This is a genomic window from Brevibacillus dissolubilis (assembly GCF_006170445.1).
GTDB classification, from domain to species: domain Bacteria; phylum Bacillota; class Bacilli; order Brevibacillales; family Brevibacillaceae; genus Brevibacillus_B; species Brevibacillus_B dissolubilis.
Genome location: NZ_VCNA01000008.1, coordinates 56,428 through 111,945 on the forward strand (window position 1 = coordinate 56,428; position 55,518 = coordinate 111,945).

Sequence of the window (55,518 nt, forward strand, 5' to 3'; positions counted from 1 at the left end):
ACGTCACCGTTATGGTCGTCAGCTTTTTCTGCATAGACGGCGACTCCTGTGTCACCGTATGCGGTGATAACACCATAAAAAAACAAGGCTTCACGCCTTGCTCCACGGTCTCTTCATAGACCGTCACACCGGGAAAAAGAGCGGTTATCTCGCGGCTCACCGCCTGCAGCACGTCTCGAAGCTTCATATGTCACCCCCTCCCCTCGATGGTGTGGTCGCAAAAAAAGAACCACCTGATTGGGTATCAGGTGGCCCTTCCTTTTATCTTGACACTATCATCATAGCACGTCCAAAACCAAATCCCCTGCCGTAATCCTGCCACATTCCTGCCGTGAAAACTGCCATGAATTCTTGCTTTCTCATTCCCTGATGGTTCCCCTCTACTGCCCCGACCAGCTATACTGGGAATATCCATCATCCGGGGAGGGATTCGCTTATGAACGACCAACAATGGCATACCATCATCGCATGTGACACCCGCTTCGACGGCCAGTTTTTCTATGGGGTGATGACAACCGGCATCTTCTGCAAGCCATCTTGCAAATCAAGAACTCCCCGCCGCGACAATGTGCGGATCTTCCCCACACAGGCAGATGCTATAGCCGCAGGTCTTCGCCCCTGCAAGCGCTGCCGCCCGGAAGAGACTGCCTTTTGCTCTCCTGAACAAGAGCTCACGGCCAAGCTGATCCGCTTCATCGACGATTCGTACCAGAAGCCGCTTACCTTGGGTGACATGGCCGACCACCTGTTTGTCAGTCCCTTTTACCTGCAAAAATGCTTCCGGAAAACGATGAATCTCTCCCCCTTCAAATATCTGACCCAAAAACGCGTGGAAACAGCCAAAAGCCTGCTGACCACCACAGACCAAACCATTTCCCAGATTGCCCAAGCGGCAGGCTTTCACACCAGTGCCCACTTTTCCACCGTCTTCCAGAGGGAAACCGGCAGCACCCCAAGCGACTACCGGCTTACTGCAATCACTGCAATCACTGCAATCACTACAGAGAATAACCCTAACCAGCACGGATCAAAAGGAGCATCGCTACCATGACGAGCCGCACAACACTGCCTACACACACCGCCTACTACCATTCCCTCATCGGCTGGCTTATGGTCATCGGCACAGCTGATGCGATCATCTCCGTCCGATTCATCGAGGAAGAACCGCCCACTGCAGAGGTAAACATGAACCTGCCCAGTCTGCTCCATACCTGCCTCAATCAGCTCCACGAATACTTCTGCGGCGGACGCCATTCCTTTACCCTTCCGCTCCAGTTGGGAGGGACCGCTTTTCAGCAACAGGTCTGGCATTCTGTCCAAGCGATCCCTGTCGGTAAGACCCAAACCTACCGCGACATTGCCACAACCATCGGCAACGACCGCGCCGTCCGTGCTGTCGGAACCGCCAATGGCCGTAACCAATTGGCTCTGCTGATCCCCTGCCACCGGGTCATCGGTACGGACTCCACCCTGCGCGGCTATGCCTGGGGTCTCTGGCGCAAAGAATGGCTTCTTGCCCACGAAACAGAAAAAGCATCCTCTGGCAGCTCTCACTAGCGCCTGGGATGCTTTTTCCTTTGTGATTTTTACAGTCATATGTCAGGATGTGGATGTCAGATACACTTCCGCTTGCAGCATGAACGCCAGCTTCCAGAATGCCTCTGCCTTCTGCCGATAATACTGCCGCTCACTGATCCCGATCTCGTCCCAGATCAGATAATCGACCGCAGTCTCATCTTCGAGATAACGCCGGGTGATGATTTCCCGCTGTTTTTGGCTCAATTGACTCAATGCCTGCTCTACCCGCTGACTCAGAACACGCAGCCGTTCCTCTGAATCAGCATGATATACCGCAAGCGTCTCCGTCGGCTTACCGATCTGATTGGTGTTGCTATGGACACGCGGCTCGTATAAGGACGTAATCTTGCTCTCCCTTCGGATCAGACCCAACTGTTTGTAAATCCTCACCGTTGTTAACAGCTCGATCACTCTTTTCTGGGTCGCTTTACGGTCAATCTGTAAGGTAAAAGCATGTTGTGCATTCATCTCTCTGTATGCTCCCTCCATGACTAATAATCCGCCAGAGCCGCCGACAACCCTACCCACTTTGCCGGCTATGCAGCCCTGTAGCTGCTCCTAGGATGACCCCAACAGATGTGTTGCGATGGATTACCACGCCCCAACATATCGTTGTCTTTAATATTACCCAACAAGTAGTTGGGTGTCAATAAACACAAAAACTTTTTGTTGTTTTTTCTTCCCTATCCCCAACGTTAAGTTGTATAATAGGGATATGAATGTGAATAGGGGGTACACACGTTGGCGACCTTCTCCCAGCGGCTGCGGGAACTGCGACAGCGCAAAAAATATCGTCAAAAGGATATTGCCGACCGCCTCGGCATCACTGAAAGCGCTTATGGCTACTATGAACAGGGACGGCGTGAGCCTTCTTATGAATCCCTGCAACAGCTTGCCGAGATTTTCGATGTCTCCATTGATTTTTTGTTGGGCCGTACCGATGAGCCCACCCTCAACACCAAATCACCCGCCATGCTCACTCTGGACAACCCGGAGTTGGGTCTTGCTTTTATCAGCGGCGGCAAAGACTTATCGGAAGATGAATTAGAATATCTGAAGGAAAGCCTCGAAGTATTCCGCCGGATGAAAGACCGCAAAAGCAGGGACCGTCAAGACCAATAACCTGGTCTTTCTTTTTCGGCAACCAAACGAACATACGTTCTAAGATGGAGGTATGTATGGATTTATCCTTCTATAAGATGACCTCGCTGGAAGAATGGATCACCAAGCACTACATAACACACGGTATCCTAACACCGCAAGATATGGAGATTGAGCGGATTTGTGCTTCCTTTGGCGGTGAAGTGAGCTATACCCGGATGCAGTCCCATGCGATTTGGATGGATGACGGCACCAACGACTTTTTGGTTATGCTCAACCGCAATCTGAGTGAATCTGATAGGCGAACCGAGTTTTTCCATGAGTTATGCCATCCCCTTCGCCACGGCAGCAACCAATTGCAGTCCAGCTGCTCCATGCGCAATCTGCAGGAGGGGCAGGCCTCTTCGTTTCAGCTTTATGCCTCGATTCCCTTTTTCATGGTGCAGAAGCTCTCCCTGCCCCGCTACGAACAGGATTTGATCGAGCTGTTGGCACACGAGTTCAATGTCACTCCCGAACTGGCCAGCCGGCGGTTCGACCAGATCAAGCGGCGCATCTGGCAGGAACAGCTCCACCAGTTATTTATCAGCTATATCCATAAACAAAAACGCAAGCAACCCAAGCACCAGGCTGCTGCATCCAATCAGTGACCACGATCCCAACCGCTGTCTAACGCGAAAAAACCCTCTCCCGCATATTCTGCAAAGAGAGGGTTTTTACTTTTGTTGTATATCCAACCTAAGTCCTATCAACCACAAGACTAATCAGTAATAAGACTCATTTTTTAACCGATTATTTTAACTGTTAGCACAGTGCATTATAATATAATAAATCAAAAAATGTTACAAGGAGGTGACGAATATGATTACGATGTCTCCGTATGTATTAACGATGGATCGGCTTAATCGTTATCGGCAAACTATGCATCAAGCGTCATTGAAGACGCCCCGTTTTCCTGTATCCGCGCACTCATTTCATTCTCTGTATCTCAAGCAGCAGAGCTGGTCGATTAATACCGCGATGGCGCTCACCAAGCTCCTCGAACATAACCAAGACCTGCTGGATGCTGCGCTTCAGCTGGACAGCAGCAAGCAAAACAGTGCGATCAACAGCCGGAATGCTGTCTCCTCCAACCCTGCTGCGGCAACCGTAACCGCCCAGAGCAAGGCGAAGTCCGACACCTATTCACTTAGCATCAGCCGGTTGGCCACATCTCAGACCAATCAGGGATTTTCCCTCTACAGCAATGCTCCCTCTTCCTTTGCCCCAGGACACAACACCTTTCAGCTGACAGCCAATGGCAAGGAGCACAGCTTCACCTTCTACTCCTCCCCTTATGACACCAACAAGCAAGGGCTTAACAAAATGGCCCAGACCATCAATGAACAACGCATCGGTGTAACCGCGCAAGTCGTCAATGATCAAGCGACAGGCAAAAGCCAATTGGTTCTGACAAGTGACAAGACAGGTACGACCAGTGGATTTTCCCTGCGTGATGTAGAAGGCAACAGCGTAGAGGTATCAGGTGCGAACCTGATCCACCAGCAAGCACAGGATGCTTCCTATAAAGTAAACGGTACGGCTTATATCTCCGGCTCCAATAAAGTATGGATCGGCGATGGCAAAGACGTAGAAGTCTTGCTTCACAAAACGACGACAGAACCCGTCCAGATCAACGTCGCTCCCGACCGTGACAAGATCATCAAATCCGTCAAAACCTTCGTTCATGCCGTCAACAACTTCCTCAGCTTCTTGGGTGACCAGGCCACCACTTTGGCTGAGACGCTGTACCGCAAATGGCAACGCCTCTTCCTCTCCGACACACGGGGAGAAGCATTGGGTTTGACCCGCAAGACTGACGGTTCTTTTGAGCTGGATGAAGAAAAGCTGGAAGCCGCAATCGAAGAGGATTTTGCCTCTGTCGAACAGACGCTTGGCGGTACGATCGGACTCGGTACCAAGGTACGTCGCGAGGCAGAACGGCTGCAGGTTTCTTCCCTTGGTTCTTATTCCCGTTCCTCGCTCAATCAAAACCCATATCAGACTTATATGTTGCCTAATTTATTTTATCAACAGGCGACTGCAATCGGATTATTATTTAATGAAGCTTATTAGTTATTGGTGTAAACAACGGAACAAAAAAAGTGGTATGCGCTTCATCGGCATACCACTTTTTTTGCGTTGATTCCGAAGTTAGCTGCGACCCATCAAGGAATCGAGATCTTCATGATCGTTGACACCTGTGACGATTGTGGTGGACTGGATGGTCGGCTCCTGTTGTCCGCCGCCTCCGCCCATCATGCCTTGTACTTTATCCACAATCTGCGGCACAGACTCAAGGATACGGTCGTACAGATGCGTGGAGTTCTCCAGCGGGATGGAACGGATGCCTTGCTTGCCTACCACAAGGAATGCAACCGGCGTAATGGATACACCGCCACCGCTACCGCCACCAAAAGGGTGGTCAACATCTGGGTGTGGATGATCAGCCGTATTGAATTCACTTCCACCTGCTGCAAAACCAAAACCTACCTTGGAGATCGGCAAAATCACACTGCCGTCCGGTGTCTCCACCGGGTCACCGATGATCGTATTAACATCGACCATATGCTTGAGGTTTTCCATCGTCGTCTTCATTAAGCCCTGAATGGGGTGGTCTGCCATTTGCGCACACGTCCTTTCCTTAGCTTCTTCAGAATACGAACTCCTGCGACAATAGCGTGTCCTACCCGAAAGTGAACTATACAAGTCAAGTGGGTTCGGATACTAGTATCATTCCACAACGGCTCCACACTGATACGCGGTGATTCCTCCAACGGGATATAGGCGGAAAAGAAGGAAATCACGTAGCTTTTCAGACTATAGGCAAGTCCGGTCAAGGTACCGGTGACAGCCGCATCCCCCACTCCAAAAGCCGTATCCCACTCAAACCTGTCACAGCGCATCTTACGTAACAGGGCACGGAGAATGGGATGAAAATCCTCGACATACATGAGCAGCTCGCGGTATTTTTCCAGAAGCCGGTCAATGATGGTTAAATCAATTCCGCCCTCCACCAGTTGATTCCCGGTTTCCTTTTCCTTGATTTCCGCTTTTAGCTCCGGTTCCATTTTTCCTTCCTTTTTCTTTAAGATCAAAAAAGGAACCTCGAATTTTTTTCGAATCAGACCATACCACACTTTTACATGGACATCGCACTGGTCATCTTCGCCACGCCGCAGGTACTGGAGATTTACTTCCACCGGCGTGATTATCAGAATCAGCAAAATCAACAAAAGTGCAAGCAACACCCAGAATAATATCGACCCTAATAAAGAGATCCATCCGAACAAAAAATCCCCACCCTTCGGCTTTAGTATGAGCCGATTGGGTGGGGAATATGTTCCAACTCTAGTGACAGCTAGTCCAAAATGTAAACTTTGGTGTCCTTTTGTCTTCCGTAAGCCAGACACGCTTGAAGGGAAGGCAAAAATACATCAATATGATTACTTTTCACAGCTGATCCGATGTCAGCTGCTACCGCATAGCCATATCCCTCGATGTAGAGGTGTGTGCCCAGCGGAATCACTTTTGGATCAACAGCCACCATGCCCTCACGCAGATTCCAGCCCAGATAGGCCTTGTTTCCTCCGCTGTTGTAATAGGCAGTGGTTTGAACAGTCATGACACGTTTGTATTCAAATGTAAAAGGTTTTTCACGCTTCAGCTTGGTTTGGGAAATGCGCGGTTCAAACAGATTCTTGTACGCATAGCTGGCAGCCTCTGCACGCGTCATCAGCTTTTTTGGCTCCAGATTTCCCTCGATTGGTTTTGTCAGCTTGTTGGTCAATGCATAAGCAAAATTCCGTTGTCCCCACGTATCCACCTCATCATTGTCTGGATACGCATTGAGCGTCTGGATCGATGTGGACCAACGCATGTTGTTCACGCGGCCACTGTCGCCCATCGACCGGATCAGAATCGCCACCAGCTCTTGACGCTCCACAGGGTCATTCGCCTGCAGGACAATCTTACCGCCGCTTACCTTGCCCTGAATGATCCCCAGACGAAAAGCGGTCTCCGCATAAGGAGCAAGCCAGTTGTCCGGCGTCACGTCTGCAAAGCTCATCTTCTTCACAGGCTCCGGTTCAATCCCGTTGGCGGCGAGGAAAAGCGTAAGCATCTCCCCACGGGTGATCGGTTCATTCGGACGGAAGGTTTCCGTCTCATTCATCTTGACGACACCATTGTTATACAATTCAGTAATTTCTTTCTCTGCCCAGTGTTCAGCAATATCAGTGAACGGGGTCTGTTTGGTCAGATTCGTTTCTGCTGCGAATGCCGGAGTGGCAGTCATAAGTGCCAACGACATCAGCGAGGCAAGGAACAGCTTCTTGGCCATCATCAACCTCCTATTTTTAGGTATGTACCTTTTTTTTCGTCACTTATTACCAACACGTGCAAAACCTTATGTACTATTTTACAAGATTAAAACTCATAAACAATGCATAAAACTTTCCAATCACTGATGAAGCCAGTCATACCAATGGTTTTTTCCTCCACACAAAAAGAACACCCCCGTTAAACGAGGGTGCCTTTTTCATCCACATATGCAATTATTGTTGAGCAAGTTGTTGCTCAGCGAAGCTTACGAGACGCTTGGTGATTTCACCCCCTACAGACCCGTTTTGACGGGATGTAGTGTCAGCGCCAAGTTGTACACCGAACTCAGAAGCAATCTCATATTTGAGTTGATCCAGAGCTTGGTTCGCTTGGGATACGAGCAGTTGGTTACGAGAGCCGCCGTTGTTAGCCATGTTGTTTTCACCTCCCCGCTGTTGGTAGGTATAATATGAGCGTTCAGCGGGGTTCTCATGCGTACCATTTTTTTCATACGTCTATATAGTAGTCCAGTCGAATCACTTGCGATGAAGTAATCCAACATGGGTATTGTACCCAAAAGTAATCATTCGTTACTTGCCCGATGAAGAATGACCGAATTTAATCTTTCTGAACCCAAGAACATGATAGCCACAAAGCCCACAATAAAAAACGGGAAGATACCGATGGTCGTACAAGAGGCGATGAAACCAAGCAACGGAGGCATGAACGTACTGCCTGTATAAGCCACAGCCATCTGATAGCCCATAATGGTCTGCGATTGTTCCTTCCCAAAACGAGCTGGTGTCTCATGTAACATGCACGGATAGATTGGTGCTAACCCTAGTCCAATCGTGATAAGGCCGATCAGCGAGAAGACCGATGGCAATGGCAACAGTAACAGGACGGCACCGGATAAGGCGGTCAACTGCCCTGAGCGAATCAGCGTACGATTGCTGACTTTTAACGTAATAAAGCCTGTGATGAATCTTCCGATGGTGATTCCAGCGAAAAAGAAGGAGACCCATTGTGCCGCTGTCTCTACCGGTAATTCCTTACTATTGACCAGATAGCTGCTCCCCCAAAGCCCCACCGCAGCTTCTGCACTGCAATAAAATAAGAAGGAGATGAGAGCCAGCTTCACGCCCTTGATTTGCAGGGGCTTTACTTTGGCAGACTCCCCATCACGTGAATCATGTGTTGCCTCTCCCGTCTCTTCGCCTGAAGCGACATCGCTGTTTTGGGCAACCCGGTTCCATAAAGGCAACGTCAAGAAAAGAATAACGACCAATGCGAATTGGATCCCGGCAACGGCAAGATATCCGTTTCTCCAAGATCCATCCCCTGATATAAACTGAGCCATAATGATCGGGCTAAGCGTCGCTCCCACTCCCCAAAAACAGTGCAGCCAGCTCATGTGATGTGCCTTGTAATGGGTGGCGACATAGTTGTTCAACCCCGCATCAATCGCCCCTGCCCCGAGTCCAAGCGGGATCGCACACAGGAACAACCACACCAGCGATGGAGCCAAATAAAAGCCCATCAAAGCTCCGGCAGTCATGATGGTACTGACGAGTGTCACCTTGCCTGTTCCAAACCGCTTGAGCACAGCCCCGCTGAATAAGCTCGATACAATCGTACCCCCAGCCACCGTCATAAAAAGGTAGCCCGCCGTCTCAAACGAAGCCTCAAAATCCGGCTGCATGACAGGCCACGCCACTCCCAACAAGGAATCAGGCAGCCCTAAGCTGATAAAAGCCACATAGATGATCACTAAAAAAAACGTCGCCATGTAAAATCCCACCTCTCTTTACGTCATTTTGATCATCAGATCAAGTCCGAGACTTTGTAATCCGTATAAATAATCCTGTTTCCAATCACTCACCGTAAGCCTTGGGAGATGTTCGGCCGGGACATATTTGGAGCTTCCCATTTTGATTTTTTCTAACGTCTCCTCCCCCACCTCATCCTTGCAAAAAATAAAGGTATGAGGATTCATGATAGCCGTAAACGAAGCCACCAGCCTGCTGATTGCATCGATTTGGTGGTCCTCACGAATCGTTGTTTTTTTCGTATCATTGCCATTCCCCAGAGCCTGCCCAAAATTCCGATCATCATATTGTGGAACAAACGAGATCTCCCCGGAGAAAAAAGTGCTTCCCCGCACCACGTCCCCATTAATCAGAATCCCGGCACCCGGACCATTTTGACCGGAATACAGATAAATAAGCGATTGATCGTCCTTGAAGCTCCTATGGTTGTGATATCCGAGCACGGCTGCATTCATGTCATTCTCAACAACCACAGGGATCGAAAAACGCTCCTCCATGTATCCTTTGAGATCAAAATCCTGGTATTGCTCATACCCCGGTATGAAAAAAATCCGGCCATTCTTAACCGAACCAGGCACGCCAATGGCGATGGAGCTGATCTTCGGATATTGAGCAAGGATGTCTTCGATCCAATCGGTTAGGAAGCGCAGACCATCGTCAACGAGTACACTTGCCGTTGTTCCCTGTTCCTTCCCTTCTCCCACACAATTAAAAATGGTGTAGTTGGTCTCCGTTTTCTCTAAAAAAATAGCCAAGCCCAACATGTGCTCTGGATTGTACGCATATCGTTTGGCTCTTCTTCCCCCGCTGGAATCGTCTAATCCCACTACAATCAGTTCACCGTCCTTCTCCATCTGGGTCAGGAACTTGGTTATAGTCGGGAAACTAATGCCTAAGTGATGACTGAGATCTGCTTTTGTGGCACTTCCCATCTGTAAAAGGGTGGCACGAATACCGCGGAGGATTTCTTTTTTCATGGATTTGGGAGTCGTAGATAATTCACTCATCTGGTTCACCACCTGTAATGGTATACTTTTTAAACTTCTTTAATAAGTCGCAAAGACAATATAACATACGGATTTTTTGAAAACAATGGAAATTCAATAACTACCGTTGGATGGCGTGGAGTCATAAAAAAGACCCCCTACCATATGGTTGAGAGCCTTTGAACATGAATCATTAACGCTTTAAGAACTGAGCTGCAAGACAAGCGCCATTAATCCCGTATCACCTGGATCTTTTATTTTTCACTTCGACGAGACCAGATTACAACTGGAATCAGTACTAAAGATAAAACTCCTCCAACCAGTGACAAGGTTGAATAGCTTGAACCGGCCACAATCATTCCAGATAAGCCCCCTCCTAATGCCCCTGACAAAGCAATCCATACATCTACAGAACCCTGTGTCTTAGCCCTAGTTGATGGTGAAGTTGCATCTACAAGAATTGCGGTGCCACTAATTAAACCAAAATTCCAGCCAAGTCCAAGTAAAGCAAGTGCTGTAATGAGTACGGCTATCGAATCAGCAGGTCCCATAGCAGCCAGACCGCCAGAAACAAGTAGCGTAACGGCAGAAGCAGCAGCCATAACAGCACGGCCCATTTTATCAACAAGATAACCCGTTACTAAAGAAGGTAAAAACATAGCACCTATGTGAAATCCAATCACAAGCCCTACTTCTTTCAAACCATGTCCATGGTGTCCCATATGTATAGGTGTCATAGTCATAATTGCCATCATCACAAATTGAGTCAGAACCATTACGGCTGCTCCTGCAAAAATACCTCGCCTGTTTATCGATGACAAATCAGAATGTTCCTCTACACGTAAATTGCCGGTTGTTCTTTGAGCTTCTGATATTGCTTTTGCAACAATAAAGGGATCAGGACGAAGTGAAATGAATAGAACGAAACCAGCAAGTATATAAGCTGCAGCAGCTAATATAAATGGACCAGCTAAAGCAGGAATTCCTATGGATATAGCAAACTCACCCATTACATCCACCAGGTTTGGACCTGCAACAGCACCGAATGTGGTGGAAACCATGGCCATACTAATTGCTTTTGCCCTTTGCCTTGAATGTGCCAAGTCAGTCCCTGCGTAGCGTGCTTGTAGATTTGTAGCCGTTCCAGCCCCGTAGATAAGCAGTGAAATAAATAAAAGCAGAATGCTGTTTGTTAATGCTGAAATGACTACTCCAACGGCACCGATCCCTCCAGCCAAAAATCCTGCCGCAAGCCCCAAACGACGTCCAAATCGCTGAGAAAGTCTTCCCACAAGTAGTGCAGCCCCTGCTGATCCTAAAGTAAATAACGCTGTAGGAATTCCCGTTACACGATCTGAACCTAACATGTCTTGGGCTAGAAGTGCCCCCACTGTTACTCCTGCTGCAAGTCCTGCTCCTCCAAAAATTTGAGATAGGACAACAACCATTAGTGTTCTTTTATATAGTTGTTGTTGTTTTTCTGGAGAACGAATGTAGCTTTGTAACCAATCTGATTGAGCGTCCAACACTTTTACATTCTCTTTACGAAACACAATTGAACCTCCCTTTCTAAAAAGCAAATTTGATTTCTCACAATCCTCCCACTAGATTTGAATCATCATAGCACGCACAAAAAAGCCATACAATAAGTTAATTGTATGGCGAACAATATTAGGTATGATCGTTTAATAAACGTTGAAGGATCCTTAATCCCTGCTCAAGCTCCCCGAGCGTTTCTGGTGCACAGACAGACACCCTTACAGCCCGCTCTGGAGAACTGTTTCCAACTACAAAACGTTCAGCCGCATACACTTGTACCCCATGCTGTGCAGCTACCCTTTCAAATTCAGCACCTGTAATCTTGCCTGGTAAGAGCAACCAACGAAAGATGCCTGTTTCAGCACCTAAACACGTGTAGTCCGCCAAATATCGATTTACGATTTGGTTTCTGCGAATGGCTTGTTCCCGATGACTCTGAATTAAGACTTCAAATTGATTCGATACAATCGTACGTGCTGTCAGTTCTGCTAATAACGGGGAAACGGATATATTTAAATTATAAAGTGCCTTTGAAATTGGCTCCTTGAATTGACTCGGCACTGCTACATAGGCTAGTCGTAACCCCGGTGCCAATGCTTTCGATAGACTAGCAATATAGATAACCTGTTCTGGTGCAAATGATGCGACTGCTGGGAGTGGTTTTTCGCCCAGGAGATGATACGACGCATCTTCAATAATGAACTGATTATACTTTTTGGCAATTGCTGCAATCATTTTTCGATTCTCGACAGACATAAAGGAAGCGGTCGGATTATGATAATCCGGGATCAAGTAAATGCCCTTAATATTGTCATTTTTACACGCATATTCAAAGGCAGTTGGACTCATTTGATCGTTTTCTGATTTGATCGGTACGATTTGCACACGAAGCATCGCTGCAACCGTTTTTAAACCCGGGTACGTATGTTCATCAACACCAATGCGATCTCCAGGCTGACAAAGACTCGCCAGTGTGGCTGCAATCGCATTTTGACCTCCATTTGCAAATAAAATGTGATCAACTGTTGTTTCAAACCCACCTCTTCGGATTAGCTTTACAGCCGCATCCTTTTGCCATAATCTTTCGCCCGCTCGACCATAACCAAACCATTTTTCATAATCCGTCTCTTGCAGCATACTTTTCAGCTGGAGTAGTAGTGGCTCGAAAGAAGCATTGTCTGGTAGTGTTGCTCCCATTTCAATTAAATGCTTCGGCTTCGTATCCTCAAGTAAATACGCATTCGATAACGCATCATACGATATAAATGTGCCACTTCCAACCGTTGCACTTAACAAGCCCTTTAACTCACACACTTTAAACGCTTTTGAAATGGTACTCAAATTTAAATCTAAATAATCGGCCAGTTCTCGCTGTGGAGGAAGTTTTGTTCCAGGTAATAAAACTCCGTTTAAAATATCCTGTTCCAATTGCCCTGCGAGTGCTTGATAAATTGGCTTTTTCGTTTTATCAATCGATGGCTTCCAGCTCATCGGATAGTTTTCAAAAGAATTAATCGGCATGATATGCATCCCTTTTTATACATTTTTTAATGAAGCTGCCTCCTTCATTATAACCCTTAGACCCTTACTTGCACGAACCTGCCACATCTGTTCAACGAGGAAATCAACATCATTGTTGAACATAGCCTATAAGAAAAGCCCCTCTCGGATAAGAGGGGCAAATTTATTACGTTCACACATACGCCTCTGCCAACACCAGATCAGCCGTCCGATAAGCCGAATCCGGCATGCCCAGCCGGCTTGTCCGCAGACACAGGTTCTCCCACTGGGCTTTTTCAATCTGCCAGCGGTTTAATATCGTCATGATCTCATCAATACTGGTCGCTTGCACAGCTACCCCTTGGTTCTGCAGGAATTCACTGTTCTTCTGCTCTTGTCCAGGAAGTGGCTGATACAAGATCATCGGTGTCCCCATCGCCAGACTCTCTGCGCAGGTAAGCCCACCTGGTTTGGTGATAATCACGTCAGCGGCCCCCATCCACTCCCACATCGAAGAGACATAGCCCAAGAGATGCAGACCGTGTGGAGATAGATCCCCGCTGTATTGTTCCCGCAGACTCTTCAGCAGCGCCTGATTGGTCCCAGTCACAACGACGATCTGTGTCGGCCGCCCAAGCTGGAGCAGACGCTTGACCAGCGGCTCTACATCGCCATACCCCGCCTCACCGTTGCTTACCAGAATCGTAAACATATTCGGCTTGAGTCCAATCGCCTCTTTCCACTCCTGCTTTTTGCGTCCCCGTTCTTTGGCAAATCCGGTACGGACAGGTATCCCATTCACATAGATTTTGCGGCTGTCCACACCGAACCGCTCCTCTAATTGCTTGCCCATCTCCTGATGCCCCACCACATAAAAATCAATTTCCGGAGACACCCAGAAGCTGTTCACATGAAAATCGGTCATGACACTGCCCAGGCGAAACGGTGTAGCAGCCCGCCGCTTCGCTTCCACCAGCGCAGATAAGCAGTACGCATGGGTACAGACGACCGTATCAGGCTGCTCTTGTTCGATCACACGGCGTGACAGCTTGCGCCCAAGCACCTTGCCTAGTGGACGCTTGAGGGCACGGTTCCACGTCTTATCCCGCTTATACAGCCAGTTCCACAGCCCTGGAGCGTACCGCAGACTGCTCATATAGGAAGCCCGCGATACTTGCCGAAGCAAGGGACTTGCAACATCAAGCCCACCGATAATCTGTACATCATGGTGCGGGGAGCGTTCACCAAGCGCCTGCTGCAAGGCATGGGCCGCCATCTTGTGGCCGCTGCCCGCCCAATCCTCCGTAAAAATTAAGATTTTCTTGTTCATCAAAGAGTGTCACCTGTTCTTGTTTAGGATAAGTAACGGTCAAATAATTCCTGTCTGCTCATGTAAACCCGTTTGAGAGAATAATCCTTTTCCCCCCGCCGAATCCGCCTGATGCCATCTGGATGGATCATCATCATCATCAATCGCAGATACCAGCGCTTATAGCGAAAGAACCAGCGTTCCGGCACAAATGAAGTGGTAAATCCCAGCGGCTCCACCCCCCGGTGCAGCATGGTCGTTCCGACGATTCCCTTGATCTCATCGCGGCGTGGATGGTCAGCGATCATCTCGGCCAGCTGTGGTAACGAATCCCGGATGTGCCGGCGAAGCATCAGAATGATCTTGGTGTCATTTTCGATATCCTTGCACAAGGTCGCAAAATAATAATTGTGAATATGCAAGCGCAAGATCAGATCACCACGCTCAATTCTCAAGCCATCATTGCTGTCAAGCGGCTCGCCCCGATAAGGCAAAAGGACAAAGCGGAAAATGTTGCTTCCTTTTTCCACATACTGAAGGCGGGTGCACCGAAAATAAATGGCGTCCCATACACCCCATAAGGAAAGAATGGCAATATTCATGACCAATCTGATCCTTTCTCTTACCGATTTTCTTCCCATAGTATTTCCCATCCAAGTCCAAACATGCCAAAAGGGACGCCGTTAGGACGTCCCTTTTTTTCTTCTTTTTTCCATATGAACCTTACTTATGTCCGTCTGAAAACTTTACCTGCGGCCACCACTGCACAGGCCCCGATCAACGGCACCCAGGCATGATTCCAGATGTATGTGTTGGCTATTTCCCAGACGTACGGATCCTCCAGACACATCTCCAATGCTGTAAAGGACAGAATCCCCGAACCGATGTAGACCAGTGCCGGAAACCGGTTGATGAGACGGGCAACCATGCTGCTGCCCCACATCAACAGCGGGATGCTAAACCCAAGACCAAACAGCACCAGCATCAGATTCCCATGGGCCGCTCCACCTACTGCCAGCACATTGTCCAGACTCATAATGAAATCGGCCAGAATGATCGTTTTGACCGCTTGCCCCAGACTTTTGCTGTACGCCACATCATTGGTCTCCTCTTCATCCCCTATGATCAGCTTAAAAGCGATCCACAAGAGCAAAAGACCGCCAATCGCCTTCACGAGCGGAATGTCGAGCATCCACGTAGCCATGGTGGTCAGGAGTACCCGAAGCACCACCGCCCCAACCGTTCCATACAGCACTGCTTTTTTCTGCTCCTTGGGCGGCAAGCCCCGGCAAGCCATCCCGATCACGACCGCATTATCACCGCTCAGCACCAAATCGATCATGAAAATATGAAAAAACGCAATCCAAAATCCTCCGTCCATTGCGGCCTCCCAGCATGATCCGTCTCATCTACAATCTATGCTGACAAGCACTGGAACAGAAGAGCTTTTATCCTCTTTTTCCCCACAGATGCTCGATCACGCTCTGCATCATCTGCGGGACTACCTCCAGAGAATAGGTCAATTCTACCCGCTCCCATTTTTTATGGGCATCAAATCCGTACGGTCCGATATTGACAATCGGTAGATTGAGCTTACGGATCTCATCGAAGGGAACGGTGTGTCTGTTGCCCCATGCAGGCATGTTGGCCGTATAGCCCTCGATTCCTTCCTCATCATCGCTTAGCGCCACGAAGCTCATATCCGAAATATATGGGAAGAACTGGCGGATTTCGATCGGATTCGCATACTCCTTGCTTGCTTCTGCCACCGCATACTCCACCGCGCGCTGCAGTCGCTGATCCCGCTCATTTTCTGTCGAGAGCGCGATCCGTGGCGAATACAGGGAGGAGTAGAAGATGATGCAAACAGGACTTTTGTCGTCATCCAAACGGTTCAATTCTTCCACCAAGCGACAGCAGTACCAGCGGATATCGACATCGGTCTTGTTCAATTGATCCATTTTTTTCGTCAAGGCTGCCTGTACGGTTTCATTGCCCAGACGATCCGTTACATAAGCCAGATACTCCTGATACGTATACACACGCGGCACAAGCGTAATCTCGCGGGCGGACTGGCCGATTTTTTCACAATAACGCAAATACTGCTCCCGGTATGACCCGATCGCCCGCTCAAAGGCACGGGTCGCACAGTCTCTCAGCTTCTCCATCACTTCCCGCGGAGACAGGGAATGCACCAGGAAGTTATAATACACAAACCCGCCAAGCGGTGTCTGCACATCATAATACGGCTTCAAATCCGTCTGCTTCAGACTGACCGGCGGAGGCGTCACCTCGCCATACATCTCATCACACAGATCGGTATTGTAGTCGATCTCCCGTGTCAGCTCAGACAGCACCAGGTTCGGATCAAACCCATCAAAAGCCTGTCCCACATGCGTCTCCTTGCCCGTCACATAAAAAGAAGGCAAGAGCTTACCGACCGTCCCCATATACACATAACGGTTCGGATCATCCTCATAGCGGGCTGTCACAAAATCACTGTTAATCGCCGCATTGATCACCAAGCCCTCTTGCTCCGCCACATTGTTCAAAAACGGAACAGCAGATAAAATGCCATTGGAGCTGTCTTCCTCATCGCACTCCGCGACCAGCATCAGGTTCCCCTTCATCTCATCTGCATGCTCACTGTAATAGTGCAGAATAGACAGGTTAGCCGCCACCCCGCTCTTCATATCCAGAGCACCACGACCAAACATCCAATCCTCATCCTCCAGATGCTTCACCACTTGCGGCAGCTGCTTCGCCTGTTCCGGCAAATCCGCCATCTGCTTGCGCCATGCCTCTTTTAACTCATCCGGCTGTGTCGCCAATCCTCGCAGCTGTCCATAATCTTCAATCCCAACCGTATCCAGATGCCCCACCAGCAGCGTGGTATCTGCCACGGCAGCTTGTCCTACCGATGTATCTGGCTCAGCCTTAACCAGCGCCACCACATTATAGCGCTTACGTCCTTCCTCCCGATTCTCGTCGGTCGGCTGCAGCCACAGACGCTCGGGATGACGCTGAAAATACGTCCAGCCACGCAATTCTTCATATAATTTCTCAGCAATCGTTGCTTCCCCCGCTGTATTGACAACGCTTTCAATTTTAACCAGCCACTCTGTCCATTTCCTAAGTTGTGTACGCTGCATCATAAAGCTCCAATCCTCCCTTGTCCCATGAAAAAATTTCTACTCTCTTCATTCGGCTTTTCCCGTTCGACTTCCTCCTACAAAGCCCCTGTCATCTTTCGCAAGCTTGTCGTTTTTTGACTAACGATAATGTAAAATTAAGGATAATATAACCTTGCTTTTTCGTTAACCCTTTATTAGGATAAAAAAGGGTGAATTACAAAATGATTATGAGTAAAACATTAACCTTTGAACACGTATTGAAGCGAATCATACCGTTAGTCCCTAACATTTCCGTTATATGGAGTCAGAATGTCCGCCAATCGCTCGGACAAGAGTTGCCTTTTCCACATACCTATATGGACTATTGGTCTACCCTGATCATCCGTTCCCTGACCGAAGACGTCAAGGATGACATCCATATCTGCTCGCTTGCGATCGGGAATTGGCTCTGGACGCATAAGACACCGATCTCCCTGCTCTTCCGCATGGTTCATCTCTATCGTACCGCCTTCTGGGAAGTGGTCCGTCCTGCGCTGCCCTTTACCTCATTCTCTTCTCCTGACTTCGTGCAGCTCGAACAACACATCGAAGACACCATCCATGACGCTGTCTCTCTAGCCATCCATTATTACGAGCAAAAATACCAACACGAGCTCCAAGAAAAAGACCAGACCATCCATTTTCTCAATAATGACAAGCTTACGATTCTCGATAAAATTGCTGCCAATCTGGCTCACGAGCTGCGCAATCCGCTCTGTGCCATCGAAGGCTTCCTCAAGCTGATCCGCGAATCGACCCAAGGCAATCAAGAGCTGGAGAGCTACATCAATGTCATCCTGCACGAGTTTGAAAGCCTGCACCGCCAGATCACAGGCTTTCTCAGCTTTTGCAAAAAACCGATTCTCGACGAGGTCTTCCAACCTCTCCACATCACGGACCTGCTTCAGCAAGTCGAAGGACTGCTTACCCCCCGCCTTCACGCAGAGAGCGTCACCCTGCAGCAGGACATTCAGCCTTGTACATTTTATGGATATGAAGCCGGGTTATTACAGGTTCTTACACACTTATTCAACAACGCCATCGATGCCGTCGGATGCAACACGGACAAACGCATCAGCCTGATCGCCTGCCATACGGACGACGTGCTCTCCATCATCGTCGCCAACAACGGGGAACCGATTCCCCATGAACTGCAGAGCAAGCTGTTCCAGCCCTTCTTTTCCACCAAGGACGACAGTACCGGCATCGGTCTCTCCATCTGCAAAAACATCATCGACAAGCACCAAGGAACGATCGCCTGTCACTCGACCCCGGAGCAGACCCAGTTCCTCATCCGACTCCCCCTGCATACAACCAGCCACATATGAAAAACCTCCTGACGATCCACACAGGCCGCCAGGAGGTTTTTCTTTTTTCACCGGAAGAAGCTCGACATCATGTCCAGCACACCCGGCACCGGATTAAAACGGTTCAAGCTCTCTGGATTGTAATACGTATACGTCTTCACAGCAGGCGTCTGCTCTGGCGTGTCGGTCGTCGGGTCACTACATCCGGCCGCCACCAGCAATACCACACCCGCCAGCACGGCCCGTATGGATTTTTTCATGAGGGTAGCCTCCTGTCTGTCAGCCTGATCAACAGCCTTCCCCTTGGCCTTTTCTGATAGAGCCTGTCCTTATTCTTTGCATCTGTGTTCATCTGGACCCAGAAAAATGCTGGCAAACGCAAAAAAACAGCGTCACATCGAACGCTGTCTCATTACTTATGTATGGAGCGGGTGATGGGAATCGAACCCACGCGACCAGCTTGGAAGGCTGGAGTTCTACCATTGAACTACACCCGCATGTTGATGGTGCCGAGGATCGGACTTGAACCGATACGGGAGAAACTCCCGACAGATTTTAAGTCTGTTGCGTCTGCCTATTCCGCCACCCCGGCAGAAGTAAAAAATGGTCGGGAAGACAGGATTCGAACCTGCGACCCCTTGGTCCCAAGCCAAGTACTCTACCAAGCTGAGCTACTTCCCGACTGTTGTCTAAATATGGCGTGCCCTGAGAGATTCGAACTCCCGACCTTTTGATTCGTAGTCAAACGCTCTATCCGGCTGAGCTAAGGGCACAAATAAAAATGGAGCGGACGAAGGGTCTCGAACCCTCGACCTTCGCCTTGGCAAGGCGACGCTCTACCAATTGAGCTACGTCCGCATGTATGAGTAAAAATGGTGAGCCATGAAGGACTCGAACCTTCGACCCTCTGATTAAAAGTCAGATGCTCTACCAACTGAGCTAATGGCTCATACATAAGTGGTGGGGAGAGACGGATTCGAACCGCCGAACCCAGAGGGAGCAGATTTACAGTCTGCCGCGTTTAGCCACTTCGCTATCTCCCCACTATGTGATTAAAGTGAAAATGGTGCCGGCGATAGGACTTGAACCCACAACCCCCTGATTACAAGTCAGGTGCTCTACCAATTGAGCTACACCGGCATATGTTGTTATCTCTTCGCCTTATCTATTGAAAGATAATGGCGGAGCTGACGGGACTCGAACCCGCGACCTCCGGTGTGACAGACCGGCGTGAACTCCAACTTCACCACAGCTCCATATTTGGTTGCCCCCTGCGGGGACTCCAGATCTCATCTGATCGAAGAAGCTGATTCGACGTAGTACAGATGAAAATTAAAGTTGCGGGAGCAGGATTTGAACCTGCGACCTTCGGGTTATGAGCCCGACGAGCTACCGAGCTGCTCCATCCCGCGTCAATATAAGTGGTGGAGGCTGACGGGATCGAACCGCCGACCCTCTGCTTGTAAGGCAGATGCTCTCCCAGCTGAGCTAAGCCTCCGTATAGATGGTGACCCGTAGGGGATTCGAACCCCTGAATGACAGCGTGAAAGGCTGCTGTGTTAAACCGCTTCACCAACGGGCCAAGAATGAATGGTGCTCCCGACAGGAATCGAACCTGCGACCTCTTCCTTACCATGGAAACGCTCTACCGACTGAGCTACAGGAGCATGGCTCCTCAGGACGGACTCGAACCGCCAGCCTACCGGTTAACAGCCGGTTGCTCCACCATTGAGCTACTGAGGAATAGTGTTGTGTGAACCGCCTCTTGGCGGCGACTTAATTAGATTATCACACTGGCTTCTAAATTACAAGAGGAAGTTTATGGTGATGAATCTTTTCTTTTGTCTGTGCCGAAGCGACAAAAAGTAATATAGCAAAAATCGTAACCAAAAGTCAATAGCCTTTTTCGGTGGGAATACTCTCCTTTTGAACCGTGCACATTAACAGATAAAAGAGGCAGGTGAATGAGATGTCCAGAAAGACCAATGATCCAACGTATGGTGAGCAGAATTTCAGTGAGCTTTCCACAGTCGAGTCCCAGCGTAATGAGATTCTGCAGGAGGAGTTTCCTGAGGGTCCGTATGGGGCGACGACGAATGCAGAGCGACTGGGAAAAGCAACTGGCTGGGAAGAAGGTCAGCACTCCACCTCTACACGGTTTACGTATGAAACCCGTAATCTCCACGAGAACTTGTCGCGTCGTTACCCGGTTTCGCATCCTACACATGATGAGCCAGGTAGAGACAAGGAAGATCTGTAGACGATCGATGGCATGAGAGAAGCCACGCCCCACTTCTATTACACGAAGCAGGGTGTGGCTTTTTTGTCTGTACGAATGCTGGTGTGACAAGGGACTGCACAATGCACAATTCCGGTCTATTCGGCTTTGACGACACGGCTGGTCAGCGTGCCGATCCCTTCGATGGTGACAGAGATTTCGTCGCCTGGCTGCAGTGGTCCTACGCCGGACGGGGTGCCTGTCAGGATGACATCCCCTGGGAGCAGGGTCATGACAGAGGTGATGTGCTCGATGATCTGCGGGATTTTGAACACCATTTGGTTGGTGTTGGAGTCTTGGCGGACTTCACCGTTGATCGTCGTGGTGATGCGCAGATCATTGTAGTCCAGTTTTGGTGCGATGGCCGGGCCCAGTGGGCAGAAGGTATCGAAGCCCTTGGCACGGGTCCATTGTCCGTCTTTTTGCTGGAGGTCGCGGGCGGTTACGTCGATTGCGCAGGTAAAGCCGAGGATATAATCTTCGGCGTCTTCTGCTTTGACGTTGCGTGCTTCTTTTTTGATGATAACAGCCAGCTCGCCTTCATAGTGAAGGTTTTCGGTCTGTTTTGGATAGACAATCTCTTCACCGTTGCCGATCACAGCGGTAGATGGCTTGAAGAACATCAGGGGTTCTGGTGGAACCTGCTTGCCCATCTCTTCAGCGTGGTCCTTGTAGTTGGTACCGATGCAGATGATTTTGCTTGGGGTGCATGGTGTCAGTACGTTGATTTCTTCATAAGACAGCTCAAGCCCCGTCATGACCGGCTTGGTTGTGGTTCGCTTGTAGATGTCGCCTTCGATGACACGTACTTTGTTTTCTTCTTGCACATACCAGCCGTGCTTGGTTTTGCCGTTGCGTTCGTAGCGGATAATCATAGGATTGATTCTCCTCCCCTGTTGACTTTTTTCTATAGAGATGGCAGAGCTTGTGGGTTAAAACAGATCGACGACGGTTTCGTGGCGTGGTTTGGTGGTGATTTCTTCGATTTCGGTGCGTTCGACGGCATCATTCACAAGCGCTTCGATGTCGAGGACAGCTTCGAATTTTTCACACAGGTCTACCCGTGGACGGGTGACTGGGTTTTTCGGGGTGAAGATGGTGCAGCAGTCTTCATACGGCAAAATGGACAACTCGAAGGTGTCAATATCACGGGAGATTTTGGTGATCTCGGTTTTGTCCATGGAGACAAGCGGGCGCAAGAGCGGAATGTTGATCGGATTGTTGATCGCATTCATGCTCTCCAGCGTCTGGGATGCCACTTGGCCGAGACTTTCACCGGTAGCGAGCGCGAGCGCACCCGTTTTCTTGGCGATGCGTTCAGAGATGCGCATCATGAAGCGGCGCATGATGGTGATAAGGTAGTCTTCCGGGCAGTTTTGACGGATAGAGGTCTGGATTTCGGTGAATGGAACGACGTGAAGCTTGATTTTGCCTCCCCAGCGTGTGAGCTTGTGAGCGAGGTCGCGGACTTTTTCCAGGGAGCGTTCGCTGGTGAACGGATAGCTGTGGAAATGGATCGCTTCGAGCGTAACACCGCGCTTGAGCATCATCCAACCGGCTACGGGGCTGTCGATCCCACCTGAGAGAAGCAGCAGGACTTTGCCGCTGGTACCAACCGGCAGACCGCCTGCCCCTGGAATACGCTGGACGGTGATGAATGTCCCTTCTTCGCGGATCTCAACCTCGACATTGGTGTCGGCGTTGTGCAGGTCTACCTTGATCCCTTCCACTTCGCGCAGAATCTCGCCTGCGACGGAACGGGTCACTTCATTGGAGGACATCGGGTAGCGCTTGTCAGCACGACGGGTGTCGACGCGGAAGGTTTTGGGCTGTGGATCGAGAGACTTGATTAGCTCGACAGCCCCTTTGCGCATGGCTTCATCATTTTGCTCGACTTGAATGGTTGGACTGAGGGACGTGATCCCAAAAATGCGTTGCAGGCGCTCCATGACCTCTGTGGCGTTTTCGCCGTTGAGCTTAACGTACATGCGGCCATATTTGCGGAATACTTTTACCGCATGAAACGGGCGCAAAATCAGCTTGACGCTTCGTTGCAGGGCTTCTTCAAATGTGTCGCGGTTTTTTCCTTTAAGAGCAAGTTCGCCGTAGCGAATCATGATTACATCGTAATTCATCGCTGTCATCCTTTACACGTTCATATATGGTCGAATGTTTTTGACGCATTCGTGGAGGGCGGTTATGAAGGCTTCGATCTCCTCCAGCGTATTTTCCACCCCGACGCTGACACGGATTGCGGAGAGGGCTCGCTCTCGCTTCATTCCGGTAGCCATCAGGATGCGGCTTGGTTCATCGGATTTGGTGGAGCAGGCTGAGCGGGTGGAGACGAGGAAGCCTTTGTCCTCAAGCGCATGCAGCAAGACCTCTGCTTTCATACCGGGAACCGAAAAGTTAACGATATGTGGAGCCGTATCCTTTTCAGGTGTGTTGATCACCAGAGAAGGAATGTCGCTGATCCCCTCGCGAATCCGCTTGGTCAATGCTTCGAGTTTGGTGATTTCTTTGCCCCGCTTCTCTTCATAGATGCGGATCGCTTTCGCCATTCCGGCGATAGCTGGGACATTTTCGGTACCGGAGCGGTAGCCTCCCTCTTGTCCACCCCCCGCAAGCAACGGATGCAGCAGGAGATTTTCCCGCTTGGCGAGGACTCCGATACCGCGTGGGCCGTGGAACTTGTGTCCGGACAGGCTGAGCAGGTCAATCCCCCACTCCTTCATCCGGATTGGCAACTTGCCGAAGCTCTGCACCGCATCTACATGAAACAGGATTTTGGGGAACAATTTGAGATACGTGCCAATCTGGTTGATCGGCTGGACCGTCCCCAGCTCGTTGTTGGCGTGCATGATCGAGACGAGGATGGTATCTGGGCGGATAGCCGCCTTGAGATCTTCAAGCGATACCTGACCATCCTGATTGACAGGCAGGTAGGTGATCTCGAAGCTGAATGACTCCAATTGTTTGCAGACATCATACACACAGGGGTGCTCGATCTGGCTGGTGATGATGTGCTTGCCGCGTTCTTGGTATTGAAAAGCGACGCCTTTGATCGCCGTGTTGTTGCTCTCTGTGCCGCCAGAGGTAAAAATCACCTCGGAGGGCTTGCATTGCAGGGCATTGGCCACAATCGAACGTGCCTGTTTGAGCACGGACTCCGCTTCGACACCTTTGCGATGCAGGGACGAAGGATTGCCGTAGTAGTTCTCCATCGTCTTCTTCATCACATCGATCACTTCGGGATAGGGTTTGGTTGTGGCACTGTTATCAAGGTAAATCACGAAAGACACCCTTCCTCATGCTGCGAGTTGGTAAAAATTCTACCTTCCATCATACCATATTGTTTGTTTTAGCTACCACCTTCATGCCATGGGATATAGGCAGAAAAAAGTTTTCACATTTCTTTAACAATTGTAACCGCTTACAGTTTTGTTTGCCTGTTTACAGGTTTGATTAAACTTGTTAAAATGAACTTAATTGAATTGTCAGAAAATTAGATAAACATAAAATGGATGAATCGATAAGGAGAGGAACAATTATGACAAGAGTAATGATGGATGAGAAATTGAAGCAGATGGAAAATGAATTGAAGCACCTTCGTAAAGAGCTGGAACGCATGAAAAAAGAGTCCTCCAATCAGTTCGAGCGTCAAGATACGGACTGTTACCTGACCGAGGTCTATAACTAATCATAATGCCAAAAAGCCCGGGCGTTCCCGTGATTCGATAGAGAATCATGGGGGCGCTCTTTTTCTGTTCCCATTTGGATGTAGTAACAACTTTAACTGGAATGAACTCCCTCTACATAACATCGTTATTTCTCACGATAAACATAGTGTGGAAAGACATCAGAAGATTTGACACCAAGGAGGAAAACATCATGCTATCTCACCGCACTTGGAAACGCCTTACTGTACAAGCTGTCCTGGCAGGGGCCCTTCTGCTTCCTGCAGCTGATGCATTCGCTGCAACTGTGACTGTACAATCCGGTGATACCCTGTACAAAATCGCTACGACCTATAATCTGACGGTTGATCACCTGAAAATTGCAAATGATCTGACCAATGATTATCTTGTTACAGGTGATACCCTCTACATCCCGCCACAATCTAAAATCTATACCGTTGTAAGCGGCGATACTCTCTGGAAAATCGCAACAGCTCACAACACCACTGTGGCTAAGGTACAGGAAATCAACCCGCACCTGTCCGATTCTCTCTTGGTTGGGGACAAGCTGTTGATTCCGCTTGCCACCACCTCTACGACGACTCCCACCACTCCAACCGCTCCAACTGCACCGTCTACCAGCACGCCTGCACCTGCTGCCAACTCCTTTTACACAGTAGTCAGCGGTGATACGCTCTGGGGAATTGCGAACCGTTTTGACATTACCGTGCAAGAGATTATTGATTGGAACGATTTATCCAGCAACGAATTGTTCGTCGGCCAAGTCCTCCAGATCACAGCAGATGCAGAAGACTACGGGGAAGATCAACCAACCTCTACTCCTTCCACCGAAGACCAACTTTCTGTTACCATGAAAACCTATTATGTACAGAGCGGTGATACTTCCTGGTCTCTGTCCATTAAGTTCGGAATTCCGATGACTGAGTTCCTGCAGGTAAATGGTCTGAAAATTACTGATAATCTTTCACTGAATCAAAAAGTAGTGGTACCTGTTCACCATGTACCTGTCCTCCCTACTCCAGGTCCTGAATACGGGGAGTATCTCGATTGGTTCACCAGTGCGCAATATGTGTTCCCGATCAATTCCGTTGCGGTGGTTGAGGATTTCTACACAGGTGCAGAATTTAAGGTAAAACGTACAATCGGTGCCTTCCACTCTGACACCGAGACCCTGACCTTGGCGGATACCGCGATTGCCAAAAAGGTATGGGGCGGCTACTTTAACTGGAAAGTGCGTCCGGTAATCGTGAAGGTGGATGGCCGTCAGATTGCAGCTTCCATGACCTTTATGCCGCATGATATCGAATATATCAAAGACAACGGCATTACCGGCCACTTTGACATCCATTTCTTGAACAGCCTGCGTCATAAAGATACCCTGATTGATCCAGATCATCAGCGCGCGATCAAGGTAGCAGCTGGCTTGAATTAGGTCAATCCTGATCAGACAGACATACCTGATCGGAATAAAAAAGAACCGTCTCCCCTCAGATGATAAGATGGGTAACGGTTCTTTTTGCTGTTCAGCACAAGGTCTATAAAAGCGGCAGTTCGCCGTTATACACACCGGAGAAAACTTCGCTGGCAGGGCCGGTCATATAGACGCGGTTGTTGCTCTCCCGCCATTCGATCTGCAAATCGCCACCGAGCAGTTGAACATTGACAAGGCGGTCGGTCTTGCCACTGAGGATAGCGGCTACAGCAGCGGCACATGCGCCTGTTCCGCAGGCCAAGGTGACGCCGGAGCCACGTTCCCAGACACGGAAGAGCACTTCTTCGCGGTTCAGCACCTGGATGAACTCCACATTGGTCCGTTCCGGGAAGGATTCGTGGAACTCGATCAGCGGACCGTAATGTAGGATGTCTTGATCATTGATCTCGTCCACGAACAGGATGGCATGAGGGTTGCCCATCGAGACAGCGGTCATGGTAAAGGTGCGGTCTTGAATGGTGAAAGGATACTCGATGACTTTATCCTCTGGGTTGCCAGTCATCGGGATCTCTTGACGGGTCAGACGCGGTTCTCCCATGTCAATCGTGACGCTCGATACCTTACCGTCATCACCCACATGGACAACTGGTTCGACGATACCGCCGAGGGTTTCGATGGTAAATGTGGTTTTGTCGGTGAGTTCGTGGTCATAGACATATTTGCTGACACAGCGCAGTCCGTTGCCACAGTTGCGTGCTTCACTGCCGTCATTGTTGAATACTCTCATGCGGAAGTCGGCTTGATCAGATGGAAGGATGAGGATCAGTCCATCTCCGCCGATGCTAAAATGACGGTCGCTGACACGACGGGCCAGTTCAGGCAGGTCAACATTTTCTAATGGTTCTTCAAAGCAATTGACGTATACGTAGTCGTTGCCGAGTCCATGCATTTTGGTAAATTTCATTGGAACGTCCCCTTTTAGATGGAATACAGGAGCCAATCGCCCGTTTTTGCTTCCATCTTATCATAGAAGCGCTGAGCGCGTAAGTTGTCCTTGGCTGTGACCCACTCCATCCCGGCCATTCCCTGCTCACGAATATAGGTAAGAGCATGCTGGAACAGGATTTCCGCTGCCCCTCCCCCACGCTCGGACGAGAGGAGAAACAGGTCATTGAGGACGGCGGTGCGCTTGAGGCTCAGTGTGCTGTAGGTAAAATAAAGCGTCACAAACCCAACCGCAGTCTCCCCCTTCCAGATCATAAACTGGATGCCTTCACGTGGATGATCAAGCAATGTATGTACGTGCTGACGGATTGCCGCTTCCGGCTGCTCGCGCTTGTAAAAGTCAAAATAGCCTTGCATCAACGGGATCAGCTGATCGATCTGGGATGCATCGACTGCCCGTACTTGATAGTGATGTTCATTGATGTGTCCTTCCACAAACCATTCCTCCTTGGCGCAATCTTCTTTTTATTCTAACATATGTGGGTTTAGTTGGTTGGAAAATATCGGTCAAAGAAAACATGGTATACTGGTGGACAAATGAGAGTAATGGCAAGGAGTGGGTGTGACATGCAAGAACAACAAGCAAAACGAATCGCACTGGGTACGACCAATCAGGCTAAGCGGGCCGCAGTCGTGTTGGCTACAGGCAGCGAACCCATCTGTCTGTCGGTACCATCAGGTGTATCGGATCAGCCGATGAGCGAGGCGGAAACTATACAAGGTGCAATCAACCGGGCCAAGCGGGTATTCGAGGCGGTACCAGAGGCTGAGATCGGATTAGGTCTGGAGGGTGGGCTGACTTATGATGATGTACATACGAACCAATGGTACCTCCTCTCTGTCTGTGCTGCTTGGGACGGACAGCGGTTACTGATTGGAAAAGGACTGTATTTTCCGATACCAAATGAGGTCGCGGAGAAGCTGGGGCAGGAAGGCACAGAATTGCGCCACATCATTGATGAATTAAGCGGTACGGTCGGGAGCAATCATAAAGAAGGCGCATACGGATTGTTTACCAATGGACGGATCACCCGCGCGGCTATTTTCAGTGAAGCGGTGATTGCGGCTTTGACTCCGTTTCAGTCACCTTTTTATCAATGAAAAAACCTCTCCGGCAACAAGTGCCCGAAGAGGTGAAGAAATCAGTGGAAATCAGTTACCTCGCTATATACAACGGGTAGATGAAGATCGCACCGATCAGTGCCACTACACCGATGATAATCGCCCAGGTACCCATCGTTTTAGCGCCACGGCGGGAGGCCAGGAAGCCAAGCACAATTCCCACTGGTGCCAGCAGATACGGAAGCAGGAACAGCGAAAGCAGAGACAAGCCAAGACCAACCATCCCTAAGCCGCCGCCAGCCGTACCGTCTACGCTCGGGCCATTGACTGGGGAACGGGATTGGTATGGTTCACTGACTCGGGCTTCACGGACTCGTACAGGTGCAGCGATCTCGGCTGCTGCCTCTGTCTCATAGTCCTGTGTGGCCTGATTGCTGTTCGTTTCAATCAGCTGGTTGGAACCAGAAGCGCCTGTGAAAGGAAGACCAAGCTCTGTGGAGGCTTCTGTGTTGTATTGCTGCTTGGATGTTGTGGTTGTGGACGTATAGGTTGTCGACGTGGAAGAGGATGGGGCATTCGTACTTTGCGCGGATGAACCGGATTGGCTGCCAGACTGATTGCCGGACTGGTTATTGGAGCCTTGGTTCATGCCGAAAAAGTCGCTGACCTCGTCGCCGATGTTCTGGACAACGGAAGACAAACCGCCGCCTTGTCCTCCCCCCTGGTTGTTGGAGCTTTGACCGGAATTCGTGCCGCCTGATTGCTGGTTGGTTGCACCCAACTCACTGGAGGCTTCCGTGCTGTAATAGCCGTACTTGTTTTGGTTTTGGCTTTGGTTTTGGTTCTGATTGGAAGAAGCGTTTTGGCCGGACTGGTTGTTGTCATCCATGCCAAAGAACTCGCTCACCTGCTGGGCCATGTAAGCTAATCCACCAGTTTGGTCGTCTGATGTATCTTGGCCCGAGTTGGACTGCTGTTGCTGGGACTGCTGTTGCTGGGAGTTCTGGGCCGAAGAGCTTTGCGTCGAACTGGTGGTCTGGCTGTACCCTTGGGAGGCTTGCGTAGTGGAACCCAATTCGCTTGAGGCTTCGGTGCTGTAGTTTTGCTGGAATGCGCCGGAAGCACTCATCGAACGGTTCGACGAGCCTGTTGCATCTGATTGTGGCTGATCCGCTCCATTGTAATAGGGGGTAGCTTGGGCGGATGCGCCTGATGTGCTGCCAAGCTCATTGGACGCTTCTATGTCATAGTTGCGTGCAATGGCTCCCGTCTTGGCAATCGCATCGAAATCAAACCCACCCTGTGACGGGTTCTGGGTCTGGGCCAGATCTGCGGCATCTGTAGCCTGATTGTCAACCGAACGGCTGGTAAGTCCAAGCTCATCGGCAAATTCGCTGTTGACCTCATCACCCTTCACCTGGTCAACTGGCAAATCGGTCGCATTGAGCGGTTGTCCGACATCGCTGTTGGCTTGGTTACCTGCAGCCGCCTGAGTCGTCGTGGTGGTTGTCGTCGTGGTCTGGGTGCTGCTGGCTACTGGTTGTTCTCCCTTGTAGCTTTGTCGGCCTGTCTTGGGATCATACTCCAGATTACCCGCCGAGATCGCAGCATCCGGTTCCATTACAGCATCCATCCACGTACTGGTCGAAACGGCATCCATCTCGATGGTCGCCTGGCCCGGTTGGCCTTCCTTCTGTTCAGCATTCATACGTTCTGTTTGATCGTACGCCATGTCTGCTCATCCCCTTTTTTATGAAAGGTTTTGGTGAAGGAAGTAGCCTTATTGTCTGTCTTCGGTGTACAATTTAAACTGGAGGCGAGAGGATGAAACACAACAATTCCCTAACGATTGGCATTGATATCGACGGTACGGTCACGCATCCCGCCAGTATCGTGCCACTTATGAATCAGGCGTTTGGTAAGAATTTAACATTGGACGATTGCTTCGATTACAACTTGGCGCTGGTCTATAACATCACCGAAGCTGAATTTTTGCAATGGTTGGAAACGTATGGGGAGGAGTTGTACCGTACTGCACCTGTACATGGACAAGCAGACGAGTTTCTCCGCCGCTGGTACGACACGCACAAGCTGGTCTACATCAGTGCCCGCGAAGAGAAGCACATGGACGCGACACAAAGCTGGTTTTCTCAATATAACATCCCGTATCATGAGATCGACCTGGTCGGTACGCACGACAAGCTCGCCGCCGCGCGCAAATGGCAAGTCGATCTGTTCTTGGAGGACCGTTTGGAAAATGCGGTGCAGCTGTCCGAAGAGCTGTCTATTCCTGTCGTACTGTTCGATACCCCATACAATCGAAAGCCGCTGCCAAAGCTGGTGCATCGTGTTCAGACGTGGCCTGAGGTGCACGAACTGATTGGGAAGCTGTTTTAATCAATGATTCTCATGGATAAATAGAAAAAGACGTATCCGGATGTGCTGCATATTCCGGATACGTCTTTTTTGCGCATAGGCGCGGTGATACAAGATTATTTGTTTTTCGGCTTGAAGGTGTGGCAACAGGTTTCAGCAGATGATTTCGCAGCGTCTTTGTGTTGGCTGTCATAGCCAAACTCGCCTGCGAATTCCGCGTCGAACTGTTTGTTCGCGTGGCCGTCTACTTCCACCATGATCATGTCTGCTTGGCAGTTGTTGCCTTCACCCCAATAGGTACAGTTAGCTACTGCGCATTTTACTACTGGCATTGGTTGATCACCTCCATGTGGCTATCGTTGACCATTTGGAGGATGGATATACGGTTAGGATGCCAGATAATTTTTACAAACGGGCTGGATTCGTGCTAGGATGGGGCTAACGATGGTTGGCGAACGGAGGGTTGGGATGGGTCAAACAGGCAGGCTGGTCATTATCACCGGCGGTACGGGAGGTCTTGGAAAAGCACTGGCACGGCATTATCTGTCCGCAGGTGATGATGTGGTGATCACCAGCCGGGATGAAACGAAGCTGCGGGCGACACAACAGGAGCTGGACGCCGGTAAAAAGCTGCATGTCTACAAACTGGACGTGACCAGCAATGAAGCGGTACGGGCTTTTGCCGCATGGATTCAGATTCGGTTCGGGTATTGTCATCTGCTGTTCAATAATGCGGGGAGCGCGGTGTTTAAGCCTTTTCTGGAAATGCGGATGGAAGAGATCAATGACACGCTGCGGGCCAATCTGGACGGATTGTTGTATGTCACCCGTGCTTTCTTGCCGATGCTGATCGCGACACCGGGCAGTCAGATCGTCAACATCGCCTCACTGGCGGGACGGGTTGCGACGGCGAAGGCAACGGTCTATGGCGCGAGTAAAGCAGCAGTGATCCGGTTTAGTGAGGCGTTACGCTATGAGCTGATCGGAACAGGCGTCTCGGTGACGTGTGTGTTGCCTGGGCCGATTGATACGCCGTTTCTCGATCAGGCGGATGCCAGCGGGACATATCGGAACAATGTTCGCAGCTATCTCCTCTCTCCTGATGTGGTGGCGAAAAAAGTGGCGCGCGGGGTGGAACGGAAAAAACATGAGGTCGCCCTCCCCTACCGTCTGCATCTGATGTCGACAGTGTATGGCTTGTTGCCGGAATGGCTGCAGCGGCTGATTGCGCCGTTGATGAATCGGAAATAATCATGTGTAATAGATACAAATGGAGAACACCCTGCAAGCGATTGGCTTACGGGGTGTTCTTTTTTGATGGACGAGATTATGGAGTAACGGGAAGCGGCGTGATATTCATCTGCATGTCATCGATGTAAACCGTACCGGAAGCATTGGCTCCAATAGCACGGATGATGGCGTAGACTCTGGCGCTTTTGGCTGCAGCTGGAATCGTGTCGCTGATCTCTAGAGAAATAGATGTATCTGGTGCGGCTGCTTTGCTGATGATTTTGCTGCCAACAAGATTGCCTTTGGCCCCTGCTGCGTCATAGAAATCAACGTACAGCTGAACGTTGCCATTTACCAGACTTTCCACATAAAACTGACCAGTCAGTTTGTATGATCGTCCTGCTTCTACCGGGATAATCTGGGCTATGGCTGTATAGTTACCGGCGGCTGGGAGGTTGGCGATACTGATTTTTTGCGATTGGCTCCCGGCTGTGGCGTGTTGATTGGTGACACTGAAGGCTGCGGTGGAATTACCGAGGGGGAACCATCCGTTGGCGACGCCGTTGGTTCCGGTATAGGTCTCAAAGCTTGGATTGGTGACAATCTGCGGGGAAACGGTCAGGCTGATGTCGTATGGCTGTTGGTTCATGTTGCCTGCCTTGTCGCGGAAGGTACCTGCTGGAATGGTGACGGTGTACGTATGGGTCGCATCCAGCCATTGGCTTGAAGTGATGGTGAGTTGGTTCTTCTCAAGGGAGTATGTAGCTGGGATGGTCTGTCCATCTTTGCGCAGTTGGAACTTGGTCAGTTCTGTGGTGACAGAGGCGATCTCGTCAAATGTCAGGACAAGCTGGCTGCCTGGTGCTGTGCTCACCTCTTGGGACTGCGTAGAGATAGATGTGACGATGGGTGCTGTCTGATCCTGTGGTTTAGCTTTTGGGGCAAAAACAGGCAGAGTGCTGCTGGAAGGTTCAGCCACTGCGCCGGACTCGACTTGGACGGTGAGATTTAGATTGTTGTAGCCTGTAGATTCTTCCCAGACTTGCTGGTTGGCAAACCGGATCGCGTATTCTGGACGGCTGTAGAGGTCTGGGCGGTTGGAATTCTCCAGCTTTTTATCCGGGAGATGAAGCAACAAATCGTAGGAACCGCTTGGGATATCGCTTGGGAGTCCTGCGGTGAAGCTGATGCTTTTGGTTGTGCCTGCTTGCCATGTCGTGATATCTTCTGGCAGGCGGACGATATATTCGGCTTTGGTCTCTTTATGGCGCAGGATCGCTTCTAGCAGATGCGGGTTGTGCGCGTGGGCAAAGCCGTTGTTGATCACGTCAACATTCAGGGTGAGTGGTCCACCTGGCTTGACCGTGGTTGTGGCAGACACCTTATCTAAGAGAAAGCGATAGCCCAAGCGTTTGGTCATCTCGACGTCTGCTCCGGTCTGTTTCCAATTATCGTATACGCCTGTGGTGATCGCACCGGGCTGCTCTTTGTTCATCGAGCTCCAGTGCATCTTCGCCATCTCTGCGAGTGCTTGATCGCCAGTCGTATAGTCTTTATGGAAGGTGCCAGGCTCGCCGCTCATGATCACGGTTTTGGTATCTTCCGACAGGTATGCACGTTCCTTTTCCCGCTGTTCGAGATTATTTCGGTCATAGGTTCCCATATCGGTGGCATCTGCGATGAAAGCATCATTCATGTGGCCGATCCGAGGCAGGTCATCTTCAGAAACGAGGGCAGTAGTAGGATTGGTCTCAGCTTCAGTCTGCAGTGTCATTTTGAAAAGTGGGCGTCTTAAGACGATGGATCGATCCTTTGGTGTGGCATCCAGTAAGGCGTCGATGATTTGTTTGGAGTTGTCGTTTACGTTTTTCGTGGTGTTGTCGACGAGGTTGTTGGTTGACGTATGCCATTCTCCCCAGTAGCCGACGAAACCGGCTTGCCAGTGGTCGATGACATCACCGTTGGCTTGGATGTATGGCTTGATTTGATTGATGTGGGTGAGCACTTGGGTAAGCGGGGCATCCTCTTTGGATTCGTCCCCGTTATAATCGAGGTAGTAGCTGTATGTAAAACGGGGAATCAGCTTGAAGCCAGCCAAGCGGCATACTTCTAAGTCATGCTGGAGTTCGTCGAGGACGGATTGTGGCAGGGCGGTGTTCTTGTAGCGGTAGAGCAGATAATACTTGCGGACAAGGGTGACCTTCTCTTCTTTTCTCCATTCGAGCAGCTGGTTCAGGTTGAGTGGTGGGGCTGGGGTGTTGGTTGAGTAGATCGGGCTGACGGTCTTGAACCAACCGCGCTCTGGATTGGGAAAAGGGGCTGTGTCTTCGGTAGCCAAGCTGGGTACAGGTGCGATTGGTTCTGCGGCCCATGCCTGCTGGGCTGGAATAGCAGGCCATGGTGCAGCGAGCAAAGCGAATGCGGTTGAGACGGTTAGAAATCTAGTAATGGTTTTCAAATAAATCACTCCTTTTTTACTTATTTCGGAAGAGGTTATATTTTGCATTAACATTTTTTAAATAAATTAAGAAAGTCCAGTCTGCGTTTGTTCACAGACTGGACTTTTTATGATTTCGATCTGAAACACACGGTTTCGGGTTACGCTGTGGTAGATTCCTCTGTCACGACCTTAGTCTCCTCCACCTTCTGCTTCGGCTTGCGGTTGGCGAAGTAGACACCACTTAAGATCAGCACCAGTCCTGTCAACAAGCTCCAGTGCAGTTCCTCTCCAAGCAAAGAGTATCCCCAGAGAATCGCGGTCACCGGTACCAGATACGTCACCGTGCTGGCAAACTCCGGCGAGCCTTGGACGATCAGATAGGAATACAGGATATAGGCCACACCTGAGCCGAAGACGCCGAGTCCGACAAGTGTAGCGAGGTTATGCCAAGATGTAAGCGCCGTCCATGTGATCGGCTCGAACATGAACGAGATGATCCCGCTGACGATCAGACCGGCGATCAGGGTGCCAAATGCCATTTGATAGGAATTGATGTCCTTGAGATACCGCTTGAACATCTGTGCAGAGATCCCATAGCAGAGTGTCGCCGCGACCATCCCTAGGAAGCCATACAGATCGACCGAGATGATACTCTCCGGGTTAACATCCAACAGGACAACCAGCCCGACGAACCCAATCGCCATCCCCATCCATTGATTCCGCGTCGATCTAGCCCCGAAAAAGCTCAATCCAATCACCATCGTCCACAGTGGTGTCGTCGCATTAAGCACAGAGGCCATGCTGCTGGTCAGCTTAATCTCACTCGCACCGATCAGCGCCCATGGTACAGCCGTATTCAGCATCCCGCCAATCAGCATCGGAACCCACGGGATCTGGCGCAATCCAAGCGGCTTACGCATCACGAGAACAATCACCATGACCGTTAAGAGGCCAAAACAGGAACGTAAAAAAGCAATCGACCACGGCCCAAAATCACCTAACAAGATTTTGATAAAAAAGAACGATCCGCCCCAAATCAAGCTAAGCAGGATCAGGGCTGCATACAGCATACGTGGCAAGGTAAACCCTTCTTTCTATCGGATTAAATAGCTTTGGATGGTGTAACGTCTTCCTCCTGCTCCTCTCCCATCTGACGCGAGGCCAAGAGCCATACCGTACCGGTCAAGACCCCCCAGAAGCCCAGTCCCCAAGCAACGGGCGAGCTGCCAAACATCTCCGCGATATATCCCACCAACAGCGTACTGAGTGAGTACATCCCCATCGTCAACATCTCTCTCACTGAGAACAGGCGGGCGATATAAGCCGGATCAGCAATCCGCTGCAGCTGCGTCACGGTAAAAATAATCGTCGAGAAGGAAAAAAACGCGAGCAAAAACGCACTAACCCCCACCCAGACAAGTGAGTCCGTATGAAACTGCGTCACGACCACCACACCGAACAGGATCACCGCCAGTCCCAGCAGTCGGTTCTGTGTCCGGGGCAAAAAGCGGTCTGCATACCGTCCCACCGCATAGCCCGCCAACACTCCACCAAGGCCGAGCGGGATATCGAGAATCCCGAATACATAGAGCGGCTGCTTTTGTTCCTGCAGGATAAAAAACATCAGCAAGGTGTATTGCGCACCACAGACGCGCTCGGCCATCTGCAGGACGAGGATACGGCGAAGCTTGACGTGGCTGGCCACATAGTGAAAGCCCATCCGCAGCCGGGTCATGAAGGCGTCCGTCACTTTGTCCGTCTGCTCCACCTTGAGCGCCGGCAGTCCCAATAGCAGCATCACGGAGAGCAGATAGCACCCGGCGTCGATCAGGAAGTTCATCCGGTACGAGAACATCGACACTAGGAACGTGGCAATCCCCTGCCCGATGATGATCATCAGCGAATTGGTTCCCTGCAAGAGCGAGTTGGCCTGCAAACGCTGGTCATTCGGCACGGTCTCCACGATCACAACCTGCATCGCCGGAGTGAAAAAGGCGGTGGCGATGTTGAACAGCACGATCAACAGAAACGCAAGCCACAACAGATCCACATCCGTGACGAAAAAAAACAGGCTGACCAACAGACCGCGCAGGATATTGACAATCACCATCACCTTGCGCTTATCCAGCTTTTCGATGACGGCTCCCGAAAACGAGCTGGTCAACACATAGGGAACCAGACGAAGTACGGTCGCCGCCGCGAATGTCAACCCGCTCCCGCTCAAATCATGCATCAGCCCAATCGTGGCGATAAAGGTAAACTCATTACCGAGCAGGTGGACGAGGTTGGCTAAATAGAGCCGGCGAAAAACAGGAAGCTTGAATAATGCCGACATGGTGTTGGTTCCTCTTCTCTCTTTTTAATTTTCAATCATATTGTATCATTCATTGTACCATGGAAAATTGCGATCTTATTCGAAAAAAAATACCGCAGTCTGGGGTAGACTGCGGTGAGTGTGCTCTCATGTACAGTTTATGGCACTACGGAACCATTCATGATAACGGTTTTGCCTCACACAAAAAAGCAGGCTCCCCCGCCATGGGAACCTGTTTTCTCCGTCTGTTACAGACGATGCACGCCATTTTTACTGCTGATGGTGACAAGGGTACTGCGTATTGGTTACGACGTTTTCCACTTTTGCAGTTCAGAGTGGAATTTGTCGTTCAACACCTTGATGTACGTACCTTTCATCCCGAGGGAACGGGACTCAAGCACACCCGCACTGGCGAGCTTGCGCAGTGCGTTGACGATCACAGAACGGGTCAGGCCGGCTTGATCAGCCAGTTGGCTTGCGACGAGCAGACCTTCCTTGGCATCCAATTGCTCCATGATTTTTTCGATCGCGATCTGTTCGCTGTAGGAAAGCGAGGAAAGCGCGATTTTGGCAAAGGTTTTGTCGCGGACTTCGTTTTCGATCTGCTCCGTGCGGTGACGGACGATTTTCATACCGATCACAGTTGCGCCGATCTCAGCAAGAATCAAGTCTTCCGTCTCGAAGTTGCCGAATGCACGGAGCAAGACGAGGGAACCAAGACGGCTGCCGCCTGCGATGATCGGAACGATGGTGGTCATCATCTGCGGGAACAGATTGACCCACTCGCCAGGTACCATGGAGTATCGGCTTTGGATGTTTTCATTCGCCACGGAATAGTTGACTTCAAGCAGCTTGGTGTTATAATCCTCCGGCAAGAAGCTTGTGAAACGGCTTGTATCCTGAATGCTGAACTCCTGGGCGAACCCACTGCCGAGAATGGTTCCGTCGGCGGTGATGATATGGACATTACATACAACTACCTCAGAGAGCAGTTTTGCAATATCTTGATACGTTACCCCGCTGCCACCCATTGTACGTTGCAACATAGCATTGATTCGTCTTGTTTTCTCTAATAAGTTCATAGTTAAAATTCCTCCTCCAAATGTTTCATGCTCACAGTATTGTCTGAAAAATATGGACTGATACCTCGGAATGGAAAAATTTTTACAGAAATTTTTTTGTGAGTAGAATCACAGTTGGAATGGTATTGTATCGGGTAGAATGGGAATACCAAACCAATTAGGAGGAATTACATATGGAACAGACTTTATTCGAACAATTCGGTGGCAAAGAAGGAATCAGCAGTGTGGTAAAAGCGTTTTATGACCGTGTGCTCGCAGATGACCACGTCAACCACTTCTTCGCTAACACCGACATGGAGAAGCAAATCCGTCACCAATCCCTGTTCATCAGCTGGGCTCTGGGTGGCCCGAACCAATACACCGGCCTCAGCATGGAAAAAGCACATGAAGGCATGAACCTGCAGGAGAGCCACTTCATGGCGATTGCCGGACATCTGGGTGCTGCTCTAAGTGACGCAGGGGCGACCCAAGAGCAGATCGGTCAAGTGGTAGAGAAGCTCTTGACGTTGAAGGATGCTATTTTGCATAAATAAGAGCGTTCAGAACGTCTTCCTGCTTCTGAATGAAACATAAGAAAACACCGTCTGCCCTCTCTCGTGGATCCATGAACAGATCCCTTGATGAGTGCGACGGTGTTTTTTGCTATTTGTCTGCTATGGATTCGCCTCTGTGTCTGCTTAATGCTGCTTAGCGGATATTCTTATCGATGGTGTTCAGCAGGATCTGCTCGATCTCTCTGGTGGATGGTGGATTTGTGAGATCGGTGAAGCGGATGCGGGCATAGCGCTCATCCAGATCAAATGCTTCACTTAACAGACCATGGAAGCCGCGTGCGCGTTTGTCCAGCTGGAGCAGGACTTCCAATTCATTTTCGCTGAGGTAGAAGATGACCTCCAGCTCTTCGAGACGGTCTCTGTATTTGCCTTTTGGACGGAACTCGAATTCTTGGATGAATGGATAGTTGCGCCCGAGATAGTGGTTGTACTCGCAGTCTACCTTGTAGATCTGGAAGTCCAGATTGCCGAGCGCCGTCAGGATTTGGGTCATCAGCGGGTGCGGCTTCACATTGATAAAATCAGAATCACCTGGGTCCATCGCTACCTTGATATCAAGACCGGTACGCAGGTAGACTGGCTGGCGTCCCATCGTGAGCGGTGTGTCATATGGGAGCTTGAAAGAAAACGGAACGACTCTGTTTTCTTTTGGCTTGATCACGAAGCTGTCGGTGACACGGTGCTTGAGCAGCAGGCACTCCTCTTTATACTTGGTATCGTTGGATTCACGTTCGTAGTAAGTGACAACGTACATATAGATTTCGTCGATATTTTGCTCAACATCACCGCCGAAAATATGCACTTCCCCAGAAATCTCGTCACCTGGCATTACTTCATCCTTGAACAGACGTGCATCTACTTTCGCCGAGCCGATTCCGACACTGGCTAACATCTTCTTAAACATCGACATAGGGTAACGCTCCTTTGTACAATCAGGTATAAGTATGATTACGAGTATTAATACGAGCGATCTGCTCATTTGGTTTCATGATTTTTCCGACCGCATTTTCGATCTCGACGGTCACGAACAGATGCAGGGTACGGGAGATGACCAGCGTTTTGATGCGTACCTCCACCATTTTTCCTTCTACAATATATTCCCTGCGTCTGAGCATTTCATGAAGGACGCCGTGCACCTCTGCCACTTGATCTGTTTTTTTGCCTTTGATCACACCGAGGTCTTTTTCCAGATGACGGACGACCTCTGTCTCGATGAAGGCGTTAGGCTTGGGATCGAGGATGGTGACTTTGATCTCCTCGATCGTCAGGTCTTGACGTTTGCGGGCCACTTTTTGTGATTGCTTGAGATTGTCGATATCTTCGAGCAGCCGTTCGTTGAGCAGGTACAGGTTGCGGTTCTCCAGCATCAGTTCTTCCATCTCTTTGCCATACAGGAACAAAAACAGCACGCCCCCCGCGAACGCACCGAACACAAACAGGATGATGTAGCGCGTCCACTTGCCCCATCTGCCGGGCTTGGCTGTAAGCTCGCTCATCAGCCGCGCCCCGCTACCAGCCAGTGGATCGAGATCGTTCCCATATGTGCACCGACAAAGGCGGTCAGGATCATGATCAGCTGTTTGAGTACGGGAGAAAAGTTGCCGACAAACAATTTTTCAATCTGCAAAAAAGAATCAAACGTGCCGCCCAGCGCTCCGACCAATCCCCAGATTTTGAGCTGCATCGCCAATTCCCCCATCGCCACCAATGGCGCCCGATCGGTCAAAAACGCACCGATGCCTCCAGAGATCGAGCCGCCGATGACGATGCCGTACGCAATAAAAAACGTAAGGATAACTTGTGACACCGTGTCACACCCCTCTTCATGACAAATCGTATGCTTATCCATACGTGGGCGGGGCGTCAATTATGATGTTTTGTCCCAAACCCGCTCCAACATTTACTAGTGTTGAAGCTGCCACTTTGAGGGAAACATTATAGTACCTTAGAATATTTTCCTTCTCCCCTAGAGCCCTCCTTCGACTCTAGGTTTTTTCTTTTCTGCAAATAAAAACGGGGGTGTTATCCCACACTACCTGTAAAGGACGAAGGGAGGACTGACCATGTCGAAGGAAAGAATGACAGGTACGTACATGGAGGCAGAAATGAATCCGCTGGGGATGTTGAATGGTTCGATTCAGGAGAATGCCGATCAGTATACAAGTGGTGCACAGACAGGCGGGCAAGCTCAAGCTGGGCAGGGTTCGCAGAGTGCTCAGATGGGCCAAAACCAAGCGGGGCAAGGCTCACAGGGTGCTCAGATGGGTCAAAACCAAGCGGGGCAGGGTTCGCAAGGTGCTCAGATGGGCCAAAACCAAGCGGGGCAGGGTTCGCAAGGTGCTCAGATGGGCCAAAACCAAGCTGGGCAAGGCTCTCAAAGTGCTCAGATAGGTCAAAACCAAGCGGGGCAGACTACCCAAGCTGATATGCTTGCGCAGGGTTACTCCGAGTTCGCCGTCGCTACCAGTGGAGCTACCAACGAGATTGCTGGCTATAACGAAGACATTGAGTTCAATCCGGCGATGGCAGACGCAGATGACCTCGAGGCGCTGCAGCGCGCACAAGCCGCTGAAGAGCGTCAATCCTCATCATAAAGGAGACGGAGTCGATGGTTACTTTTGAACTGGCTGATCTGGAAAAAATTCATCTCGCTCTCGACATGGCCCAGCGCTTCACCCGTGGAGAAAAGTACCACGGTGACAAGCCACAGCTGTTGATTCAACAATTCGATCAACTGATGGAAAAAGTCCGTGATGCGCGTCATGTGGAGACGTATCAGATGGAGAATGATCATATGCCTGATGCCAAGTCCGTACAAGATGCGAATACGGGGAATCAGAATCCGAGTATATAGTTGTGGCAGGGGGCGAGAGCCCTCTTTTTTTAGGCGGAAGGAGCGGGGGCAAGTTTGCTTCGCCTCATTAAAAAACGCGTGGAAGCTAATAAAGTCCGCTCAGAAACTAACAAGGGTTGTGGCGGGGCAAAATGTTTCGATCCCCCGATGAGAGGGGACATCTAGGTATTTCAGGAAGTGAGACTATTGCCCCTCAGATGTTTCAAGAAGCAGGTAACCCTTGTTAGTTTCTGAGCTGGGTATGTTTTTTAAAAAGGCTTGCAATCTTGCCCCCACTCTTACCACCCTTTCTGATCAGACTAACTTTCAGAATTACGGGAAAAGCAAAAAAACCGTTGAGACACGCCTCAACGGTTTCTACCCACGTCCACGTCCTTTTCTCCGCGCCGCCTTACTCAATCTACGCTGGATTTTTGGCGAATGGATCATCATCATATCCGTAAACAAGTTCACCATCATGGGTTCACGAACGAGTTGGGAGAAGACCTCTGGATTCTCTTTAAAATAAGACTCATTGGCTTTGACCCACTCTTTAAACCCCTTGTTGTGGCGATAGTGACGATTCAGACTTTTGACTGGCCGGATGCGTCTCAGAACCACTCACCCCTTTCCTGTATCCCCCTGTACTTAATAATCATCATCGAAGAAAAGCGCGATGAGGAAGATGATTATCAGAATCCAAATGATCAGCTCAAAACCATCGTCATCCCAAAATCTTCCCATCTCCGTCCCCTCCTGTCTGTGTCTTTTCCCTATAGGTATATGTGGTGTGGGTATCGGTGGATTGGACACCTGTCACGGAATAGGTGATTTGTGCGGTTGCCCAAAGGCTTCTCTGGGGCTGACAGGGACTGACAGAGGCAGTGCATAATTTCCTTGCTCTGACTCACACTAAGGACACGAAGGGAAGGAGGCAAAACGGTTGCAGACTACGACAGGCTCACTTTTTACCAATCGGATTTATCTGTTCCTGCTTACTACCGTTCTGTTCATGCATCTGGCCAGTTATTTTGTGATCCCGATACTTCCTGTCTTTTTGGAAACCGTGCGGGGCTTAAGCATCTCACAAATCGGACTGTTGCTTGGAGCCAACAGCATCGCATACCAGGCAGGAAGTCTGCTCGGCGGGGTGCTGTCTGACAGACTGGGCCGACGCAATGTGATGGTGATCGGTTCTCTCATTCAAGCAGCGGCTATGCTTGGTTATAGCTCGATTGGCGGGTATGTGGCCTTGGTCACCATCTCGACGGTCAACGGCATCGGGGTGGGATTGCTTGCGCCCACGCTCAAGGCGAAGATCGCGGATGTGGTGTCATCTGAGCTGCGCACCTCGGCTTTTTCCTGGCGCGGGATTGCAGCCAATGCAGGAATCGCGATTGCCGGGGTGACAGTTACCTTCTTGGCTTTGTCTGCCAACAGCCGTCTGTTTGTATACGCGGCGGTCGTGTTCGGTGTGCTTTCAGCCTTGACCTTTTTTCTGATCCCCAATGACCGTTGTGTCGGTGACGATTGCCACCGGATGCCGCTGACAGAGTACCGGCAGATTTTTAAGCACCGCAGTTTTCTGTATTACTGCTTGATTTCCCTGCTGATCTGGGCGTTGTATGCACAGTTTGCGCTGGTGATCCCGCTTCGGGGAAGCTATGTGCTGGGGAGTGCCACATCCATCGGTTTGATTTGGACGATCAACTCGGTGGTGGTTGTTCTGTTCCAAGGTTTGATTTCCCGCTTTTTACTGGAGCGGGTGAATCCATATATCGCGCTGGCAGCGGGAACCTTCATGCTGGGGCTGGGCTTGTTTTCACTGGGATGGGCGTTCAACTTCATTACCCTGAGCGCATCGGCGATTCTCTTTATTATCGGGGAAATGCTGTTCTTGCCGGTGATCGACAGTCTGGTCGGTCACTTCGCCAAACCTGAGTGGCTGGGCGCTTATTTTGGTCTGTCCAACATGGTGGCCGGCATCGGTGGTGCCATCGGCAATTCCGCAGGTGGTGCGATGCTGGACGCATTCGGTGGTGTAGGCAGCCGTGCTCCATGGGTAGCCTATGGAATGACGACGCTCATCGTGACCGGTGTACTTGGTCTCTATGCCTACTATGCGATGGGACGCTACAACCCGCCCCAGCCTGACCGCCAGCCACTGACGCTCACGCGAAAGGAGAAAGCCAAATGAATCTCGATTCGACCAACCAAGATAACCTGACACACAGCCAAACCCTGAAAAAAATTCCCCTTTCCTCCCTGCTCTATCGCATGGAAGACTCCCTTGAGCAAAAAGCACAAGAACTCTATAACCGCCCAACCGGGAGCGAATTCCGCTTCCTTTACTGGGAATAGAAATCTATCGGATATTTGACTAAGGAGCTGAATGGCAACCATGAAAAACTACGATAAAGACCGCGTCTCCAACAATGTAGACGTACGCGACGAGAAAAACCACCAGCCTACCTCTGTCCAAAACACAGCGCCTGGTTATGGCGACAAAAAGCTGGAAGGCCCAAATCGTCCTTCTGAGTAAGCCAACTCCCCTCCTCAAGCTTTTGTTGAAAAAAGCAAAAAAACCAGCCATTCCGCTTAGACGGAGTGTCTGGTTTTTGTTTTTTGCTTATTGATCCCCGAGGTCAAGGGTGGTCAGGCTTGCTTTTTCACGTAGATATTCTGGCTCACCGGTTCGAATAGCATCTCATCTGCCCGCGTAATATGATGCGCATGCAGGAAGGTCTCTTCACTGATCGCCTCGGCAAACACATCGACGATCTCCGGACAGAACTGTGAGCCTTTGCAGCGGAGAATTTCATGATACGCCTTGGTAAAGGCCATGCTCTGACGGTACGGACGGCTGGAGGTCATCGCGTCAAATGAATCCGCTACGGCTGCAATCCGTGCTACCAGCGGGATCTCCATTCCCTTGATCTGATCTGGGTATCCCAGTCCGTCAAAACGCTCGTGGTGCCAGCGGGTGATCGCAAGAATCGTGGTGATCTTATGAGAATCCTCCATCGAAGCATGGGCATACAGCTTGCGCAGCAGTGCCTCCCCGCGTGTCGGATGTGTTTTGATCGTCTGATACTCTTCCTCAGTCAGACGTCCGGCTTTGAGCAGGATACTGTCCTCAATCCCGATCTTGCCGATATCATGCAAGAGTCCCCCCGTATAGATTGACTCCACCAGTTCTTCCGGCAGATCCATCTTGCGGGCGATGACCTTCATATAGTAAGCGACTCGCTGGGAATGTCCGGATGTATAGGAATCCCGCTCCTCCAGTGCTACCGCCAGTGATTTTAGGATGCTCTGATTTGTCTGTGCCAATTGCTCACTCAGCCTCTCTGAACGACGTAGCTCCCGCTCTTTCCGCTCAGCCAGATAGACGAGAATCGCAGTGATGACGTAGCTGCCTGCAACCAGGAAAATCAGCAGAAATTTTACGTATTTGAACAGCTCATAATAGTGCTCCTCTGATGATGAGAGACCGATAAACCAGCCCCACTCCGGATAGTAACGGATCAACGTAACATGATGGTCAGCATCTGTACGACCCAATTTCCCCCATTTAAAGACAAACGTCCGATAGGGATTTCCGGCAAGCTCTTTCATGTTGATCTTCTCACTCAGTTGTTCCATCTTCTCTATGTTTTGGCCTTCCAATGTAGGGTGCATGACCAGTTGACCACTGGTGTCAAATGCATATAGGTAATCCCCATCCCCAAGTGAAACTTTGACCCTTGTAAGGTCACGCTGTCCATTAGGCATCATTGGACCGACCAAGAATTCTTTTGCTTTTACCTCTGCCTCGATTTTTGTCCGCTGTCCGGTCATCACTTCTTCATCAAAAAGCTGCAAGGTGTGTAAAATGGTTTTCATCTGCGCTTCCAAATCACGAATCCCAGCCGACCGGTATTCTTTTTCCACTTGCAAATAGCCATAGTAGACAATCAAGGTGAACAGAACAGGCAAAAGAATCAAGAACAATGAGAACTTTTGAAACTGATTGAGTTTTGTAATCACGGTTCAGCGCCTCTCTGTGTGTGTCTTTATTTTTCAAATATTCTATCATAACGTCTTTGTATACAAGCGTAACATAAAATCCAAATATAGCAAGGGGGGCTGGGGGGAAGTGATTCCGATGAGCAGGGGGACAAGTTGCCGTTGCCTTCTTTGAAAACTTCAGGGGAGTATAGACTGACCGCTCCGAAATGAGCAAGGGTTCTCTCCGGGGCAAAAGGGTTCGTAAGAAGCGGATTCGTACGAAGGAGTTGCCCCTGGGGGGATTCGAAGAAGCGATATTCACCCTTGCTCCTTTCTGCGCTGGAAGGTGTTTTCAAAAGAGGCCCGGCAACTTGTCCCCCTGCTCATCTCTCCACTTGTGGTGGAGGGAATGGGAAAAGACCAAAAGATTAAAAACAAAAGAAAAAGCCGATCGCCTTGCGGCGGTGTCGGCTTGTGTGTGTTTGCAACAAATTCTTATTTCACAATTTCTTTTACCTTATATGGAACAGATGCGGCCTTCAGACGGTCATAGAATGTCTCTTCTCCCTCTGCCGGTACGCGCAGCATCAGATACTGACCGAAGTAATACACCACTCGGTCGGTCTCACCCTCCATCAGACGATAATGGGTCAACAGAGAGATATCGTTCAATTCATAGAAAAAGCTAAGTCTCTCCCCTGTCAGCTCGGCACGGAATGTCCGGCTTACGACGGTGTCGCCGCTTTTGTTTTCGCGCATGTTATCCTTGGCAGCACCGAGGAAGCGCAAGGTATCAGCGGCTTTGCCTCCCAGCTTGTCGATCAGCATGAGGTCGTTGTACTCCACTTCGAGGTGGGTCATGCTGGTGTGTACGGACTCGAGCATAGCGGTGAGGACTTTTCGCGAGACGAGATTGCTTGGGTCGAATTTATTATCGTAAAAGTTGAACTCCAGCACGACGTCAGAGCCAACCAGATGGCGGTATAGTTGGACAGCGTTCATAACAGCGGTCTTGCCTCCTTTTGCCTGACGCCTCTAGCGGAAGCGCAGGGAATCGACAGTAGTGCGGTCCAGCTTGCGGATGACCTTAGTAAGCAAGCGTTTGGCTGCTTCGTAGTCATCGCGGTGGATGATGGAGGCGTGACTGTGGATGTAGCGGGACGGGATTCCGATAACGGCCGATGGGATCCCACTGTTGCTGATGTGAACCTGACCTGCATCCGTGCCTCCAGATGAGACGAAGAATTGGTATTTGATGCCCTCTTCTTCACATGTATCAATCAAAAGATCACGCAGGCCAGGGTGTGTGATCATCGAGCGGTCCATAATGCGCATCAAAAGACCATCCCCCAGTTTGCCGAAGCCGTCAGAGACACCTGGGATATCACCTGCCGGACTTGCATCCAGGGCGAAAAAGATATCTGGCTGAATCATATTCGCAGAGGTACGTGCACCGCGCGGGCCTACCTCTTCCATCACCGTCGCTCCGGAATAGACGATGTTGGGGTTATCCGGATTTTCCTGCAGGTCTTTTAACAGCTCGACAGCGAGGGAGCAGCCATAGCGGTTGTCCCATGCTTTGGCCATGATTTTTTTCTCGTTGGCCATAACCGTGAATGGGCAGATTGGCACCACCTGCTGACCCGGACGAATCCCGATTGCCTCGGCATCTTCCTTCGAATCGGCACCGATATCGATGTACATGTTTTTGATTTGCATCGGTTTGGCACGTTGATCGTCACTAAGAGAGTGCGGCGGGATGGAGCTGATGACCCCGATCACCGGGCCTTTTTCTGTGATGATCTGCACGCGTTGGGCCAAGAGCACCTGACCCCACCAGCCACCTAGTGTTTGAAACGAAATGAAACCCTTTTCAGAGATACTCTTGACCATGAAGCCGACTTCATCCATATGACCGGCCACCATAATACGCGGCCCATTCTCGTCACCGCGCTTCACTCCAAAAATACTCCCGAGATTGTCGTATATGATTTCATCGGTGTAAGCAGATATGTATTCTTGCATAATTTTGCGCACAGGACCTTCAAATCCAGATGTTCCAGGCGCTTCTGTAAGTCTTCTCCATAGTTCCAGTTGGTAATCAGACATCAAATGTCTACCTCCTCACAATTGGTTACTGCGTTTTCTGTCTCGTTCCGCGTGAGAAAAAGTCCTCTCCATTATCGACTACTCCCCCGATGAATGCAACTGAAAAACTCCTTCGATATGCAGGAACTCCCCCACTCCAGCGGGAATACCAGCATGAGGAAAAAGAAGAGGTGATTATGAGGACAATCATTATGCGCAGTATACATACGCCAGAGGAGCTTTATCAGATGGAACGTCTGCAAGAAGCGGTCTGGGACAAGGAATCCGTCGTTCCGCTTCATATGACACTCACTCTGCAAAAGTGCGGGGCAATCTATCTCGGTGCCTTTGACGGGGACGAGATGATCGGATTCCTCTACAGCTTTGCAGGCAAAGACGGCGATGGAACCGCACTCTTTTCACATATGCTTGGGTTCTATCCAGACTATCGCCGTGGCGGGCTGGGTGCGCAGATGAAGTGGCTCCAGCGCGAAGAAGCGATCAAACAAGGCTACCACAAAATCAAATGGACCTATGATCCACTCGAAACCGTCAACGCCAATCTCAACATCTCCAAGCTGGGCGGCATCGTCCGCACCTATATTCCGAACTGTTATGGCGACTTAGACGATGACATGAACCGCGGATTGCCAACCGACCGCTTCATGGTCGAATGGCTGATCAACAGCAAGCGCGTAGAGAACCGCCGTACACAAGCAGAGCGCCCAAGCATTGCTGACAACGTCCCTTCCATACTGGTCTATCAAAAAAAGGAAGCGAATATCCCAGTCCCGATCAGCTGGAATCCAGACGTAGATGCAGACACAGTGGCTGTCCCAGTCCCTGGTGTCTTCCAAGAGGTAAAGCGTCACAGCATGGACATCGCCAGAGATTGGCGTAAGATGACAGGCGAACTTTTTCAACACTACTTCTCAAAAGGATATATTGTTAGCGAGGTTATTCGCCATCCGCAAGAGCCGGTTGTTAGCTATCTCTTACAAAAAGGAGTCGATCTTGAATGAACATTTCCCGTATCGTCCTGCGCCATGTCGCTATGCCGTTGAAATCTCCATTTGTGACCAGCTTCGGAACTACGACAGACAAAGAGTTTTTACTGGTTGAGGCCTATGATGAGCAAGGCTTGGTCGGCTACGGCGAAACCACCTCGATGACAGGCCCCTATTACAATGAAGAAACACTCAAGAGCAACCATCATATCCTCCGCGATTTTCTGATCCCGCTGGTGCTGCACAAGACGATTCAGCATCCAGATGAGTGCATGGAGCTTTTTCACCCAATCAAGCGGAATAACATGGCCAAAGCTGCTCTGGAAGGCGCGATCTGGGACTTGTATGCCAAGCAACAAAACGTGTCACTTTCCCGGGCAATAAATGGCGAGAAGAGTCGAATCCCAGTTGGTGTCTCCATCGGTATACAGCCCGATATTACGGCGATGCTAAAACAAGTAGAACAATTTGTCGCCCAAGGCTATCAGCGGATGAAGGTCAAAATAAAACCGGGCGCAGATATCGACGTGATGGCAGCAATCCGTCGCGAGTTCGGTGATATCCCATTGATGGCTGATGCCAACTCCGCCTATACACTGGCTGATATCGATCATCTCAAACAACTGGACGAATTCAACCTGATGATGATCGAACAGCCGCTGGGCCATGATGACATCATCGATCATGCCACCCTGCAACGGGAGATGACCACCCCGATCTGTCTGGACGAAAGCATCCACACGGTCGACGATGCCCGCAAAGCGCTCGATCTCGGAAGCTGCCGGATCATCAATATCAAGGTAGGTCGTGTCGGTGGACTCAGCCACTCCCGCGCGATTCACGATTACTGCCATGACCGAGGTATTCCGGTATGGTGCGGCGGTATGCTGGAATCCGGCGTCGGACGCGCTCACAACATCGCGATTACGTCCCTGCCTGGCTTCACTCTCCCAGGGGATACGTCCGGCTCCGACCGCTACTTCGATCAGGATATCATCGAGCCTGCTGTCACTGTCCAGGACGGATTCATCGAGATCCCGACCACGCCTGGGATCGGCTACAATCTCAACCACAAGCGGCTTGACGCCGTCACCCTGTTCAGCGAGACTTACAAATAGACAACCCATCATGGAAAGGAACCCGTCTGCATGTCCAACTCTCAATACGATGTAATCGTGATCGGCGGCGGCCCAGCCGGACTGATGACCGCCTACTCTGCCTCCTCCCAAGGAGCACGCGTCTGCCTTGTCGAAAAAGGCGAAAAGCTGGGTCGCAAACTGATCATCTCCGGCGGTGGCCGATGCAATGTGACCAATGCCAAGGAAATGGATGAACTGATCAAACAGATGCCCGGTAATGGCCGCTTCCTCTACAGCGCCCTCGCCCAATTCAGCAACAAGGATATCATGTACTTTTTCGAGGAGCTTGGTGTACAGCTCAAGGAAGAAGACCGTGGCCGGATGTTTCCTGTCACCGACAAGGCGATCACCGTAGCCAATGCCTTAATCGACAAAATCAAGGAGCAGGGTGTCACCTTCCGTCTCAATTCCCCTGTGGCTCACGTCCTCTACGAAAATAACGCAACCAAAGGCATCCTGCTCAAAAATGGCGAAACCCTAACCGCTCCCTCTGTCGTCATCGCGGTCGGCGGTTGCTCCGTCCCACAGACAGGCTCTACCGGAGACGGCTACGCATGGGCAAAAGAAGCAGGTCATACGGTCACAGAGCTTTACCCGACCGAAGTACCGATCACCGCTTCTGATCGCTACATCAAGGACAAAAGCTTACAGGGTCTCTCCCTGCGCGATATCGAGATGACTCTATTTGATCCCAAAGGCAAGCGGGTCAGCACACAGGACGGTGACATGATCTTCACCCATTTTGGCATATCCGGCCCTGCTGCCCTGCGTATGGGTCACTATGTCTCCGTCAGCCAGAAGAAACACGGGAAGGCCCCCCTCAAGCTGGAGATCGATCTGTTGCCGGACAAAACCATGGAAGAGATCGCCACGGATTGCTGGTCTCTTTTGGAGGAGCACCCGAAAAAAGCGGTCAAAAACGTACTTCGCGGTTATATTCCTGAACGCCTTATTCCGGTCATTCTCAATCTCTCCGGCATCTCGGAAGAAACTACCGCCAGCCATATGCAAAAGAAAAGCCTGCAAGAGTTCGCCAAGCTGATCAAGCATTTTCCACTCACCATCACCGGTACACTTTCCCTAGAGGAAGCCTTCATTACAGGCGGTGGTGTCAGCGTCAAAGAAATCGACCCGCGCACGATGCAATCCAAGCTGATGGACGGGCTGTTTTTTGCCGGGGAAGTGATGGACGTGCACGCCCACACCGGCGGGTATAATATCACAATCGCCTTCTCGTCTGGCTACGTCGCTGGTAAGCACAGTGCCGAGCATGCGATGAGCTTGACCGGGTCAATTATTTCGGGCTAAAACTTTTTTCAAAAAAAATGGTGTTAAGAGGTTTAAAGATGTAAATGGTTGGGGAATATATGAGTATGTGCTCTTCCTCCCAGGAGAGCGTCTCAGAACCCTACTCCCCCTAAAAGTAGTTGGTTACTGATTCTCACACCTCTACTCCCTTTATCTTTATTGCTTGGAGCGTCCGCGTAGACGCTCCCTTTTTTTTGCCCTTTTTCGGCTTTTTCTTTTTGCCTTTTGGCTCTGACAAACATATGGATGAAAAAAATTAAGACCGCACCCAAATAGAGAGTGCGGTCAAGATAAATCCCAATCCAAGCAGACGGAATGTATTGGCTCTTTGTTTGATTCGGCGCTCATCATGTCCGAGATGAGCAGACATACGGCTTTGCCAGCGCTTGGTGCGTGGCTGTGTCATGACGATGAGACCTGCGATGACCAGAAAAACAGGCAGAACCATGACTTTACGAGCCACCCTTCTTTTTACGGCGTAGGAGCCAGCTGCCCATGCCTTCATCCTCTTGCTGCCCTTCAATAATCAGTCTGGCCTGCTCAGCCAGATCCAATGCTTCGGCAAAATGCAATTGGCGGAAGGCGGTCTCCGCTTTGGTCAACAGATCATTGACCTGCCGGTTTTGGCGGCGGTAGCGGTTGGTGTATTGGATCGCACCCTCAGCGGCTTGGCAGGTGACGATCGTTTTTTCTGCCAGCTGGTCGGTCTCCAACAGAATCTCATTGGTCTCGGTCAGCAGGTGTGCCACTTCATCGAGACTGTACTGGTATTGCTCCAGTGCGTTTTTGACTTGAGCCAGCATCTGTACGACCTCTTCAAAACGGGAGCGGAGTTCGCTTGGCACGCCCGGCAGATAGCTGCGCTTGATCTGCTGACGAATCCGCATCAATGCGTTGGAGATCCGCTCCATCTCGTCTAAGGCATCATCCTCGGTCTCAATCACGAGGACATTGGCTTCCTCGATGATTTCTCCCTCTACAGGGGCACCTGCCAGAGCTTCCTCATCGGTCTGATATGCATTCGCATCCGTATGGGTAGTCGTATAGACCGATTCATAACCGCCCTGTGTAAATGCGCCTTCGTTATCGGTTTCGTACTCATAACGGTAAGCCTCTGCGTCCGTCTCTTCCCCTGATCGAGATGCTCTTCGTTCCTCTTCTTCGTAGTCATCAGCACTGTCCCAAGCATCATCATCACGGGTGAGCAGTGTGCTTCGCTCGTCCTCGCTGAAGCCTCCGCTGTAGGATTGATTGCCCCAGCCTGCAGTCTCTTCCGTATTTTCCTCTTTGGAGACAGAGGTGAAGCTGGTTGAGTAGATGACCGTCTCTGCTGCCTGTCCGAATCCGGTACCTGCTGTGGCCGATGTGAAAGCAGCAGCCGAATCAACGGACTTCGCCTCATCATTTTCACCTACAGCAGAATCCACATTATGAGATTCAACGGTGTCACCCTGATTGAATGCTTGTCCATCTACCACGTCGGAGTCATCCAAACCCGTTATGGCTTGCGCATCCTGTCCTTCTTGCGGCGCATCGGATTCAGTCCCGATTTTCTCCTCCGCGGTCGGATTCTCCGCTCCAACAGCCACTGCCGTCGCAGTCGCAGCCACCTGCTGCTTGCTCAGCACGGAGTCTTCCATGCTTTTATAAATGCTGTCGACATTCATCTCAAACGCTTTGGCATGCGTCTCCAGCAGTGTCAGATTCCCTTCCTCCAGCGCCGATACAGCCGCTTGGAGCAACTGCTTGGCTTGCAAAAGCGATGTCTCCAGATACGTCTGGCTCAGATCATACCCATCCCCCAGCGCTACGGAGATATCTTGCTCCAACTGTCGGAAATCATTGGTCATCTCTTTGCGGACCATATCCACATAATGCGGCACCTGCTCCAAGCCCTCCGCCATCTGCTTGAGCATCTGGTGGGCCTGCATGGTGGTTTCATAGGCTTTGAGATTATCTCCAGACGCCAGATCAGACTTCACCTGGATACGCAGGTTGTCGATTTTATCCATATTGGTCTTCATCTCATGAAAAGCAAGTCCATACTCCAGACGCACCTCGGATAGCTTGCGTTCGACATGCTCGTACAGCTTGCCGATCTCTGGAAGCACCACTTTGTTCTCCGTCTTGGTCTTGACCACTTTGGAGGCGTCGTTTTTGAGCTCATTGACTTCCACTTCCATCGCGCTGAGCATCTCCCGGCCTTCATTGATCAGACCAAGTGCCAGCTGAAAACGGAAACGGTCACACGCATCATCTGCTTCGAGAATGATCATCTCCACATCGGGAATCTGCATTTTGAGCAGGTTTTCTTTGCGGTTAGCAAGCTCGGTCAGGCGCTCCTCGGTCAGACCGGTTGTACGGCGAAGCGACTTTTCCACTTCGAGCGTCTGGATTTTCTCCACCAGCTCTTCTTTCCAATATTCAACATCATCAATCTCTTTGAGCAGATTGCGGCGGCGCATGAACAGATACGCCAGATACACAGTGAGTACGGTCAAGCCCAGCACGACGAGATACATCCACCATGGAATATAAGTCCAGATCGTGTTTTCCTGCGAGATCGGCTCTTCAGCCGCCGTTGTTGCCGCCGTGCCTGCAGCTGGTGTGGCCGTGCTGGTTGTCGGACTCTTGATCTCGTTGTTCACCTCAGTGACGAACTGCTCGATCCCCTTGGCATACTCCTTCTGGTTGCTCCAGGACAGGTAGAAGGTAGAGATTTTCTCGTGCAAAAGTTCCATCTCCATGCCCTTGTCGATCAGGTTGGGACCCGGATAGACACCCAGCTGATCCGTATTAGCATCGAGTACGATCATCATCGTATTGTCACTCAGATTGTAATTGTCGTACAATTTTTGCGCGTATTCATCAGGGGAGGCAGCTTCAGGCGTCGTGCCCTCTACTACGACCACTTTGTATTTATCTGGGTAAGCGGCAAGTGATTCTTCCAGCTTCTTGATATCTTCTTTTTTCAGGTGGTTGGCTTCGTCTTGCACCGCTTCATCGGTTTTTTCAGGAAACGGCGCTGCCGCTGCCGGTGAACTGAAGCAGAGAAGAGAGGCCAAACCCGCGAGCATGACTAGTTTTTTCACGATTTGTACAACCCCTTATTCAACAGCTTTCACGTACGTTCTCTGACGACATGAGTAAGGAGCGGAGAAGCTGAATCGTGGCCGAAGTGAGCCACTCACTGAATTCAACGGAACCCGGCTCTAAATAATACACTTCCCGCACCGATTGCGGGTTCAGGTAGGGATAGATCAACAGACTCGACATAGATAAGAGCAGGGGATCGATCGGAACATTGCGGAATTCACCTAATTCGATGCCTTCCTCGATCACCGTAGCAAAGTGGTGCTTCCAGCGGTGGATATAGAGCGTCATCACTTCCCGCGCCAGCATCGATTCGACACTCAGCTCCCGCTGGACGACACGGGTGACAGCGGCATGCTCCTGCTGGTACAGCACATAGAGGCGGACCATCTGCTCCAAACGATAAGACGGATGTGCCCCCTGATTGGTTGCTTCTTCTTTCGACAATATCTGAAAAAATTTCTCAAAATACTCCGTCAAGAGGGATTCCAGCAACCCCTGCTTGCCTTGAAAATAATACGAAATCAACGCCAGGTTGACACCGGCGGCCTCGGCAATCTGCCGGACCGTCGTGCCATTAAACCCTTTTGCGTCGAATAACACAGCTGCTGCCTGGAGTATCCGTTCTTTGGTCTTTTTTGGTTCTACCATCACGGTTGTCCCTCCCCTGCATCCCGGTCAGGTTCGACTTCTCCTTGATCACGTCCGCCAAGCTTGGAGCCTCCCCACATCAATAGGCCGAGTACACCCATGACAAGGAGAAAACGAAGCTTGTGCTCAGAGAAGTTCAACAGATCATGCCCCAGGATCGCTTCAAAGAAGGTGATCGGAGCCTTTCCCAACAGGGTCGCAAGCAAAAAGCCCGTAAACGAGACTTTGGACAAGCCGGCCGCCATATTGATGACCCCAGACGGAATCACTGGAATCAGCCGGGCCATCAGGACGATGCGAAAACCGTCCCTCTCGGCATGCTTGTTCAGCTTTTGGAAAAAAGGCAGATGCCCCACCTTCGCCTGTGCCCAATCATGAGCCACATAGCGGGACAACAGAAAGCTCAGACACGCCCCTGTCACCGCACTGAGCCAAGTCAGTACAAAGCCGAAAACCGGCCCGAAAATCACGACATTGACCCCTGCGACCAAAAAATACGGAATGAACGGGAAAAACGTCTGGAGGATGGTGATAACCGCGCTTATTCCTATGGAAAGAAAGCCAAATGACTTGATATAACCGGCGATCTCATCAATATTGCCACTGCGTAAGACATGACCCAAGTGTGTCTGGGTCACCACGACGAGAATGACTAGAATGGTAAGTATCGGAACGATTGCTTTTTTCAACCGATCAACCCCTCGTCCGAATTATGCATGACCCTGTTAATTATAGTACAGATGAGCCAGCAAAAAAAGCGTGATTGATTTGAAATTCGACATTGTTTTCCGCTTTCTTTCATAATAGTTTGACGATTATAATAAAAGGAAACGGTTACAGGAGGCCAACATGCGGAAAAAGATGATACTGGGATTACTCCTGTTACTCGGTTGTCTGTTTATTTTTCAGAATAGAATGACACCTCCTGCCGTTCAAGCGATTGAGTCTAAGCCGATGGTTACGCCAAAACGCAGTACGATCAAGGTCGTCACCTACAATATCCGGGGCTGCCGCGATGATGAAGGTGTAGCCGATACAGCGGCGATCATCGCTGAACTGAAGGACTTGGATGCAGACATCATCGCCTTGCAAGAGGTGGATCATGGACTGCCACGTTCCCATTTCGCTGATCAAGCCAAAGAAATCGCAGATCAATTACACATGGACTATCTTTTTTCACCGAATCTTAACCTGTTGATCGGCACATACGGCAATGCCCTGCTCTCCCGTTATCCGATCCTCTCCTACGAACAG

59 protein-coding genes and 14 tRNA genes (2 of these 73 cut by a window edge) are annotated in these 55,518 nt (G+C 50.3%); 22 read left to right on the forward strand and 51 right to left on the reverse strand.

Annotation, left to right across the window (positions count from 1 at the left end):
- On the reverse strand, positions 1-187 hold the 5' portion of the coding sequence (locus FGI41_RS15670) for a phage tail terminator family protein (RefSeq protein ID WP_139491305.1). It extends 254 nt beyond the left edge of the window; 187 of the gene's 441 nt are visible here — the first part of the coding sequence; it begins with the start codon at positions 185-187; the stop codon falls past the left edge of the window.
- Between the two features lie 249 nt (positions 188-436).
- On the opposite strand from FGI41_RS15670, the gene FGI41_RS15675 reads away from it, so the two are divergent.
- Together FGI41_RS15675 and FGI41_RS15680 are read left to right on the forward strand one after the other, a co-directional pair.
- On the forward strand, positions 437-1,051 hold the full coding sequence (locus FGI41_RS15675; protein WP_139491306.1) for a bifunctional transcriptional activator/DNA repair enzyme AdaA: 615 nt from the start codon (positions 437-439) through the stop codon (positions 1,049-1,051).
- A complete protein-coding gene (locus FGI41_RS15680) occupies positions 1,048-1,557 on the forward strand; it encodes a methylated-DNA--[protein]-cysteine S-methyltransferase (RefSeq protein WP_139491307.1) in 510 nt (169 codons plus the stop codon). Before FGI41_RS15675 ends, FGI41_RS15680 begins: the two co-directional genes overlap by 4 nt.
- Before the next feature lie 42 nt (positions 1,558-1,599).
- Here the strand turns inward: FGI41_RS15680 and FGI41_RS15685 are convergent, their stop codons facing one another.
- Entirely contained in the window at positions 1,600-2,046 is a 447-nt protein-coding gene (locus tag FGI41_RS15685) for an ArpU family phage packaging/lysis transcriptional regulator (protein ID WP_139491308.1), read from the reverse strand.
- Positions 2,047-2,319: 273 nt separating this feature from the next.
- Between FGI41_RS15685 and FGI41_RS15690 the strand changes: the two genes are divergently transcribed.
- The 3 genes from FGI41_RS15690 (at position 2,320) to fliD (ending at position 4,794) form a co-directional block, all read left to right on the forward strand.
- The gene (locus FGI41_RS15690; RefSeq protein ID WP_139491309.1) at positions 2,320-2,700 is read left to right on the forward strand and encodes a helix-turn-helix domain-containing protein; all 381 of its coding nucleotides are present in this window, start codon (positions 2,320-2,322) and stop codon (positions 2,698-2,700) included.
- Positions 2,701-2,756: 56 nt separating this feature from the next.
- Positions 2,757-3,329: an ImmA/IrrE family metallo-endopeptidase gene (locus FGI41_RS15695; RefSeq protein WP_176560297.1), complete on the forward strand. Its 573-nt coding sequence runs from the start codon at positions 2,757-2,759 to the stop codon at positions 3,327-3,329.
- Positions 3,330-3,540: 211 nt separating this feature from the next.
- On the forward strand, positions 3,541-4,794 hold the full coding sequence (gene fliD / locus FGI41_RS15700; RefSeq protein ID WP_139491311.1) for a flagellar filament capping protein FliD: 1,254 nt from the start codon (positions 3,541-3,543) through the stop codon (positions 4,792-4,794).
- 78 nt (positions 4,795-4,872) lie between these two features.
- On the opposite strand, the gene ytfJ is transcribed toward fliD, so the two are convergent.
- From ytfJ to FGI41_RS15760, 12 genes are all read right to left on the reverse strand, one after another.
- Positions 4,873-5,343 carry a GerW family sporulation protein gene (gene ytfJ / locus FGI41_RS15705; RefSeq protein WP_139491312.1) on the reverse strand — a complete coding sequence of 157 codons (471 nt, stop codon included), beginning with the start codon at positions 5,341-5,343 and terminating at the stop codon, positions 4,873-4,875.
- Positions 5,316-6,011 carry a DUF2953 domain-containing protein gene (locus tag FGI41_RS15710; protein ID WP_139491313.1) on the reverse strand — a complete coding sequence of 232 codons (696 nt, stop codon included), beginning with the start codon at positions 6,009-6,011 and terminating at the stop codon, positions 5,316-5,318. Before FGI41_RS15710 ends, ytfJ begins: the two co-directional genes overlap by 28 nt.
- Positions 6,012-6,079: 68 nt before the next feature.
- Positions 6,080-7,060, reverse strand: a complete 981-nt coding sequence (locus tag FGI41_RS15715; protein WP_139491314.1) for an S-layer homology domain-containing protein — start codon at positions 7,058-7,060, stop codon at positions 6,080-6,082.
- A gap of 214 nt (positions 7,061-7,274) precedes the next feature.
- Complete coding sequence (locus FGI41_RS15720) at positions 7,275-7,475, reverse strand: alpha/beta-type small acid-soluble spore protein (RefSeq protein WP_139491315.1); 201 nt, start codon at positions 7,473-7,475, stop codon at positions 7,275-7,277.
- Positions 7,476-7,624: 149 nt separating this feature from the next.
- Positions 7,625-8,830, reverse strand: coding sequence for an MFS transporter (locus tag FGI41_RS15725; RefSeq protein WP_139491316.1), 1,206 nt, complete (start codon positions 8,828-8,830; stop codon positions 7,625-7,627).
- Positions 8,831-8,848: 18 nt separating this feature from the next.
- The gene (locus tag FGI41_RS15730) at positions 8,849-9,877 is read right to left on the reverse strand and encodes an ROK family transcriptional regulator (protein ID WP_139491317.1); all 1,029 of its coding nucleotides are present in this window, start codon (positions 9,875-9,877) and stop codon (positions 8,849-8,851) included.
- 233 nt (positions 9,878-10,110) lie between these two features.
- Positions 10,111-11,409, reverse strand: coding sequence for an MFS transporter (locus FGI41_RS15735; protein ID WP_139491318.1), 1,299 nt, complete (start codon positions 11,407-11,409; stop codon positions 10,111-10,113).
- A 118-nt stretch (positions 11,410-11,527) separates the two neighbouring features.
- The gene (locus tag FGI41_RS15740) at positions 11,528-12,916 is read right to left on the reverse strand and encodes an aminotransferase-like domain-containing protein (RefSeq protein WP_139491319.1); all 1,389 of its coding nucleotides are present in this window, start codon (positions 12,914-12,916) and stop codon (positions 11,528-11,530) included.
- Positions 12,917-13,088: 172 nt separating this feature from the next.
- Positions 13,089-14,225: an MGDG synthase family glycosyltransferase gene (locus FGI41_RS15745; RefSeq protein WP_139491320.1), complete on the reverse strand. Its 1,137-nt coding sequence runs from the start codon at positions 14,223-14,225 to the stop codon at positions 13,089-13,091.
- A gap of 23 nt (positions 14,226-14,248) precedes the next feature.
- Positions 14,249-14,806, reverse strand: a complete 558-nt coding sequence (locus tag FGI41_RS15750; RefSeq protein WP_139491321.1) for a YkoP family protein — start codon at positions 14,804-14,806, stop codon at positions 14,249-14,251.
- Between the two features lie 125 nt (positions 14,807-14,931).
- Entirely contained in the window at positions 14,932-15,585 is a 654-nt protein-coding gene (locus FGI41_RS15755) for a TerC family protein (protein ID WP_139491322.1), read from the reverse strand.
- A gap of 67 nt (positions 15,586-15,652) precedes the next feature.
- Positions 15,653-17,359 carry a M20/M25/M40 family metallo-hydrolase gene (locus FGI41_RS15760; protein ID WP_139491323.1) on the reverse strand — a complete coding sequence of 569 codons (1,707 nt, stop codon included), beginning with the start codon at positions 17,357-17,359 and terminating at the stop codon, positions 15,653-15,655.
- A gap of 206 nt (positions 17,360-17,565) precedes the next feature.
- Here FGI41_RS15760 and FGI41_RS15765 point away from each other — a divergent pair, with 206 nt between their 5' ends.
- Positions 17,566-18,705 (forward strand): sensor histidine kinase, encoded by a 1,140-nt coding sequence (locus FGI41_RS15765; RefSeq protein ID WP_255298488.1) that lies wholly within the window; start codon positions 17,566-17,568, stop codon positions 18,703-18,705.
- A gap of 47 nt (positions 18,706-18,752) precedes the next feature.
- Here FGI41_RS15765 and FGI41_RS15770 read toward each other — a convergent pair whose 3' ends face one another.
- From FGI41_RS15770 to FGI41_RS15840, 15 genes are all read right to left on the reverse strand, one after another.
- Positions 18,753-18,944: a hypothetical protein gene (locus FGI41_RS15770; protein ID WP_139491325.1), complete on the reverse strand. Its 192-nt coding sequence runs from the start codon at positions 18,942-18,944 to the stop codon at positions 18,753-18,755.
- 163 nt (positions 18,945-19,107) lie between these two features.
- Positions 19,108-19,181: transfer RNA gene (locus tag FGI41_RS15775), tRNA-Gly, on the reverse strand.
- Between the two features lie 7 nt (positions 19,182-19,188).
- A tRNA-Leu gene (locus FGI41_RS15780) sits at positions 19,189-19,276 on the reverse strand.
- A gap of 12 nt (positions 19,277-19,288) precedes the next feature.
- Positions 19,289-19,365, reverse strand: a tRNA-Pro gene (locus tag FGI41_RS15785).
- Between the two features lie 15 nt (positions 19,366-19,380).
- Positions 19,381-19,457, reverse strand: a tRNA-Arg gene (locus FGI41_RS15790).
- Positions 19,458-19,466: 9 nt separating this feature from the next.
- Positions 19,467-19,542 (reverse strand) — tRNA-Gly (locus FGI41_RS15795).
- Between the two features lie 15 nt (positions 19,543-19,557).
- Positions 19,558-19,633, reverse strand: a tRNA-Lys gene (locus tag FGI41_RS15800).
- Positions 19,634-19,642: 9 nt separating this feature from the next.
- A tRNA-Tyr gene (locus FGI41_RS15805) sits at positions 19,643-19,727 on the reverse strand.
- 21 nt (positions 19,728-19,748) lie between these two features.
- Positions 19,749-19,824 (reverse strand) — tRNA-Thr (locus FGI41_RS15810).
- 39 nt (positions 19,825-19,863) lie between these two features.
- Positions 19,864-19,940, reverse strand: a tRNA-Asp gene (locus FGI41_RS15815).
- Between the two features lie 82 nt (positions 19,941-20,022).
- A tRNA-Met gene (locus tag FGI41_RS15820) sits at positions 20,023-20,096 on the reverse strand.
- Positions 20,097-20,106: 10 nt separating this feature from the next.
- Positions 20,107-20,182, reverse strand: a tRNA-Val gene (locus FGI41_RS15825).
- A gap of 7 nt (positions 20,183-20,189) precedes the next feature.
- Positions 20,190-20,266, reverse strand: a tRNA-Glu gene (locus FGI41_RS15830).
- 9 nt (positions 20,267-20,275) lie between these two features.
- Positions 20,276-20,351 (reverse strand) — tRNA-Thr (locus tag FGI41_RS15835).
- Between the two features lies 1 nt (position 20,352).
- A tRNA-Asn gene (locus FGI41_RS15840) sits at positions 20,353-20,427 on the reverse strand.
- A 226-nt stretch (positions 20,428-20,653) separates the two neighbouring features.
- On the opposite strand from FGI41_RS15840, the gene FGI41_RS15845 reads away from it, so the two are divergent.
- Positions 20,654-20,944, forward strand: coding sequence for a hypothetical protein (locus FGI41_RS15845; RefSeq protein ID WP_139491326.1), 291 nt, complete (start codon positions 20,654-20,656; stop codon positions 20,942-20,944).
- Between the two features lie 116 nt (positions 20,945-21,060).
- On the opposite strand, the gene FGI41_RS15850 is transcribed toward FGI41_RS15845, so the two are convergent.
- Genes FGI41_RS15850 through FGI41_RS15860 form a run of 3 tightly spaced genes read right to left on the reverse strand, consistent with a single transcriptional unit; the run spans position 21,061 to position 24,255 of the window.
- A complete protein-coding gene (locus tag FGI41_RS15850) occupies positions 21,061-21,837 on the reverse strand; it encodes a fumarylacetoacetate hydrolase family protein (RefSeq protein WP_139491327.1) in 777 nt (258 codons plus the stop codon).
- A 57-nt stretch (positions 21,838-21,894) separates the two neighbouring features.
- On the reverse strand, positions 21,895-23,097 hold the full coding sequence (thiI, locus tag FGI41_RS15855) for a tRNA uracil 4-sulfurtransferase ThiI (protein WP_139491328.1): 1,203 nt from the start codon (positions 23,095-23,097) through the stop codon (positions 21,895-21,897).
- Positions 23,098-23,109: 12 nt separating this feature from the next.
- Positions 23,110-24,255 (reverse strand): cysteine desulfurase family protein, encoded by a 1,146-nt coding sequence (locus FGI41_RS15860; RefSeq protein WP_139491329.1) that lies wholly within the window; start codon positions 24,253-24,255, stop codon positions 23,110-23,112.
- 257 nt (positions 24,256-24,512) lie between these two features.
- On the opposite strand from FGI41_RS15860, the gene FGI41_RS25035 reads away from it, so the two are divergent.
- Positions 24,513-24,662, forward strand: coding sequence for a hypothetical protein (locus tag FGI41_RS25035; protein ID WP_176560298.1), 150 nt, complete (start codon positions 24,513-24,515; stop codon positions 24,660-24,662).
- A 191-nt stretch (positions 24,663-24,853) separates the two neighbouring features.
- Entirely contained in the window at positions 24,854-26,092 is a 1,239-nt protein-coding gene (locus FGI41_RS15865) for a muramidase family protein (RefSeq protein ID WP_176560299.1), read from the forward strand.
- A gap of 103 nt (positions 26,093-26,195) precedes the next feature.
- Here FGI41_RS15865 and dapF read toward each other — a convergent pair whose 3' ends face one another.
- Positions 26,196-27,056 carry a diaminopimelate epimerase gene (gene dapF, locus FGI41_RS15870; RefSeq protein WP_139491331.1) on the reverse strand — a complete coding sequence of 287 codons (861 nt, stop codon included), beginning with the start codon at positions 27,054-27,056 and terminating at the stop codon, positions 26,196-26,198.
- 14 nt (positions 27,057-27,070) lie between these two features.
- Positions 27,071-27,532 (reverse strand): GNAT family N-acetyltransferase, encoded by a 462-nt coding sequence (locus tag FGI41_RS15875; protein WP_139491332.1) that lies wholly within the window; start codon positions 27,530-27,532, stop codon positions 27,071-27,073.
- Positions 27,533-27,664: 132 nt separating this feature from the next.
- Here FGI41_RS15875 and FGI41_RS15880 point away from each other — a divergent pair, with 132 nt between their 5' ends.
- On the forward strand, positions 27,665-28,198 hold the full coding sequence (locus FGI41_RS15880; protein ID WP_139491333.1) for a DUF84 family protein: 534 nt from the start codon (positions 27,665-27,667) through the stop codon (positions 28,196-28,198).
- Positions 28,199-28,253: 55 nt separating this feature from the next.
- Here the strand turns inward: FGI41_RS15880 and FGI41_RS25040 are convergent, their stop codons facing one another.
- A complete protein-coding gene (locus FGI41_RS25040; protein WP_176560300.1) occupies positions 28,254-29,891 on the reverse strand; it encodes a hypothetical protein in 1,638 nt (545 codons plus the stop codon).
- 92 nt (positions 29,892-29,983) lie between these two features.
- On the opposite strand from FGI41_RS25040, the gene FGI41_RS15890 reads away from it, so the two are divergent.
- On the forward strand, positions 29,984-30,556 hold the full coding sequence (locus FGI41_RS15890; RefSeq protein ID WP_139491334.1) for a 5' nucleotidase, NT5C type: 573 nt from the start codon (positions 29,984-29,986) through the stop codon (positions 30,554-30,556).
- A 95-nt stretch (positions 30,557-30,651) separates the two neighbouring features.
- Here the strand turns inward: FGI41_RS15890 and FGI41_RS15895 are convergent, their stop codons facing one another.
- Positions 30,652-30,867, reverse strand: a complete 216-nt coding sequence (locus FGI41_RS15895) for a DUF1540 domain-containing protein (protein WP_139491335.1) — start codon at positions 30,865-30,867, stop codon at positions 30,652-30,654.
- A gap of 136 nt (positions 30,868-31,003) precedes the next feature.
- On the opposite strand from FGI41_RS15895, the gene FGI41_RS15900 reads away from it, so the two are divergent.
- Positions 31,004-31,786 carry an SDR family NAD(P)-dependent oxidoreductase gene (locus FGI41_RS15900; RefSeq protein ID WP_139491336.1) on the forward strand — a complete coding sequence of 261 codons (783 nt, stop codon included), beginning with the start codon at positions 31,004-31,006 and terminating at the stop codon, positions 31,784-31,786.
- A gap of 76 nt (positions 31,787-31,862) precedes the next feature.
- Here FGI41_RS15900 and FGI41_RS15905 read toward each other — a convergent pair whose 3' ends face one another.
- The 4 genes from FGI41_RS15905 to codY form a co-directional block, all read right to left on the reverse strand.
- A complete protein-coding gene (locus FGI41_RS15905; RefSeq protein WP_176560301.1) occupies positions 31,863-34,223 on the reverse strand; it encodes a DUF4832 domain-containing protein in 2,361 nt (786 codons plus the stop codon).
- A 140-nt stretch (positions 34,224-34,363) separates the two neighbouring features.
- Positions 34,364-35,284: a DMT family transporter gene (locus FGI41_RS15910; protein WP_139491338.1), complete on the reverse strand. Its 921-nt coding sequence runs from the start codon at positions 35,282-35,284 to the stop codon at positions 34,364-34,366.
- 23 nt (positions 35,285-35,307) lie between these two features.
- Positions 35,308-36,540 (reverse strand): MFS transporter, encoded by a 1,233-nt coding sequence (locus tag FGI41_RS15915; RefSeq protein WP_139491339.1) that lies wholly within the window; start codon positions 36,538-36,540, stop codon positions 35,308-35,310.
- A gap of 284 nt (positions 36,541-36,824) precedes the next feature.
- Positions 36,825-37,601 (reverse strand): GTP-sensing pleiotropic transcriptional regulator CodY, encoded by a 777-nt coding sequence (codY, locus tag FGI41_RS15920; protein ID WP_139491340.1) that lies wholly within the window; start codon positions 37,599-37,601, stop codon positions 36,825-36,827.
- 173 nt (positions 37,602-37,774) lie between these two features.
- On the opposite strand from codY, the gene FGI41_RS15925 reads away from it, so the two are divergent.
- The gene (locus FGI41_RS15925; protein WP_139491341.1) at positions 37,775-38,134 is read left to right on the forward strand and encodes a group I truncated hemoglobin; all 360 of its coding nucleotides are present in this window, start codon (positions 37,775-37,777) and stop codon (positions 38,132-38,134) included.
- Between the two features lie 154 nt (positions 38,135-38,288).
- Here FGI41_RS15925 and FGI41_RS15930 read toward each other — a convergent pair whose 3' ends face one another.
- Genes FGI41_RS15930 through FGI41_RS15940 form a run of 3 tightly spaced genes read right to left on the reverse strand, consistent with a single transcriptional unit; the run spans position 38,289 to position 39,962 of the window.
- Positions 38,289-39,065 (reverse strand): sporulation protein, encoded by a 777-nt coding sequence (locus FGI41_RS15930; protein WP_139491342.1) that lies wholly within the window; start codon positions 39,063-39,065, stop codon positions 38,289-38,291.
- Positions 39,066-39,087: 22 nt separating this feature from the next.
- Positions 39,088-39,651 carry a sporulation membrane protein YtrI gene (locus FGI41_RS15935; protein ID WP_176560302.1) on the reverse strand — a complete coding sequence of 188 codons (564 nt, stop codon included), beginning with the start codon at positions 39,649-39,651 and terminating at the stop codon, positions 39,088-39,090.
- Entirely contained in the window at positions 39,651-39,962 is a 312-nt protein-coding gene (locus FGI41_RS15940; protein WP_139491343.1) for a YtrH family sporulation protein, read from the reverse strand. Before FGI41_RS15940 ends, FGI41_RS15935 begins: the two co-directional genes overlap by 1 nt.
- Before the next feature lie 256 nt (positions 39,963-40,218).
- Between FGI41_RS15940 and FGI41_RS25485 the strand changes: the two genes are divergently transcribed.
- Positions 40,219-40,749 (forward strand): YfhD family protein, encoded by a 531-nt coding sequence (locus tag FGI41_RS25485; protein ID WP_255298489.1) that lies wholly within the window; start codon positions 40,219-40,221, stop codon positions 40,747-40,749.
- Between the two features lie 14 nt (positions 40,750-40,763).
- On the forward strand, positions 40,764-41,009 hold the full coding sequence (locus FGI41_RS15955) for a hypothetical protein (protein ID WP_139491344.1): 246 nt from the start codon (positions 40,764-40,766) through the stop codon (positions 41,007-41,009).
- A gap of 357 nt (positions 41,010-41,366) precedes the next feature.
- On the opposite strand, the gene FGI41_RS15960 is transcribed toward FGI41_RS15955, so the two are convergent.
- Positions 41,367-41,609 carry a hypothetical protein gene (locus tag FGI41_RS15960; protein WP_255298490.1) on the reverse strand — a complete coding sequence of 81 codons (243 nt, stop codon included), beginning with the start codon at positions 41,607-41,609 and terminating at the stop codon, positions 41,367-41,369.
- A 322-nt stretch (positions 41,610-41,931) separates the two neighbouring features.
- Between FGI41_RS15960 and FGI41_RS15965 the strand changes: the two genes are divergently transcribed.
- Genes FGI41_RS15965 through FGI41_RS25050 form a run of 3 tightly spaced genes read left to right on the forward strand, consistent with a single transcriptional unit; the run spans position 41,932 to position 43,530 of the window.
- Positions 41,932-43,185, forward strand: a complete 1,254-nt coding sequence (locus FGI41_RS15965; RefSeq protein WP_139491345.1) for an MFS transporter — start codon at positions 41,932-41,934, stop codon at positions 43,183-43,185.
- Positions 43,182-43,349: a hypothetical protein gene (locus FGI41_RS25045; protein ID WP_176560303.1), complete on the forward strand. Its 168-nt coding sequence runs from the start codon at positions 43,182-43,184 to the stop codon at positions 43,347-43,349. Before FGI41_RS15965 ends, FGI41_RS25045 begins: the two co-directional genes overlap by 4 nt.
- Positions 43,350-43,389: 40 nt before the next feature.
- The gene (locus tag FGI41_RS25050) at positions 43,390-43,530 is read left to right on the forward strand and encodes a hypothetical protein (protein WP_176560304.1); all 141 of its coding nucleotides are present in this window, start codon (positions 43,390-43,392) and stop codon (positions 43,528-43,530) included.
- A 113-nt stretch (positions 43,531-43,643) separates the two neighbouring features.
- Here the strand turns inward: FGI41_RS25050 and FGI41_RS15970 are convergent, their stop codons facing one another.
- From FGI41_RS15970 to FGI41_RS15980, 3 genes are all read right to left on the reverse strand, one after another.
- On the reverse strand, positions 43,644-45,017 hold the full coding sequence (locus FGI41_RS15970; protein WP_139491346.1) for an HD domain-containing phosphohydrolase: 1,374 nt from the start codon (positions 45,015-45,017) through the stop codon (positions 43,644-43,646).
- A gap of 456 nt (positions 45,018-45,473) precedes the next feature.
- Entirely contained in the window at positions 45,474-45,980 is a 507-nt protein-coding gene (locus FGI41_RS15975; RefSeq protein WP_139491347.1) for a hypothetical protein, read from the reverse strand.
- A 33-nt stretch (positions 45,981-46,013) separates the two neighbouring features.
- Entirely contained in the window at positions 46,014-47,087 is a 1,074-nt protein-coding gene (locus tag FGI41_RS15980) for a M42 family metallopeptidase (protein ID WP_438358029.1), read from the reverse strand.
- 176 nt (positions 47,088-47,263) lie between these two features.
- On the opposite strand from FGI41_RS15980, the gene FGI41_RS15985 reads away from it, so the two are divergent.
- From FGI41_RS15985 to FGI41_RS15995, 3 genes are read left to right on the forward strand one after another with little or no spacing between them, the layout of a single operon-like run.
- Positions 47,264-48,088: a GNAT family N-acetyltransferase gene (locus FGI41_RS15985; RefSeq protein WP_255298491.1), complete on the forward strand. Its 825-nt coding sequence runs from the start codon at positions 47,264-47,266 to the stop codon at positions 48,086-48,088.
- On the forward strand, positions 48,085-49,191 hold the full coding sequence (gene menC, locus FGI41_RS15990) for an o-succinylbenzoate synthase (RefSeq protein ID WP_139491349.1): 1,107 nt from the start codon (positions 48,085-48,087) through the stop codon (positions 49,189-49,191). Before FGI41_RS15985 ends, menC begins: the two co-directional genes overlap by 4 nt.
- A 30-nt stretch (positions 49,192-49,221) precedes the next feature.
- Complete coding sequence (locus FGI41_RS15995; RefSeq protein WP_139491350.1) at positions 49,222-50,520, forward strand: BaiN/RdsA family NAD(P)/FAD-dependent oxidoreductase; 1,299 nt, start codon at positions 49,222-49,224, stop codon at positions 50,518-50,520.
- 256 nt (positions 50,521-50,776) lie between these two features.
- On the opposite strand, the gene FGI41_RS16000 is transcribed toward FGI41_RS15995, so the two are convergent.
- From FGI41_RS16000 to FGI41_RS16015, 4 genes are read right to left on the reverse strand one after another with little or no spacing between them, the layout of a single operon-like run.
- Complete coding sequence (locus FGI41_RS16000; protein WP_139491351.1) at positions 50,777-50,968, reverse strand: hypothetical protein; 192 nt, start codon at positions 50,966-50,968, stop codon at positions 50,777-50,779.
- A 4-nt stretch (positions 50,969-50,972) separates the two neighbouring features.
- The gene (locus FGI41_RS16005) at positions 50,973-53,612 is read right to left on the reverse strand and encodes a septation ring formation regulator EzrA (RefSeq protein WP_255298492.1); all 2,640 of its coding nucleotides are present in this window, start codon (positions 53,610-53,612) and stop codon (positions 50,973-50,975) included.
- Between the two features lie 19 nt (positions 53,613-53,631).
- Positions 53,632-54,264 carry a forespore capture DNA-binding protein RefZ gene (gene refZ / locus FGI41_RS16010; protein ID WP_139491501.1) on the reverse strand — a complete coding sequence of 211 codons (633 nt, stop codon included), beginning with the start codon at positions 54,262-54,264 and terminating at the stop codon, positions 53,632-53,634.
- Positions 54,264-54,953 (reverse strand): TVP38/TMEM64 family protein, encoded by a 690-nt coding sequence (locus tag FGI41_RS16015; RefSeq protein WP_139491353.1) that lies wholly within the window; start codon positions 54,951-54,953, stop codon positions 54,264-54,266. The genes refZ and FGI41_RS16015 overlap by 1 nt, the downstream gene beginning before the upstream one ends.
- Before the next feature lie 160 nt (positions 54,954-55,113).
- Between FGI41_RS16015 and FGI41_RS16020 the strand changes: the two genes are divergently transcribed.
- On the forward strand, positions 55,114-55,518 hold the 5' portion of the coding sequence (locus FGI41_RS16020; protein ID WP_139491354.1) for an endonuclease/exonuclease/phosphatase family protein. The gene runs 411 nt beyond the window's last position; only the first 405 of its 816 coding nucleotides appear in the window; its start codon is at positions 55,114-55,116; the stop codon falls past the right edge of the window.

What these genes read in the sequence shown, in the direction of transcription:
- FGI41_RS15720 (WP_139491315.1), bottom strand. Translation starts at nt 7,475, where the DNA reads ATGGCTAACAACGGCGGCTCTCGTAACCAACTGCTCGTATCCCAAGCG.
- FGI41_RS15675 (WP_139491306.1), top strand. Translation starts at nt 437, where the DNA reads ATGAACGACCAACAATGGCATACCATCATCGCATGTGACACCCGCTTC.
- FGI41_RS15865 (WP_176560299.1), top strand. Translation starts at nt 24,854, where the DNA reads ATGCTATCTCACCGCACTTGGAAACGCCTTACTGTACAAGCTGTCCTG.
- menC (WP_139491349.1), top strand. Translation starts at nt 48,085, where the DNA reads ATGAACATTTCCCGTATCGTCCTGCGCCATGTCGCTATGCCGTTGAAA.
- FGI41_RS15750 (WP_139491321.1), bottom strand. Translation starts at nt 14,806, where the DNA reads ATGAATATTGCCATTCTTTCCTTATGGGGTGTATGGGACGCCATTTAT.
- FGI41_RS15725 (WP_139491316.1), bottom strand. Translation starts at nt 8,830, where the DNA reads ATGGCGACGTTTTTTTTAGTGATCATCTATGTGGCTTTTATCAGCTTA.
- FGI41_RS15955 (WP_139491344.1), top strand. Translation starts at nt 40,764, where the DNA reads ATGGTTACTTTTGAACTGGCTGATCTGGAAAAAATTCATCTCGCTCTC.
- FGI41_RS15930 (WP_139491342.1), bottom strand. Translation starts at nt 39,065, where the DNA reads ATGTCGATGTTTAAGAAGATGTTAGCCAGTGTCGGAATCGGCTCGGCG.
- FGI41_RS15685 (WP_139491308.1), bottom strand. Translation starts at nt 2,046, where the DNA reads ATGAATGCACAACATGCTTTTACCTTACAGATTGACCGTAAAGCGACC.
- fliD (WP_139491311.1), top strand. Translation starts at nt 3,541, where the DNA reads ATGATTACGATGTCTCCGTATGTATTAACGATGGATCGGCTTAATCGT.
- FGI41_RS15715 (WP_139491314.1), bottom strand. Translation starts at nt 7,060, where the DNA reads ATGGCCAAGAAGCTGTTCCTTGCCTCGCTGATGTCGTTGGCACTTATG.
- FGI41_RS15995 (WP_139491350.1), top strand. Translation starts at nt 49,222, where the DNA reads ATGTCCAACTCTCAATACGATGTAATCGTGATCGGCGGCGGCCCAGCC.
- FGI41_RS15935 (WP_176560302.1), bottom strand. Translation starts at nt 39,651, where the DNA reads ATGAGCGAGCTTACAGCCAAGCCCGGCAGATGGGGCAAGTGGACGCGC.
- FGI41_RS25045 (WP_176560303.1), top strand. Translation starts at nt 43,182, where the DNA reads ATGAATCTCGATTCGACCAACCAAGATAACCTGACACACAGCCAAACC.
- refZ (WP_139491501.1), bottom strand. Translation starts at nt 54,264, where the DNA reads ATGGTAGAACCAAAAAAGACCAAAGAACGGATACTCCAGGCAGCAGCT.
- FGI41_RS15925 (WP_139491341.1), top strand. Translation starts at nt 37,775, where the DNA reads ATGGAACAGACTTTATTCGAACAATTCGGTGGCAAAGAAGGAATCAGC.
- FGI41_RS15745 (WP_139491320.1), bottom strand. Translation starts at nt 14,225, where the DNA reads ATGAACAAGAAAATCTTAATTTTTACGGAGGATTGGGCGGGCAGCGGC.
- FGI41_RS15765 (WP_255298488.1), top strand. Translation starts at nt 17,566, where the DNA reads ATGAGTAAAACATTAACCTTTGAACACGTATTGAAGCGAATCATACCG.
- FGI41_RS15880 (WP_139491333.1), top strand. Translation starts at nt 27,665, where the DNA reads ATGCAAGAACAACAAGCAAAACGAATCGCACTGGGTACGACCAATCAG.
- FGI41_RS25050 (WP_176560304.1), top strand. Translation starts at nt 43,390, where the DNA reads ATGAAAAACTACGATAAAGACCGCGTCTCCAACAATGTAGACGTACGC.
- FGI41_RS15985 (WP_255298491.1), top strand. Translation starts at nt 47,264, where the DNA reads ATGAGGACAATCATTATGCGCAGTATACATACGCCAGAGGAGCTTTAT.
- FGI41_RS25040 (WP_176560300.1), bottom strand. Translation starts at nt 29,891, where the DNA reads ATGGCGTACGATCAAACAGAACGTATGAATGCTGAACAGAAGGAAGGC.
- FGI41_RS15760 (WP_139491323.1), bottom strand. Translation starts at nt 17,359, where the DNA reads ATGATGCAGCGTACACAACTTAGGAAATGGACAGAGTGGCTGGTTAAA.
- FGI41_RS15770 (WP_139491325.1), bottom strand. Translation starts at nt 18,944, where the DNA reads ATGAAAAAATCCATACGGGCCGTGCTGGCGGGTGTGGTATTGCTGGTG.
- FGI41_RS15890 (WP_139491334.1), top strand. Translation starts at nt 29,984, where the DNA reads ATGAAACACAACAATTCCCTAACGATTGGCATTGATATCGACGGTACG.
- FGI41_RS15730 (WP_139491317.1), bottom strand. Translation starts at nt 9,877, where the DNA reads ATGAGTGAATTATCTACGACTCCCAAATCCATGAAAAAAGAAATCCTC.
- FGI41_RS15680 (WP_139491307.1), top strand. Translation starts at nt 1,048, where the DNA reads ATGACGAGCCGCACAACACTGCCTACACACACCGCCTACTACCATTCC.
- FGI41_RS15975 (WP_139491347.1), bottom strand. Translation starts at nt 45,980, where the DNA reads ATGAACGCTGTCCAACTATACCGCCATCTGGTTGGCTCTGACGTCGTG.
- FGI41_RS25485 (WP_255298489.1), top strand. Translation starts at nt 40,219, where the DNA reads ATGTCGAAGGAAAGAATGACAGGTACGTACATGGAGGCAGAAATGAAT.
- thiI (WP_139491328.1), bottom strand. Translation starts at nt 23,097, where the DNA reads ATGAATTACGATGTAATCATGATTCGCTACGGCGAACTTGCTCTTAAA.
- FGI41_RS15850 (WP_139491327.1), bottom strand. Translation starts at nt 21,837, where the DNA reads ATGATTATCCGCTACGAACGCAACGGCAAAACCAAGCACGGCTGGTAT.
- FGI41_RS15755 (WP_139491322.1), bottom strand. Translation starts at nt 15,585, where the DNA reads ATGGACGGAGGATTTTGGATTGCGTTTTTTCATATTTTCATGATCGAT.
- codY (WP_139491340.1), bottom strand. Translation starts at nt 37,601, where the DNA reads ATGAACTTATTAGAGAAAACAAGACGAATCAATGCTATGTTGCAACGT.
- dapF (WP_139491331.1), bottom strand. Translation starts at nt 27,056, where the DNA reads ATGAAATTTACCAAAATGCATGGACTCGGCAACGACTACGTATACGTC.
- FGI41_RS15980 (WP_438358029.1), bottom strand. Translation starts at nt 47,087, where the DNA reads ATGTCTGATTACCAACTGGAACTATGGAGAAGACTTACAGAAGCGCCT.
- FGI41_RS16000 (WP_139491351.1), bottom strand. Translation starts at nt 50,968, where the DNA reads ATGGTTCTGCCTGTTTTTCTGGTCATCGCAGGTCTCATCGTCATGACA.
- FGI41_RS15900 (WP_139491336.1), top strand. Translation starts at nt 31,004, where the DNA reads ATGGGTCAAACAGGCAGGCTGGTCATTATCACCGGCGGTACGGGAGGT.
- FGI41_RS15845 (WP_139491326.1), top strand. Translation starts at nt 20,654, where the DNA reads ATGTCCAGAAAGACCAATGATCCAACGTATGGTGAGCAGAATTTCAGT.
- FGI41_RS15740 (WP_139491319.1), bottom strand. Translation starts at nt 12,916, where the DNA reads ATGCCGATTAATTCTTTTGAAAACTATCCGATGAGCTGGAAGCCATCG.
- FGI41_RS15915 (WP_139491339.1), bottom strand. Translation starts at nt 36,540, where the DNA reads ATGTCGGCATTATTCAAGCTTCCTGTTTTTCGCCGGCTCTATTTAGCC.
- FGI41_RS15895 (WP_139491335.1), bottom strand. Translation starts at nt 30,867, where the DNA reads ATGCCAGTAGTAAAATGCGCAGTAGCTAACTGTACCTATTGGGGTGAA.
- FGI41_RS15695 (WP_176560297.1), top strand. Translation starts at nt 2,757, where the DNA reads ATGGATTTATCCTTCTATAAGATGACCTCGCTGGAAGAATGGATCACC.
- FGI41_RS25035 (WP_176560298.1), top strand. Translation starts at nt 24,513, where the DNA reads ATGACAAGAGTAATGATGGATGAGAAATTGAAGCAGATGGAAAATGAA.
- ytfJ (WP_139491312.1), bottom strand. Translation starts at nt 5,343, where the DNA reads ATGGCAGACCACCCCATTCAGGGCTTAATGAAGACGACGATGGAAAAC.